Raw genomic sequence first — 56,811 nt, forward strand, 5'->3', positions numbered from 1 at the left:
GGCGGCCTCGACCGAGCCGTGCCGACGTCCGCCGTCGGCGCTCTCACCAAGGGGGAATCCAGAGATGACGCACTCCATCAGCGGCGGCCGACGCCGGATCTTCCTGCGCAGGGTGGTCCCCGCGATCGCCGCGGCGGGCATCGGCGCCACCGGACTCGTGGGCTGCTCGGGCGGAGCCGACACCGCGGGCCATGGCGCCAAGGCGGCGAAGGCCGGGAAGGTCGCCGAGAAGGGCCTGACGAGCCGTGACACCACATCGGCCCAGGGCGGGGCCGCGGCGCTCAAGCTGAAGACGACCACGGGGGAGTTCGGCACCAAGGCCGCGGCCACCGCCGACTTCCCCACCTGGGGCACCCGCTGGGTGGTCCATCAGAGCGCCGACACCGGCTCCCCGTCCGTCGGCATGCTCAACAAGGACGCCCCGGGCCAGGACCGCATCACCGCCGACTACCAGGTCAACACGGGCAAGAAGGTCTGCGAGGACGGGGCCTGCTCGACCTATATGGCCCATATCACCGGGCCGGTCAGCGGCTTTGTGACCGTCGTCGCGGTGGACATCCCGCAGGACTCGCTGCCCGGCGTCCCGGTGCAGAACGGCGGTGGTGAGCCGCCGAAGCCGCCGCAGACCGGCGGCACCCGCGCCGAGGCGCTGCAGCGGGCCGCCACCTGGCTGACCGCCAACAACGGCGGCCGGGTGCCGTACAGCCAGGCCCAGGTCTGGAAGGACGGCTACCGCCAGGACTGCTCGGGCTATGTCTCCATGGCGCTGGGCCTGCAGGCGCCCGGCCCCAACACCGTGGGCCTCACCGGCTCCGGCATCACCAAGCCGATCGCCCTGAACGACCTGCGGCCCGGGGATCTGCTGATCGACGCGTCCGGGAACAACAACACCCGCCATGTCGTGATGTTCGAGAAGTGGAACGACGCCGCCCACACCTCGTACACCTCCTACGAGCAGCGCGGCGACTTCGGGACGGATCACACGACCCGTCGCTACGGACTGGAGCCGGGCAGCGAGTACAAGCCCTACCGGCCGCTGAAGTTCACGGACTGATGCGTTCCTGACCCGGTTCCTGTAACGAGCGGCACGTCCACCTCGGGGGTGTGGACGTGTCGCTCGGCATGTTCATGATCCCGTGCTGCAATGGTGTACGTGCCAGCGCATCCGAATCGCCCAGAGAACCCGCGACGCAAGCCGCTTGCCCCGCTTCCCGAGGAACTCTCCGGCCCGGTACGGGAATTCGTGACCGCACTGCGCCGGATGCACGGCGAACTGGGACTCAGTCTGAAGGAACTGGAGGGGCGGCTGCCCGCGAGCCGGTCCTCCCTCTCCCGCTATCTGCGCGGCCAGAGCCTCCCCGACGAGCGGCTCCTGGTCCAGTGGGGCAAGCTCTCCTTCACCGCCGAGGACCGGCTGCCCGAACTGGTGACCCTGCTGCACCGGGCCACCGAAGCCGAGGCCACCGAAGCCGAGGCCGACGTTCAGGCCGCCGAGGGGACCGGGCCGGAGCCCGCCGCGGCCGCGTCGCCGCCCCCGGGGCAGCCTCCGGAGGGCCGGCCGGCCCGGCGCCGGCTGCGGCTCGCGCTCGCGGCGGTGGGCGCCGTCGTCATCATCGCCGGGGGCACGGCCGGCGTGATCGCCCTCCGGTCGTCCGACGACGGCGGGCCCCCGGGCGGCGCGGCGGGCTCCTCGCCCCTGGGCGACGCCCGGATCACCGTCTACAACGCCGAGAAGGACTGCCGGCACCAGCGCGTCCGCGCCTGCTCCCTGGGCCTGGCCGAGGATCCGTACGTGGCCTACCGCCCGTCGAACATCGTGGGCCGGGCCTGGCACGGCGATGTGCTGCGCGCCGACTGCCGCATCGCCAACGGCGTCACGGTGACCGACGAGGCGGGCGGGCACAGCAGCATGTGGTTCCGCGTCTTACAGGACGGCAAGCGGATGTGGGTGCCGGGCATCCGGATCCGCCAGGACCAGGTGCAGTACTCCACGCTGCCCAACTGCCCGGACTGACCGCCGGTCCGGACTCAGCCGTCCATCCCGGCCAGCACCAGCGGCAGCCGCCTCGCGCCGCCCTCGGTGATCCGCACCGGGACGCCCCAGTCCTGCTGGTGCACATGGCAGGCCGGGTACTCGTTGCTCGGGTCGTCGTCACAGGAGGCGGCCATCGCCGAGACATGCAGCACGCCCTCGGTCACGCCGTCCGTAAGGACGAGCTCACGGTTCAGATCCGTGCCCGCGCCGTCTCCTTCGGCCAGCAGCTCGGGCGGGGTGGAGCTGACCAGCAGCCGGGTGGAGGGGCCGTAGCGGGTGTCCAGCTTCTGCCCCTCGGGCGCCTGGAAGACCACGTCCAGCCGGAGCGTCCCCGGGGCGATGTCGGTCGCGGCCCGCTGGGTGCGGTGGGCCACCGCGTCGACCCTTACGGCCTCCTCCGGCAGCCGCAGCCGGGTCAGCCGGTGCCGGGCGGACTCCACCACGACGATGTCCCCGTCGGCCAGGACCGCGCCGGAGGGCTCGCGCAGATCCGTGGCGAGCGTGGAGACCTCGCCGGTGGCCGGGTCGAAGCGGCGCAGCGCGTGGTTGTAGGTGTCCGAGATCGCCACCGAGCCGTCGGGCAGCGCGGTGACGCCCAGCGGATGCTGGAGCAGCGCCTGTTCGGCGGCGCCGTCCCGGTGGCCGAAGTCGAAGAGCCCGGTGCCGACGGCCGTACGGACGGCGAAGCCGTCGCCGTCGCGCTCGACGTACCGCACCGCGGACGTCTCGGAGTCCGCGATCCACAGCCGGTCCCCGGTCGCGGCGAGCCCGGAGGGCTGGGCGAACCACGCCTCCTCGGCGGGGCCGTCGACCAGACCCTCGTTGGTGGTCCCGGCGGCGGCCCGTACGGTCCCGGCCTCCGGGTCGTACGTCCACAACTGGTGGACGCCCGCCATGGCGATCCACAGCCGGCCGGCGAACCAGGCGACGTCCCAGGGGGAGGACAGGTCGACCTCCCGGGCGGGCCCCTCGGTGGGCGACCCCTGCCACCACTGGCGGCCGGTCCCGGCGAGCGTGGTGACCTCGCCGGTGGCCGGGTCGAAGCGGCGCAGCGCGTGGTTCACGGTGTCGGCGACGGCCACGGTGCCGTCGGGGAGCAGGGCGAGCCCCTGGGGCTCGCTGAAGCGGGCCCGCTCGCTCGTGCCATCGTCAAGGCCGCGCTCGCCCGCACCGATCCGCCGCACCACGCTCTCGCCGTCCGCCGCGAGCTCCACCAGCTGATGGCGGGTGGTGTCCGAGACGAGGAAGGTGCCGCCGGGCAGCAGCAGCGCCTTACCGGGGAAGCGCAGCTCGGTGGGGACCGGCTCCGGGGGCACATACGGGCCGTCGCCGCGCCGCAGAGTGCCCTTGGCGGCGTGCTCGGCCTCGAGCTGCCCCACGAGCGTCTCCAGGGCGTGTGCGTGGCCCTCGCCCGCGTGCTGGGCGACCACATAGCCCTCGGGGTCGATGACGACGAGGGTGGGCCAGGCCCGTACCGCGTACTGCTTCCAGGTGGCCAGCTCGGGGTCGTCGAGGACCGGGTGGTGCACCTCGTAGCGCTCGACCGCGTCCACGACCGCCTGGTGCTCCGCCTCGTGGACGAACTTCGGCGAGTGCACCCCGACGATCACCACGGTGTCGCGGTGCTTCTCCTCCAGCTCGCGCAGCTCGTCCAGGACATGCAGACAGTTCACACAGCAGAAGGTCCAAAAGTCGAGGATGACGATGCGCCCTCGCAGGTCGGTGAGGGTGAGGTCGTTGTCGCCGGTATTGAGCCAGCCGCCCCGGCCGATCAGTTCGGGGGCGCGGACGCGTGCACGTGGAGCCATATCCCCATGAAACAGCAGCCCCACCCGTGTCATTCCCCCGCCCCCCGACGGCTTTCGACCGATGTGCGGGGGTCCGTCCGGAGATAAGGCGAGGGCGGGCGCACACTACCATCGCGAGCAGGCCGCCGGCCGCCGATCCCGGCCTACGATCAGAGCCGAAAGCACTGCCCGTGCGCTCGTGGGCAGCGTAACTTGAACGCACACACCAGCACCCAGCCCGCGCACCAACCGCCCGAGGGGTCCCGTGACCGTCCATCCCAGCCTTCAGACTTCCATCGACGCCTGGACGCACTCCATCGACGCGATATCGGAGTTGGTGAATCCGCTCGCGGAGCGCGAGTGGAACCTCGCCACCGAGTGCCCGGGATGGTCGGTGCGGGACGTCGTCTCGCATGTGATCGGACTCGAATGCGAGATGCTCGGCGATCCCCGCCCCATCCACACACTGCCGCGCGACCTTTTCCACGTCACCAACGAGCTGTCGCGGTACATGGAGGTCCAGGTCGACGTCCGGCGCTGTCACACCGCGCCCGAGATGACCTCCGAGCTGGAGTACACCGTCATCCGGCGGGGCCGCCAGCTACGGAACGAGAAGCGCGCCGCGGACGCCATGGTGCGCTGGCCCGGCGGCTCCGAGGTGACGCTGGAGGAGGCCCTGATGAAGCGGGTCTTCGACGTCTGGGTGCATGAGCAGGATCTGCGCCGGGCCCTGAACAAGCCCGGCAATCTGGACTCGCCGGGCGCCACGATCACCCGTGACCTGCTGCTGTCGGCGCTGCCGAAGGTGGTCGCCAAGGACGCGGGCGCGGCGCCCCAGTCGGCCGTCGTCTTCGATGTGAACGGCCCGGTGGAGTTCATGCGGACGGTGCGGGTCGACGCGGACGGCCAGGGCAGCATCGACGGCAGCGTCTCGCTCGGGCCGACGGCCACCCTGTCCCTGGACTGGGAGACCTACGTCCGGCTGGCCTGTGGGCGGGTGCGGCCCGAGGCGGTCTCCGAGCGGCTGAAGATCGAGGGCGATCAGCAGCTCGCCGAGGCGATCCTCGGGCACTTCGCGATCACGCCGTAGCGCGGCCCGGAGGGTCGGGGCGCGCAGCGTCTGGGATCACGCCGTAGCGGCACCCGGAGGGTCGGGCCGTACAACCCGTGAGTATCACGCCGTAAGCCTCCTGGGGTCACGCCGTGGGCCGCCTCGGGGAGCTCGCCGGACGCCCCTGGGGGTCACGCCGGTACGTGCACGGCCTCGACACGGCTCGCGACCACGCGCTCGCGCTCCCGGCGGTGCGCCCGGCCGCGCAGCCGCAGGATCTGGCTGATGCCGAGCGCCTGCAGCACGAACACCGAGGCGAACGCGATCCGGAAGTTCTGGCCGGTCAGGTCCAGCAGCACGCCGACGGCCAGCAGTGTGGTCATCGAGGCCGTGAAGCCGCCCATGTTGACGATTCCCGACGCGGTGCCGGTGCGCTCGGGCGGATTGGCGGGCCGGGCGAAGTCGAAGCCGATCATCGACGCGGGCCCGCAGGCGCCGAGCACCACGCACAGGACCACCAGCAGCCACATGGGCGCGTGGGCGGACGGCCAGACCAGCACGGTGCCCCACAGCAGCGCGGTGGCGCCGACCGTGCCGAGGGCCAGCGGGGCGCGGGCGGCGTGGTGCCGGGCGATGACCTGCCCGTAGACCAGGCCGACCGCCATGTTGGAGAGCACCACGAGGGTCAGCAGCTGACCCGCGGTCGCCTGGGACAGTCCCTCCGCCTCGACCAGGAACGGCATCCCCCACAGCAGCAGGAAGACCATCGCCGGGAACTGGGTGGTGAAGTGCACCCACATGCCGAGCCGGGTGCCGGGCTCGCGCCAGGCGTCCGCGATCTGCCGGCGGACGTAGTCGGCGCCCAGATGCGTGGCGGGCGCGGGCTCGAAGCCCTTCGGGTGGTCCTTGAGGAAGAACAGCACCAGGACGAAGACGGCCAGGCCGCCGAGCGCGCTGCCCGCGAAGGTCGTGGTCCAGCCGACGCCGTGCAGGGCCCGGGCGATCACCAGCGTGGAGACCAGGTTGCCCGCCATGCCGAAGAGCCCGGAGATCTGGGCGATGAGCGGCCCCCGGCGGGCCGGGAACCAGCGCGAGCCGAGCCGCAGCACGCTGATGAAGGTCATCGCGTCACCGCAGCCGAGCAGCGCCCGGGAGCCCAGCGCCATCGCGTAGGAGTGGGAGAACGCGAAGCCGAACTGCCCCAGGGTGAAGAGCACCACCCCGAGCATGAGCACCTTACGGGTGCCGAGACGGTCGACCATGAGCCCGACCGGTATCTGCATCCCGGCGTAGACCAGCACCTGCAGGATGGAGAAGGTCGACAGCGCCGAGGCGTTGATGTGGAAGCGCTCGGCGGCGTCGATACCGGCGACGCCGAGGCTGGTGCGATAGGTGATGGCGACGAAGTAGACGGCGACGCCCAGACCCCACACGGCGACGGCACGACGGCCGCCGGGCGGATCCCCGGGCAACTGGGCCGAGGTCATCGCTCCTCACCCCGGGCGAGGTTGTTCACCCAGCTGATATGGCGCTGCACCAGCCCGGACGCGAACCCGGCGTCCCCGGCGCGCAGGGCCCGGAGGATCTCCGTGTGCTCGGTGATGTTCTTGGCGATACGGCCGGGCTCGGCGTGCATGGTGGCCACGCCCATCCGTAGCTGGCGGTCCCTCAACTGGTCGTAGAGCTGAGCCAGGATGGCGTTTCCCGCCGCCCTGACGATCGCCGCGTGGAAGCAGCGGTCGGCGGCCGCGAAGGCGGCCAGATCCCCGGCCGCCGCGTGCACCTTCTGCTCCTCCAGCAGCTCCTCGAGCCGCCCCAGGAGCTGCTCCCCGGCCGGGACGACCTTGGCGACCGCGTGCTGCTCCACCAGCAGCCGGGTCTCGACCACGTCCGCGATCTCCTGGGAGGAGACGGGCAGCACCAGGGCGCCCTTCTTCGGATAGAGCTTGAGCAGCCCCTCGGCCTCCAGGCGCAGCAGGGCCTCCCGGACGGGCGTACGGGAGACCCCGACGGCGTCCGCGAGTTCACCCTCGCTCAGCAGTGTGCCGCCCTCGTAGCGGCGGTCGAGGACGGCTTGTTTGACGTGGTGGTAGACGCGTTCGGCGGCAGGGGGCGGCTTGGTTGCCGTATCGGCGGGACTCATGATGCGCACATCATAGATACAAGATGCATGCGCACTCATCCCCCGTCCGCATCGCGGACGGGGGATGAGGTCTGCCGCTATATCACGCCCAGGTGATCAGGCGCTTGGGGCGCTCAAGGACGGCCGCGACGTCCGCGAGCACCTTGGAGCCCAGCTCGCCGTCGACCAGCCGGTGGTCGAAGGAGAGCGCGAGCGTGGTCACCTGGCGGGGCTTGACCTCGCCCTTGTGGACCCACGGCTGGAGCTTGACGGCGCCGAAGGCGAGGATCGCGGACTCACCGGGGTTGAGGATCGGCGTGCCCGCGTCGATGCCGAAGACGCCGACGTTGGTGATGGTGACCGTGCCGCCGGACATCTCGGCCGGGGTGGTCTTGCCCTCACGGGCGGTGGTGACCAGCTCACCCAGGGCGGACGCCAGTTCGGGCAGGGTCTTGGCGTGGGCGTCCTTGATGTTGGGGACGATCAGCCCGCGCGGCGTGGCCGCCGCGATGCCCAGATTGACGTAGTCCTTGTAGACGATCTCCTGGTTGTCCTCGTCCCAGGTGGCGTTGACGTCCGGGTTGCGCCGGATGGCCACCAGCAGGGCCTTGGCGACCAGCAGCAGCGGGTTGACCCGCAGCCCGGCCATCGCCGGGTCCTGCTTGAGGTCGGCGACGAGCTTCATCGTGCGGGTCACGTCGACCGTCACGAACTCGGTCACATGCGGGGCGGTGAAGGCGCTGTTGACCATCGCCTGCGCGGTGGCCTTCCGTACGCCCTTCACGGGCACCCGACGCTCCCGGCCCTCCACGGCCCTGGACGGGGCCGCCACGGGCGTCTCCCGGGCCGTCTGGACGGCCTCGGCGGCCGCGTGGACGTCCTCGCGGGTGATGATCCCGTCCGGCCCGCTCGGGGTGACCGCCTCCAGGTCGATGCCCAGGTCCTTGGCCAGCTTGCGGACCGGCGGCTTGGCCAGCGGCCGGGCGGGCCGGCCACTGCCGTTCAGCGCGGGCGAGGGCGAGGGCGCGGCCTCGGGGCGCGCGGGCGCGGGGGCGGGCTCCTGGGGCGCGGGCGCCCCGGCGGAGGGGGCGGGCGCGGAGCGCTGGGGGCCCGGCAGCGGCTTGCGCGGACGGCGCTTGGTGGAGGCGGGCGCCGCTCCGTAGCCGACCAGATTGGCCTGGCGGCCCTCCTTCTCGGCGGGCTCGGCCTCGGCGGCGGGCTCCTCGGCGGGCTTCCCGGCGGCGGGAGCGGCCTGGGGCGCCGCCTCCCCCGCACCGGGGTCGGTGTCCACCGAGATGATCGGCGTGCCCACGTCCACGGTGGTGCCCTCGTCGAAGCGCACCTCGTGCACCACACCGTCGAAGGGGATGGGCAGCTCGACGGCGGCCTTGGCGGTCTCGACCTCGCACACCACCTGACCGTCGGTCACGGTGTCGCCCGGCGCCACGAACCACTTGAGGATCTCGGCCTCGGTCAGCCCCTCGCCCACATCGGGCATCTTGAACTCACGGAAGCGCTGTTCGACTGCGGTCATCGTCACGATCTCCTCAAGCCCTTCAGTACGCCAACGCACGGTCTACGGCGTCGAGCACCCGGTCCAGCCCCGGAAGGTACTCGTCCTCGAGCCGTGACGGCGGGTACGGCGAGTGGAAGCCACCGACCCGCAGCACCGGGGCCTGGAGGTGATAGAAGCACCTCTCGGTGATGCGTGCGGCGATCTCCGACCCAGTGCCCAGGAATACCGGAGCCTCGTGGACGACGACCAGCCGCCCCGTCCGCTCCACGGAACGCTGGATGGTGTCGAAGTCGATCGGCGACATCGACCGCAGGTCCACGACCTCGATCGACTTGCCCTCCTCGGCGGCGGCCGCGGCGGCGTCCAGGGCGACCTTCACCATCGGGCCGTAGGCCGCGAGGGTCAGGTCCGCCCCCGGCCGCACCACCCGGGCGGCGTGCAGCGGACCGGGGATCGCGGCGGTGTCGACCTCGGACTTGTCGTGGTAGCGGCGCTTGGGCTCGAAGTAGATCACCGGGTCGTCGCTGCCGATGGCCTGCTGCAGCATCCAGTAGGCGTCGGAGGCGTTGGCGGGCGAGATCACCTTCAGCCCGGCCACATGCGCGAACAGCGCCTCGGGCGACTCGCTGTGGTGCTCCACCGCGCCGATACCGCCGCCGTACGGAATGCGGATGACGACCGGCAGCTTGACCTTGCCGAGCGACCGTGCGTGCATCTTGGCGAGCTGGGTGACGATCTGGTCGTAGGCGGGGAAGACGAAACCGTCGAACTGGATCTCCACCACCGGGCGGTAGCCGCGCAGCGCCAGCCCGATCGCGGTGCCCACGATGCCGGACTCGGCGAGCGGGGTGTCGATGACCCGGTCCTCGCCGAAGTCCTTCTGCAGCCCGTCGGTGACGCGGAAGACGCCCCCCAGCTTGCCGACGTCCTCGCCCATGATCAGGACCTTGGGGTCGGACTCGAGGGCCGTGCGCAGTGACGCGTTGATCGCCTTGGAGAGCGACATCTTCTCGGCGGCCATGTCAGATGCCCTCCTCAGCGGTGACGAACGAAGCCTGGTACTCGGCGAACTGCGCCCGCTCCTCGTCGACGAGCGCGTGCCCGTCGGCATAGGTGTGCTCGAACAACGCCATGTCATCGGGGTCGGGCATGGCCCGCACCGCGTCCCGCACCCGCTTGGCCAGCGCGTCGCTCTCCCGCTCCAGCTCGGCGAAGTACGCGTCGTCGGCCAGGCCCTCGCGGGTCAGCAGGGTGCGCAGCCGCAGGATCGGGTCCTTGGTCTCCCACAGCTCCCGCTCCTCGGGGGAGCGGTAACGCGTCGGGTCGTCGGAGGTGGTGTGGGCGCCCATGCGGTAGGTGAACGCCTCGATGAGCATCGGGCCCTGCCCGGTGCGCGCCCGCTCCAGCGCGGCCTTGGTGACGGCCAGGCAGGCGAGCACGTCATTGCCGTCCACCCGCACCCCGGGGAAGCCGTAGCCCTGGGCGCGCTGGTAGAGCGGGACCCGGGTCTGCTTCTCGGTGGGCTCGGAGATGGCCCACTGGTTGTTCTGGCAGAAGAAGACCACCGGGGCGTTGTACACCGCGGAGAAGGTGAACGATTCGGCGACATCGCCCTGGCTGGAGGCCCCGTCGCCGAAGTAGGCCAGGACCGCGGCGTCGGCGCCGTCCTTGGCGACGCCCATCGCGTAGCCGGTCGCGTGCAGCGTCTGCGAGCCGATCACGATGGTGTACAGGTGGAAGTTGTTGCTGTTCGGGTCCCAGCCGCCGTGGTTCACCCCGCGGAACATCCCCAGCAGGTTGGTCGGGTCGACGCCCCGGCACCAGGCCACACCGTGCTCGCGGTAGGTGGGGAAGACGTAGTCGTCGTCGTGCAGCGCCCGGCCGGAGCCGATCTGCGCCGCCTCCTGGCCGAGCAGCGACGCCCACAGGCCCAGTTCGCCCTGGCGCTGCAGGGTGGTTGCCTCGGCGTCGAACCGCCGTGTCAGCACCATGTCCCGGTACAGACCGCGCAGCTCCTCCGGGGTCGGGTCGATGGCGTATTCGGGGTGCTCGACACGCTCGCCCTCGGGGGTCAGCAGCTGTACGAGTTCGGTCTGGCCCTCAGGCTGCTTCTTGGCGTCCCGCGCGGTGGTACTGCGCTTGGCTCCGCTGCGGCGCGGCTTGCGCGCGGCAGTGCTCTCCACGGTCACGTGTGCTCCTCCGTCTGTCCGGCCCCCGGGATCCGCCGGCGGCCAGTTGCGGCTCGCCCGTTCCGTCTCGGCACACGGGGTGGGTGCGCCGAGGCATGGCCGGGCGTGACAGGTTCCCGGCGGCTGGCCCTGCACAAGGCACGTTACCCAGTGCGTCGCATGTCTGCGAAACCCCACCTGACCTGCAATTTTGCTTGGATTTCCAAGTAAACCGCGCGAGGGGGGAAACATCCACTGGTCACAGCCCCGCAGGCCGCCGGACAAGCGCACGTTATCCCGCAGGACAAGGACACGGGAAGACATCGTGTGTGAGACTGGATGCGTGCGCGAAGAAGGAAAAATAGGGATTTTCCTGGTTGACGACCATGAAGTCGTCCGACGCGGCGTACGGGACCTGCTCGCGAGCGAGCCGGACATGGAGGTGGTCGGCGAGGCGGGCACCGCGGCCGACGCCCTGGCACGGATCCCGGCCGCCCGGCCGGATGTCGCCGTCCTGGACATCCGGCTGCCCGACCGCAGCGGAGTCGAGGTCTGCCGGGAGATCCGCGCCCGCGACGAGAACATCCGCTGCATGATGCTCACCTCCTTCGCCGACGACGAGGCGCTCTTCGACGCCATCATCGCGGGCGCCTCCGGCTACGTCCTGAAGGACATCCGCGGCGAGGAACTGCTCTCCGCCGTCCGGGACGTGGCCGCGGGCCGGTCGCTGCTCGACCCGGTGGCCACCGCCCGGGTGCTGGAGCGGCTGCGCGGCCAGACGGCCGCCAAACCGGACGACCGGCTCGCCGCCCTCACCGAGCAGGAGCGCCGGATCCTGCTGCTGATCGGGGAGGGGCTCACCAATCGGGCGATCGGCGAGCGGCTCCATCTCGCCGAGAAGACGATCAAGAACTATGTCTCCAGCCTGCTCGCCAAGCTGGGCATGGAGCGCCGGTCGCAGGCGGCGGCCTATGTCGCCCGGATGCAGGCGACACAGCCACAGAAGCGCTAGCCCTGGCGGGGGCGGCGCAGGCCCGGAGGCGCTAGCCCTGGCGGGGCGGCGCACGCCCGGAGGCGCTACAGGGGTGTCCGCCGCGCGGCACCTCGCCCCTGGACCCCGGGGTCTGGGGCGGAGCCCCAGTTGAGGGAAGGGGCGGGGAGGGGAAACAGCCCGCCGCAGATGCCAAGACCCGTCGGACACCCCAGCCCCGGGCGGGCGACGCGGGCCGAGACGCGTCGACCCCGTCCCGGTCAACCGGCCGTACCCCGGTGTGCCGTGCGTCGTCGTCCTCGCGCGCCGTGGCGGTGATCCCCGGTGATCTAACATCTGGCAGGTGCCGCGCTCACATGTACACTCCGCCGAGGCCGCTCCCGACGGGGAAACCCTGGGCGCCCTGCTCCGCCGCTACGACAGCGCCGGTGAGGCCGTCTCCTGCGAACCGCTCACCCAGGGGCTGCTCAACCGGGGCTACCGCCTCGCCACCACCCGCGGCTGGTTCTTCCTCAAACACCACCTCGACGGCGACCGCACCGCCATCGCCCGCCAGCACCGGGTCACCCAGCGGCTGGACGCGCTCGGGGTGCCCGTCGCCCCGCCGGTCCCCGACGCCGACGGCCGTACGGTCGCCGTCATCGGCGGCCGCTGCTACGCCTTACACCCCTGGATCGACGGACAGCACCGCGCCGGAGGTGAGCTGACCGCCCCCCAGTGCTGGCGGCTGGGCGGGCTGCTCGGACTTGTTCACACCTGTCTGGAGCGCGTCATGCGGGCCCGTCCGGGCGACCGCAAGCCACCCGAGGAGGCGGCCGACCCCGAGAGCACCTTCGACGTCATCGACGAGCTGCTCACGCTGATCCGCGGGCGCCGGGACCGTGACACCTTCGACGAACTCGCCGAGCACCGCCTGGTCGAGCGGCGGGCGCTGCTGGAACGGCACGCCCACCGCCGCCCGGAGGCCCACGCCGTCCCGGTCGCCGGGTGGGTGCACGGCGACTTCCACCCGCTGAACCTGCTCTACCGCGACACGGAACCGGCCGCCATCGTCGACTGGGACCGGCTCGGGGTGCAGCCGCGCGCCGAGGAGGCGGTCCGGGCCGCCGCGATCTTCTTCGTACGGCCGGACGGCACCCTGGAGCTCACCAAGGTGCGCTCCTACGCACGGGCGTACCGGTGCACGGCGGGGGCCGGGGCCTCGGAGATGGCCGCGGCCGTGCACCGGGTGTGGTGGGAGCGGCTCAACGACTTCTGGATGCTGCGCTGGCGCTACCAGCGCGGGGACCGGCGCGCCGATCCGCAGTTCCCGGCGGCCGCCGCGCTGGTGGTGTGGTGGACCCGGGAGTACGACGCGGTCCGGGACGCCTTCTGCGGGTGAGGGGCCCGGGGGACCGACGGGCTGAGGGGGCGCCGCGGGGCGCCCCCGGCCGTTACGGAATGCCGCCGTCCGTGGCGCCCGTCGTACCGGTGGGCCCGGTGGTCGGCTCACCGCCGCCCGGAGTGGTCGGATCGCCGGTCGGCTCGTTGGTGCCCGGGTCGGTCGGCTCGTCGGTCGGCTCGTTGGTGCCCGGGTCGGTCTCCGAGTCCGTCGGCTCGTCCGTGGGTTCGTCGGTGTACGTCGGCGTCGGGTCCTGGGTCGGGGTGTAGTCGTCGCCCGTGCCGTCGTCGGTGGACTCGTCGGTCGGGACCGAGTCGTCGGTCGACTCGTCGGTCTGCTCGTCGCTCGGCTTGGTGGTCTTGTCCTGGGTGACCGACGTCTTGGGCTTGCTCGGCTCTTTGTCGCCGTCCTTCTTGCCGTGCTGCACGGCGAAGGCGACCCCCACCGCGACCGCGATCATCGCGAGCACCGCGATCAGCCACACCTTGCCGCGGCCCTTACGGCGGCCGGAACCGCCGTGGTAGCCGCCGCCACCGCCCCCGGGGCCGGTGACGATCGGCTGCTGGGAGGTCTCGCCGTGGCCGGGGTGCGGCAGCGCGGTGGTGGCCCCGGGCACCCCCGGCATGCCCATGGCGGGGGTGGCGGCGCCCAGGTGCTGGGTGACCGGGCCGGTGCTCCAGACACCGGTGTGGCCGCCCGCCTCGTGGAGCATCTGCAGCGCGTACTGGACCATTCCGCGCATTTCCTCGGCGCTCTGGAACCGGTCGTCCGGGTCCTTGGCGAGGGAGCGCATGACCAGGCCGTCCAGCTCCGGCGGCACGGTGCCGGAGGTCTCCGAGGGCGGCACCGGGGTGTCCTGGACGTGCTGGTAGACCACCGACAGCGGGGTCTCCCCGGTGAACGGCGGGCGAAGCGCCAGCAGCTCGTAGAGCAGACATCCGGTGGCGTACAGGTCGGAGCGGTGGTCCACGGCCTTGCCGAGGGCCTGCTCCGGCGAGAGGTACTGGGGTGTGCCCATGACCATGCCGGTCTGGGTCATCGTGGACTGCGCGCCGTGCAGGGCGCGGGCGATGCCGAAGTCCATCACCTTGACCGCGCCGCTGTGGGTGATGATCACGTTGGCGGGCTTGATGTCACGGTGCACGATGCCGTGCTGATGGCTGTAGGCGAGCGCCTCCAGCACCCCGGAGACGATGATCAGCGCCTGATCCGGCGGCGGGGCCTCGGCGTTGAGCAGCAGATCGCGGATGGTCCGGCCCTCGACCAGCTCCATGACGATGTACGGCACGGTGTTCTGGCCGACGGTGTCCTCGCCGGAGTCGTAAACCGCCACCACGGCATGGTGGTTCAGCCCCGCGACGGACTGTGCTTCGCGGGTGAAGCGGGCCTTGGACACCGGGTCCTCGGCCAGATCGGCGCGGAGCAGCTTGACCGCGACCGTACGGCCGAGCCGGAGGTCCTCGGCGGCGAAGACTTCCGCCATACCGCCGCGGCCGAGACGACCGGTAAGTCGATATCGGCCATCGCCGACAAGTCCTCCATTGCCCCACGCTTCGGGCAAATCCGGCATACCGGACCCGCTGGCGTCAGGTTCGGAGGGCCCCTGGGCGCTCTGGGTCTGTGCCATCGGTCCTCGCCGTCTCGTTCTCGGTGGGGGTCTGGTCGAGATCGCCCCGCCCACGGGCGGTACGGTTCCTGCTAGGCACGCTACAGCCTTCGCGCCGTACATCGGTTGGTGATGGACCGGCCATCAAACCTGTTGACGCTAAAGCGATGCAAATCGCGTGACGGGTTCTTGCTCATCCGGTCACGGAACGGGCACGCGGCTTGACGTGTCCGTGGCCTGGGGCAGACTTGGCCACGATATCCAGAACATCAAGATCAATGCGTCGAAACGTGCGCGTCAGAGTAGTGAGTGCGCCGAGGGGGAAGTACGAAATGAGCCAGTACGGCGCACCAGGCAGGTATCACGGCCAGTCTCTGGCGAACGGCCGCTATCAACTGCGTGACCTGCTGGGCGAGGGCGGAATGGCCTCCGTTCACCTCGCCTATGACTCCGTACTGGACCGCCAGGTCGCGATCAAGACGCTGCACACCGAGCTGGGGCGCGAGCAGTCCTTCCGCGAGCGGTTCCGCCGCGAGGCCCAGGCTGTAGCGAAACTCACGCACACCAATATCGTCTCGGTCTTCGACACCGGCGAGGACTCCGTCGACGGCTCGCTGATGCCGTACATCGTCATGGAGTACGTCGAGGGCCAGCCGTTGCGCGCGGTTCTGGACACCGATGTCCGGCAATACGGTGCGATGCCGACCGAAAAGGCGCTCAAGATCACCGGCGATGTGCTGGCGGCGCTGGAAATCAGCCATGAGATGGGGCTGGTTCACCGCGATATCAAGCCCGGTAACGTGATGATGACCAAGCGTAATGTGGTCAAAGTCATGGACTTCGGCATCGCCCGCGCCATGCAGTCCGGGGTCACCTCCATGACCCAGACCGGCATGGTCGTCGGCACCCCGCAGTACCTCTCCCCCGAGCAGGCGCTGGGCCGCGGCGTCGACGCCCGCAGCGACCTGTACTCGGTCGGCATCATGCTCTTCGAGCTGCTGACCGGCCGGCTGCCCTTCGACGCGGACTCGCCGCTGGCCATCGCGTACGCGCACGTCCAGGAGGAGCCGGTCGCGCCCTCCACGATCAACCAGTCCATTCCCCCCGCGGTGGACGCGCTGGTCGCCCGCGCCCTGAAGAAGAACCCGAACGAGCGCTTCCCGACCGCCGAGGCCATGCGCGACGAATGCGCCCGGGTCACCCGTACCGGGCAGACCGGCGCCTCCCCGATCATCATCAGCGGCGGCCCGCCGGCCCGCAGCGGCGTCGGTGTCGGCTCGGCGGTCTTCCCGCCGATCGACCAGCAGACGCCCGCCCCCGGCCCCGGCAGCGTCCAGACGCCGTATCAGCCGCAGCCCTCCCCCGGGCAGTACGGCACCTTCGGCCCGTCCACCCCGGCCCCGGCCACCGCGCCGATGGGGCAGCACGGCTACCAGACCCCGGCGCCCTCGTACCAGGGCCCCAGCACCCCGCCGCCGTACAGCATCTCGCCCTCGGCGCCGTCCGGAGGCGGCGGCAACGGCAACAAGCGCGTGATCATAGGCTCGGCCGCCGTCGCGGCGGTCGCGGTCATCGCCGTGGTCCTGGCCATCGCGTTCAGCGGTGACGACGGCTCCAAGGACGAGAGCAAGGGGGGCGGGGGCCGCGCCAAGCCGTCGAAGCCGTCGGCCTCCGACACCGCCGCGGGCTTCCGCATGGGCGACAAGACCAAGACGATCGAAACATCGAAGTGCACCGACGCCTACGAGGACTCCGACGAGAAGGGCACATACTCGGTGCCCGACTTCCAGAACCTGTACATCGACTCGGTGAAGAAGTGCATCCGGGCCGCGGGCTGGAAGTACCGCGTGGTGACCCAGGACGAGAATCTGTGGGGCAAGGGCACCGTCCTCAATTACACGTACCGGAACTACGAGCCGTACAACCCCAAGACGGACACCATCGAGCTGACCGTCTCCACGGGTAACCCGGGGTAGCCACGGCTCTGCGCCGGCCACGCGCCCGGCGCGCCCCGCCCGGCGCACCCCCGCCCGACGCACACGACGCCGCGGGCCGCACCGGAAGGTGCGGCCCGCGGCGTCGTTTCGGCGTACGGTGCGTGGCTCAGAGATACGGGCCCGAGCGGGCGCCGCCCGGCTTGAGCGCGTCCTCGTCCTCCTCGCCCCCGCCGAGCCCGGGCGGCAGCGCCCGGCGCATCTGCTCAAGCTGGGCGCGCGCCGCCATCTGCTGCGCGAACAGGGTGGTCTGGATGCCGTGGAACAGGCCCTCCAGCCAGCCGACCAACTGGGCCTGGGCAATGCGCAGTTCCGCCTCGGTCGGCACCGCCTCGTCCGTGAAGGGCAGCGACAGCCGCTCCAGCTCCCCGATCAGCTCGGGTGCGAGCCCGTCCTCCAGCTCCTTCACCGAGCTGGAGTGGATCTCCTTGAGCCGGACCCGGCTGGCCTCGTCGAGAGGTGCGGCGCGCACCTCCTCCAGAAGCTGCTTGATCATGCTGCCGATCCGCATGACCTTCGCCGGCTGCTCCACCATGTCGGTCACGGGAATCTCGCGCGACTCGTCGTCCCCACCCTCGCCAGAAGCAGGACCGACGCCGCCGAGTGCCATGCCGTCCGGACCGACGACCAGGACGTGCGGGGTCTCCTGCGCTCGTTCGTTCATCGGCTGGTTCATACCCCTATTGTTCCGCACCGGCATCCGGTCCGGCGGGCGAGGGTCGAGGATTCGGCGCCGATGTCAGCGGCGGCGCAGCCGCAAACCGAAGAACGCCAGGCCGAGGCCGAGACCGGTGAGTGCGAGACCGGTGCCCAGCGGCAGCACCCGCATCGCCCGCTCGCTGGGCTCGGCGGCGGTCCGCTGAGCACCGTAAGGCTGCCCGGAGGGGAGCGGCTCGCGCGCCTGGTGGCGGTCCGGGCGCTGCGGCATGGGGAGGGAGGACGGCGTCCACTCGGGCACCAGCGAGAACCGCCCGGCTCCCTCGTCGCTCTCGCCCTCGTTCTCGCTCTCGCCCTCGTTCTCGCTCTCGCTCTCGTTCCCGTCTCCGTCCCTGTCTCCCTCCCTGTCTCCCTCCCTGTCTCCCTCCCGTGGCCCGGCCGAGGGGTCCTCGTCCGACGGTGAGGGGGCGGGGGGCCGGGTGCGGCCGGGGTGCGTACGACCCTCGCCCGCCCGGGTGCCCGCCAGCCCGCCACCGTCGTCGTCGGCGCGGGCGGCGGGGGTGGTGGAGGCGGCGGAGGTGGCGGATGCGGCGTGGGCGGCCTGAGCCGCCTGGGTGGCGGTCAGGGCGGTGCCCGCCAGCAGGGCCGCCGCGGGGAGTGTGCGGAGTGTCGCAGGGTTCACGGTGGTCACCCTCCCGTGCCGAACCATTGCGTAACGGGATCAGCGTCACATGAGGGTACGTACCAGGCACCCTGGGCGCCGCCGTACGGACCGCGACGCCGCCGTGGCTGCGACGCTGCCGTCCGTACGGCCGGGGCCGGGGCCGGGTCAGTGCCGGGCCGCTCCGGGCCCGCCCGCGCCGCTCAGGTCGTCAGGAGGATCTTCCCCACATGCTCGCTGGACTCCAGCAGCCGGTGGGCCTCCGGGGCATCCCGCATCGGGATGGTGCGGTAGACGATCGGGCGGACCCGGCCGCCCGCGATCAGCGGCCAGACGTGCTCCTGCACCGCCGCGATGATCGCCGCCTTCTGCGCCAGCGAGCGGCCCCGCAGCCCGGTGGCCGTCACGGCGGCGCTCTTGGCGAGCAGACCGGCCAGGTTCAGCTCGGCCTTCGCCCCGCCCTGCAGCCCGATGATCGCCAGTCGGCCGTTGGTGGCGAGCGTCTCCAGATTCCGGGCGAGGTACTTCGCGCCGACGATGTCCAGGATGACGTCCGCCCCGGCCCCGTCGGTGGCCCGGCGGACCTCTTCGACGAAGTCCTGCTCGCGGTAGTCGATCAGGACGTCGGCGCCCAGCTCCCGGCAGGCCGCCAGCTTCTCCGGGCCGCCCGCGGTCACCGCGACCCGCGCCCCGACCGCCTTGGCGAGCTGGATCGCCATGGTGCCGATACCGCTCGATCCGCCGTGCGCCAACAGCGTCTCGCCCGGCCGGAGATGGGAGATCATGAAGACGTTGGACCATACGGTCGCGGTCACTTCGGGCAGCGCGGCGGCCGTGACCAGGTCCACGCCCTCGGGGAGGGGCAGTAGCTGCCCCGAGGGAACCACCACCTTCTCGGCATATCCACCGCCCGCGAGCAGGGCGCATACCTCGTCGCCCACGGCCCAGCCGGTGACGCCGGGGCCCAGCGCCGAGATCCGGCCCGAGCACTCCAGTCCGGCGTAGGGCGCGGCTCCGGGGGGTGGCGGATAGACGCCCTGGCGCTGCAGCACATCCGCGCGGTTGACGCCGGCGGCGGCCACGTCGACCAGGACCTCGCCCTCACCGGGTACGGGATCGGGGACCTCGGCCCATACCAGGGCTTCGGGGCCACCGGGTTCGGGAATCGTGATCGCATGCATGGCCGCGAGGCTACTCCTGGACCATCGGCGCGCGAACGATCGTGATCAGCCGGTCGGCCGCCTGCAGCGGGCTGGCGTCGGGGTCGTCGTACGCGAGCAGACGATGGCCGCGCAGCACCGACACCACGAGGTCGTCGGTGTCCCGCACCGACTTGCCCACCTCCGCCTTCACCACCGTGCGCTCCACCAGGTCCAGGCCCGAGCCCTGCTGGATCAGGTCCTCGATCACCGCCCCGGCCGTCGGACTCTGCACGCTCATGCCCAGCAGCCGGCCGGCCGCGCTGGCGCTGGTGATCACCGCGTCGGCTCCGGACTGGCGCAGCAGCGGCGCGTTCTCCTCCTCGCGCACCGCCGCCACGATGTTGGCGCCCCGGTTGAGCTGCCGGGCCGTCAGCGTGACCAGGACGGCGGTGTCATCGCGCTGGGTGGCGATCACGAACTGGCGGGCGCGCTGCGCCTCCGCGCGCAACAGCACATCGCTGCGGGTCGCGTCGCCCACCACCCCCGCGAACCCGTCCGCGTTCGCCGCCTCGATCACCTTGTGGTTGGGGTCGACCACGACCACCCGGTTCTTGGCCAGTCCCGTCGCGCAGAGGGTCTGCACCGCGGACCGCCCCTTCGTGCCGAAGCCGACGACGACGGTGTGATCACGCAACGCTGACCTCCAGCGGTTCAGGCGGTACTGCTCGCGGGTTCGTTCGGCCAGGACTTCCAGGGTGGTGCCGACCAGGATGATCAGAAACAGTACGCGCAACGGCGTGACCAGCAGGATGTTACTGAGCCGCGCGCTGTCGCTGTACGGCACGATGTCGCCGTATCCGGTCGTCGACAGCGTGACGGTCGAGTAGTAGACGGCGTCGAGGAAGTCGACGCTCTCGTCGGAGTTGTCGTGGTAGCCGGAGCGGTCGACGTACACGATGACCACTGTCAGCACCAGCACCAGCAGCGCCAGCAGCAGCCGGCTGGCGACCTGGCGCAGCGGGCCCGCGCGGAAGCGGGGCAGATGGACGCGGTGGCCGCCGTCCCCGGGGGTGCGGGCGGCCGCGTCATGGCTGGGCAGCTTCACGCCGGGCCCTCCTCGGGGGATATGTCCTCGCCATCTCCGTGGCCCGCTGATTTGTCCGTGCGGCGGCTCGCTTGGGGTGCGCGGCGGGCTCGGTCTGTGGTGCCGGCCTGGTCTGTGTCCTGGCTGGCTCGGCCCGTGTGGCGCGTTTGGTCTGTGTGGCGCGTTTGGTCTGTGTGGCGCGTTTGGTCTGTGTGGCGCGCTTGGTCCGCGTGGCGCGATTGGTCCGCGTGGCTCAGTTGCTCTGTCGCGATCGCCGACCACGGGAGATCCAGCACCTCGACCTCGGTGCCCCGCTTCGCCCCGCCGGGCGGGATCACGGCGAGGCCGTCGGCCACCGCGATTCCGCGCAGCATGGCCGGGCCGTTGAAGCGCAGCGGCACCGCCGCGTCCTGCCGGAAGGTCACGGGGACCAGCCGGGTGTCCCGCGGATGCCCCTGTACGGCCTCGGCCAGCGGGGCCGGGCCGGGGGCTGGCGCCGGGCGGCCCGTCAGCGTCCGTAGCAGCGGCTCCGCGAGGGTCAGCAGACCGGACACCGCCGCGAGCGGATTGCCCGGGAGCCCCACCAGATGCCGGGCGGGGCGGGTCTGGGGTCCGGGATTTTCGGCCTTTTCTGACTTCTCGGAGCTCTCGGAGCTCTCGGGGCTCTCGGGGCTCTCGGGTGCGAGCCGGGCGAGCAGCATCGGGTGGCCGGGGCGCACCGCGACCCCGTCCACCAGCAGTTCGGCGCCCAGGCGGCGCAGGGTGGGGTGGACGTGGTCCACGGGCCCCGCGGCCGTGCCCCCGGTCGTCACGACGACATCGGCGGACGACTCGGCCACCGCCGCGCACACCGCGTCCGCCTCGTCGGCCAGCCGCCGGGTGCTCGTGACCTCGGCACCGAGCGCCCGCAGCCACGGCCCGACCATCGGCCCCAGCGCGTCCCGGATCCGGCCGTCCTGCGGCAGCCCCTCGGTGAGCAGCTCATCGCCGAGGACCAGCACCTCGACGCGCGGCCTGCGCACCGTCGGCAGCTCGTCGTACCCGGCCGCGGCGGCCAGGCCCAGTACGGCCGGGGTGACCAGGGTCCCGGCTGGGAGCAGCTGGTCGCCGCTGCGGCACTCCTGGCCGCGGGTGCGGATGTCCTGGCCGAGGACGACGGGGTGGGCGGCGGACGCGTGGAGCCAGCCGTCGCCCGCGTCGGTGCCGTACTCGCTGCGCAGCACGGCGGTGGCGCCGGGCGGGACGCGGGCGCCGGTGGCGATGCGGACGGCGTGGCCGTCGGGCAGGGCGGCGGCCTCACCGTGTCCGGCGAGGATGCCGTGGTCCTGGTCCTTGTCATCAGTCGGCAGCCGCCAGGGGCCGGGGCCCGCGAGCGCCCAGCCGTCCATGGCGGAGGTGTCGAAGGGCGGCAGGTCGGTGAGCGCGGCGAGCGGCGCGGCCAGGACCTGCCCGAGCGCCTCGGACAGCGGCCGCATCACCGGGGCGGCGTGGGCGGCCTCCTTGACGGCGGCGCGGGCGGCGATGGCGCGGGCGTCGGGCCAGGAGGTGGGGCTGTGGTGCGGTTTGTCCATAAGGGGGTGCGGGTGGGAGGTGGGTGCGGCTGGGGTGCGTTTCGGGTACGGGGCCGGGGCCTGTGGGGCGGGGGCCCTGGACCGCGTGTTTTTGCTGCCAGTGCCCTCTGACGTCGAGTTACCCAGAAATCGGCGCCACACGTATACGTCGGCTTCCAGATCCCCCGCCTCTCCGCCCCCGTCCCCTCCCGTCTCATCGCGGCACTCCCGCCGTTTCGCCGGCCGCTCATGGGCCAGGTCGAGCGCGGTCTCGGCCCAGTCCGTCCCGGTCGGGTCGGCGCTGTCGTCGCGGCCTTGTTCCGGGGCGGGCCGGTCCGGGCGGCCGTTGGCCAGGTTCAGGGCCGCGTCCGCCCAGTCCTCGTCCTCCTCGTCGAGTGGCGGCTCCGGACCCTGCGGTGGGGATTCGTTGGCCAGCGCCAGCGCCTCGTCGACCTCTCGACCGAGCGGGTCCCCGTCCCGGGGGTTGCGTGGTGTCACTGCTCCTCGGCCCAACGCGCGGCCAGCGCCGCGGCCTTCTCGGTCGCGGCGGCCAGTGCCTCCGGGCCGCCGCCCTTCTGGGCCGCGGCGTAGCCGACGAGGAAGGTGGTCAGTGGGGCGGCGGGCCGGGCGACGCTATGCGCGGCGTCACGGGCCAGATCGAGTAGCGCCGCGGTGTCGACATCCAGGTCGATCCCGAGCTCGGCCTTGACTGCGGTAATCCATTCGTCCAACACGCGTCCATGCTCCCTGATGCGCGCTCGAGCCGTGGTGATGTCCTCCCAGGTGTCGCAGTCGAACGATGCCGTGGGGTGCTGGAGGCGGGCCAGGGCCAGCTCGGAGACGAGGAGGCGCAGGGGCAGCCCGCCGAGGCCGCCGTGCTCGGTGGCGAGGAGGGCGATCTCGCGGCGCAGCGGCTCGGCGCGGTAGGCGGCGACAAGGGGCTGCTCGCGGCCGTCGGAGTCGACGAGCTGAGCGCCTTCGGTGCCCTCGACGCCGTTGAGGAGGGTCTCCACGGTCTCGGGGGTGAGGAAGGGCAGGTCGGCGGAGAGGACGAGGACGACCGGAGCGGTGGTCTGCCGGACGCCCGCGTCGACGGCCGCGACCGGGCCACCGCCGGGAGGCTCCTCCCGGGCCCACCGCACGGGCCGCACCGTGGGCCTGCGCGGGCCGACGACGACGGTCCGCCCGGCGCCGGGGCAAGCGTCCAGCACCCGGTCGAGCAGGGCTCGCCCGCCCACCCGCAGTGCGGGCTTGTCCACCCCACCGAGCCGCCGGGCGGCGCCCCCGGCCAGGATCACCGCGTCATACGCACCTGGAGTCACCCCATGAGTATGGCGCCGCCGGGCAGCCGCTACAGCCGTCGCAACAACACCAGGGGCTGCTCCACGCAGTCGGCCACGTACCGCAGGAATCCGCCGGCGGTGCCCCCGTCGCAGACCCGGTGGTCGAAGGTGAACGACAGCTGCACCACCTGGCGCACCGCCAGCTCGCCCTGGTGCACCCAGGGCTTCGGGGCGATCCGCCCGACCCCGAGCATCGCCGCCTCGGGGTGGTTGATGATCGGCGTCGAGCCGTCGACCCCGAAGACCCCGTAGTTGTTCAGGGTGAAGGTGCCGCCGGTGAGCTGCGCGGGGGCGAGTGTCCCGGTCCGCGCGGCCTCGGTCAGCCGGGCGATCTCCTCGGACAGCCCCTCTATGGTCCGCGCCTGTGCGGCGCGCACCACGGGGACCACGAGGCCCCGGTCGGTCTGCGCCGCGAAGCCGAGGTGGACCTCGGGGAGCCGGATGATCTCCCGGCCTTCCATGTCCACCGTGGCGTTGAGCTCGGGGAAGCGCGCCAGGGCCGCCGTGCAGATACGGGCCAGGAGGGCGAGCACGGAGACCTTGGGCCCGCCCGCCGCGTTCATCGCCGCGCGGGCGGCGAGCAGTTCGGTCGCGTCGGCGTCCACCCAGCAGGTCGCGTCGGGGATCTCGCGCCGGCTGCGCGCGAGCTTGTCGGCCACGGCGCCCCGCACCCCGCGCAGCGGCACCCGCTCCTCCTCCGGGGCGACCGCGGGTGCAGGGGCGGGCGCGGGTGCAGGGGCGGGCGCGGGTGCGGGTGCGGGGGCGGGTGCAGGTGCAGGGGCGGGTGCAGGGGCGGGTCCGCGTGCGGGAGCCGCCACCGCTCGTTCCACGTCCGCCCGCAGAATCAGCCCCTCGGGGCCCGAACCCTTGAGCCGGCGCAGATCGACGTCGTGCTCCCGGGCCAGCCGCCGTACGAGGGGGGAGATCACCGGCAGGGGCCCGGCGGGGGCCACCGCCACCGTCTCGCGCAGCGGCCCGGGGGAGAGCTGGACGCGACGGCGCCGCGCGGCGGGACCGGCCGTGCCATAGCCGACCAGCACATTGCCCGATCCGCCGTCGGTCGCGCTCTCGGTGACCGGCGGAGCGGAGCCGCCGTCCGAGCCCTCCGGCACGGCGACCGTGATCAGCGGTGCCCCGACCGGCACCTCCGCGCCCTCCTCGCCGTAACGGGCCGTCACCACACCGCCGTAGGGGCACGGCACGTCCACCATCGCCTTGGCGGTCTCGACCTCGACCACCGGCTGGTCGACCGCGACCACATCACCGACCTGGACCAGCCAGCGCACGATCTCGGCACCGGTCAGCCCCTCGCCCAGATCGGGCAGAGTGAACTCCCGTACGACAGCCATCAGACGGCGCTCCCCTCGGTCCACTCCGACTCCCACTGCAACCGGGCGACGGCGTCCAGCACCCGGTCCACACCGGGCAGATGGTGCCGCTCCAGCATGGGCGGCGGGTAGGGGATGTCGAATCCGGCGACCCGCAGCACGGGCGCCTCCAGATGGTGGAAGCAGCGCTCGGTGACCCGGGCGGCGATCTCCCCGCCGGGCCCGCCGAAGCCTGTGGCCTCGTGGACGACGACCGCGCGGCCGGTGCGGCGCACGGAGGCGCACACCGTGTCGTCGTCGAAGGGGACGAGCGAGCGCAGATCGACGACTTCCAGGTCCCAGCCCTCGGCCCGGGCCGCCTCGGCGGCTTCGAGGCACACCGGCACGGAGGGGCCGTAGGAGATCAAGGTGGCGCTGCGCCGGCCGCCGGTGGCGGGCCTGCGCACCACCGCGCGCCCGATCGGCGGCACCTGCTCGGGGGCGTCGGCCGACCAGTCGGCCTTGGACCAGTAGAGCCGCTTGGGCTCCAGGAAGATCACCGGGTCGTCGGAGGCGATGGCGGCGCGCAGCAGCCCGTAGGCGTCGGCGACGGTCGCGGGGGCGACGACATGGAGGCCGGGGGTGGCCATGTAGTAGATCTCGGAGGAGTCGCTGTGGTGCTCGACGCCGCCGATGCCGCCCCCGTAGGGCACCCGCACGGTGATCGGCATCGGCATCGCGCCCCGGGTGCGGTTGCGCATCCGCGAGACATGGCTGATGAGCTGCTCGAAGGACGGGTAGGCGAAGGCGTCGAACTGCATCTCGACCACCGGCCGCAGCCCGTACATGGCCATGCCCACGGCGGTGCCGAGGATGCCCGCCTCAGCGAGCGGCGTATCGGTGCAGCGGTCCTCGCCGAACTCCTTGGCGAGCCCGTCGGTGATCCGGAAGACGCCGCCCAGGGTGCCGACGTCCTCGCCGAGGACATGGACGGACGGGTCGGCGGCCATGGCGTCACGCAGCGCGCGGCCGAGGGCCTGGGCCATGGTGGCGGGCTTACGGGCGGTGTCGGCCCCGATGGCGGTGGTCATCACTCCCCCTTCCCGGAGTCGCCGGCCTCGGCGTCGAGCTCCGCGCGCAGCTGGGCCGCCTGCTCGCGCAGCTGGCTGGTCCGGTCGGCGTAGACGTGCTCGAAGAGCTCCATGGGGTCGAGGACCGCGTCCTGGTGCATGCGCGTGCGCAGATCGGCGGCGAGCCGCTCCGCGGACTCCCGCGCGGCTTGGACTCCCTCGTCGTCCAGCAGACGGCGGTCCCGCATGGCGTCCTCCAGGAGCGCTATCGGGTCGTGTGCCCGCCATGCCTCGACCTCGGAGTCGGGGCGGTAGCGGGTGGCGTCGTCGGCGTTGGTGTGGGCCTCGATGCGGTAGGTGACCGCCTCGACCAGGGTGGGGCCGCCTCCGCCGCGGGCCCGGCGCACCGCCTCCGCCAGGACCTGGTGGACGGCGGCCACGTCATTGCCGTCGACGAGGCGGCCGGGCATCCCGTACCCGACCGCCTTGTGGGCGAGGGAGGGCGCGGCGGTCTGCTTGGCGAGCGGGACGGAGATGGCGAAGCCGTTGTTCTGGACGAGGAAGACCACCGGGGCGTGCCAGACGGCCGCGAAGTTGAGGGCCTCGTGGAAGTCGCCCTCGCTGGTGCCGCCGTCGCCGACCAGGGCGAGGGCCACGACATCGTCGCCCTTGAGGCGGGCGGCGTGGGCGAGGCCGACGGCGTGCGGCAGCTGGGTGGCCAACGGGGTGCACAGCGGGGCCACGCGGTGTGCGTGGGGGTCGTAGCCGGAGTGCCAGTCGCCGCGCAGCAGGGTCAGGGCGTCGACGGGGTCGAGCCCGCGGACCACGGCGGCCAGGGTGTCGCGGTAGCTGGGAAAGAGCCAGTCGCGGTCCTCCAGCACCAGCCCGGCCGCGACCTGGCAGGCCTCCTGGCCGGTGGAGGAGGGATAGACGGCCAGCCGGCCCTGCCGGGTGAGGGCCGTGGCCTGGGTGTTGTACCGGCGGCCGCGCACCAGCTCGCGGTGGAGCCGGGTCAGCAGATCGGGGGAGATGTCGGCGGCAGCGGCGGTGCCCAGCAGGCGGTACGGCTCCGCGTCGGGCAGCAGCGGCTCGGCCTCGACGCGGGGCTGCCAGCCGGGCGGGGGAGTGGGCCGGTAGGCACCGGGCTGCTCAAGGACCGTCATGTCGCGACCTCCTGGGCGTGGCGTACGGCGGGAGGGCGGGACGTGCCGTGCGGCATCGCCCTCCCCCTACCGATTGTTCGGTCGTTGACGCATTTTGGCTACAGGCGACCCAAGCCTGTGGACAAACGGTTCTGCAGCGCCTGTGATGAAGACAGGACGTCCATGAAGGGGAGGCGGGACGATATGCGGGGCGAACAGATGGCCAATCCGGACGGCAAACCCCCGGCACGCCCCCTGGACGACATCGACCACGACATCCTGCGTCTGCTCCGAACGGATGGCCGCGCCTCCATACGCTCCGTGGCCGAGCAGGTGCACGTCTCGCGCGCCAACGCCTACGCCCGGATCAACCGCCTGATCGACGACGGGGTGATCCGCGGCTTCAGCGCCCGGGTGGACCAGGAGCGGGCCGGGCAGGGCGCGTCCGCGTACATCACGCTGAAGATCGTCCAGAACTCCTGGCGCACCGTGCGCGAACAGCTCCGGCAGCTCCCAGGGGCCGCCCACATCGCCCTGGTCAGCGGGGACTTCGACGTGCTGCTGCTGGTGCACACCGAGGACAACCGCTCGCTGCGCGAGCTGGTCCTCACCCGGATCCAGGCCATGCCGGAGGTGCTGAGCACCCGGACGCTGCTGGTCTTCGAGGAGACGGACCTGGACTCGGAGCCGTAGCGGGGGCTGGGACGGGCGCGGCCGGCCACGACGGCGCCGCGGACGATCGACGGCGTCTCAGCGCACTTCCAGCGGAGCGCTCAGCGCTCCGTGCGCAGGCCCGCGAAGGCCGTACGGACCACGGCCTCGGCCACTTCCTGGGAGGTCGCGGCCCCGCCGCGACCCGGCCGGTACCACTCCACAATGGAGTTGATCATGCCGAAGAGCAGCCGGGTCGCCAGCCGGGCGTCCACGTCGGACCGCAGGTCGCCATCGGCCGCCGCCCGCTTGAGCAGGTCGGCGACCTGGTGGTCGAACTCCCGGCGCCGCTCCATGGCCCACCGCTCGGTGTCCGTGTTGCCCCGGACGCGCAGCAGCAGGGTGACGTAGGGCAGCTCCTCCATCAGCACCTCGCTGGTGCGCCGGGTCACATGCTCCAGCCGTTCGATCGCCCGCCCGTCGCGTGCGGCGGGCTCCTGGAGGATGCCGAACAGCCCGTCCAGCGCCCGGCTTATGGCGAGCCGGAGCAGCTCCTCCTTGCCCTTCACATGGTGGTAGATGGAGGACTTGGAGATCCCGGCGGCTCGGGAGAGGTGCTCCATGGAGGTGCCGTCGTAACCACGCTCGTTGAACACCTCCACGGCGACCGCGAGCAGCGATTCGGGCGTGTAGGTGTCGCGCTTGGCCATGGTCATGATTAGAGCAGCCTCTCATCGGCGGCGGCACGCCGGATCAGCGCCTGGGAGGGGGCGTAGCGGCCGGTCGGACAGGCTTGGTGGAGGTTGCGCAGGGTGTCGCGCACCCAGCGGGCACCGAGCGCGTGCCCCCAGGCCAGCGGTCCGCGCGGGTAGTTGACCCCTGTCAGCATGGCGGTGTCTACGTCCTCGGGGCTCGCCACCCCGCGGGCGACGGCGTCCTCGGCGAAGTCCACGAGCATCGCGACCGTGCGGGCCACGACCATGCCGGGGACGTCCTGGACCACGCTGACCGCCTTACCGAGCGCCTGGAACAGGCCGATCGCGGACCGCAGGGACTCCTCGGTGGCGGCCGGGGACGGTGCGAGGGCGACACGGGTGGCGGTGCGGTAGTCCAGCGCCAGGTCGAAGCGGACCGTCGCGGCGAAGGGGTCGTCGGTGGCGGTCGTGCCGTCGGCGAGGGACAGGCGGGTGCCGTCGGGCAAGGCGAGATGTCCCCCGACGGGCTCGCGGGTCACCGGGATGCCCGCTTCCTCTATGAGGCCCACCAGCCCTTGCGCCGGCCCCAGGTCGCCGTGGAGGGCGACCTTCGCGGGCGGCTCGCACGGCTCGGCGGTGTGCGGGGCGGGCCGCGCGGCGCCCTCGGAGTGGTCGAACCAGCCGTGGCCCGTCTTGCGCCCGAGCCGTCCGGCGGCCACGAGCTGCCGCTGGGCGAGCGACGGGGTGAATTTCGGATCGTGGAACAACGCTTCCCACACGGATCGGGTGACGGCCTCGTTCACGTCCTGGCCGATCAGGTCGGTGAGCTCGAAAGGGCCCATCCGGAAGCCGCCGGACTCCCGCAGCACGGCGTCGAGGGTGGCGGGGTCGGCGGCGCGCTCCTCGTACGCCCGGAACGCCTCGGCGTAGAAGGGGCGGGCGATCCGGTTGACGATGAATCCGGGGGTGTCGGCGCAGCGCACCGGGGTCTTTCCCCAGGCCGCGACGGTGGCGTGGGCACGGTCGGCGGCGGCCTCGTCCGTGGCGGCGCCGCGCACCACCTCCACCAGCGGCATCAGCGGGGCCGGATTGAAGAAGTGCAGCCCAAGGAGGCGGCCGGGGCGGCGCAGGACGCCCGCGACGGCCGTGACGGAGAGGGAGGAGGTGTTGGTGGCGAGCAGACAGCCGTCGGAGACCACCGACTCCAGCGCGGTGAACAGCTCCTGCTTGGCGCCGAGCTCCTCGAGGATCGCCTCGACCACCAGCTCCGCCTCGGCCAGGTCCGCGAGGTCGGCGACGGGGGCGAGCCGGCCGAGGGCCGCGTCACGGTCGGCGGCCGTGAGCCGTTCCTTGGCGACAAGCCGGCCGAGCCGGGCCGCGATGGCGTCGGCGGCCCGGGAGGCGCGGCCGGGCGCCGCGTCGTAGAGCCGCACGGGATGGCCCGCGGCCAGCGCCACCTGGGCGATCCCCTGGCCCATCGTGCCGGTGCCGATGACGGCGACGACGCCGGCACGGTCGATCCCACGGTCGATCGCAGTCATGCCGCAGATCCTTTTCGACGAAGTTATCCACAGGTTCGCCAGGCCCTCTTGTCCCGACCGATCGTTCGGTTACTCTAACTCTGTCGCCCATTCCAGCCCAGCCCCAGCTCGACGAGGAGTTGGTCAGTCGTGACCGCCGCACTCACCACCGCGCAGTTGACGCAAGAGCACCGCCCCACCCTCGACCAGGCCCTGGAGGCGATCCGTACCCGCGCCTATTGGTCCCCGCACCCCGAGCACCCGAAGGCTTACGGCGGCGAGGGCCAGAGCGGGCGCCCGAGCCTGAGCGTCGCCGAGGGCCAGGCCGCGTTCGAGGCGCTGCGCGGCCGGCGCATCGAGCTGGACCAGCCGGGCACCGACGGCTGGACGGGCTCCGAAGTCTCGCCGTTCGGTGTCGAGATGGGCATGGAGTATCCGCATCCGGACCTCGACGCGCTCCTCCCGGCGATGCGGGCGGGGATGCCCGCCTGGCGGGAGGCCGGCCCGGAGACGCGGGCCATGGTATGTCTGGAGATCCTGGCCCGGATCGGCGCCCGGTCGCATGAGTTCGCCCAGGCGGTCATGCACACCAGCGGACAGGCGTACATGATGGCCTTCCAGGCCGGCGGCCCCCACGCCCAGGACCGCGGCCTGGAGGCGGTGGCGTACGCATTCGCCGAGCAGACCCGCACCCCCGGCGCCGCGGACTGGTCCAAGCCGCAGGGCAAGCGCGACCCGCTGCGCCTGCGCAAGACGTTCACGGCCGTCCCGCGCGGTATCGCGCTGCTGATCGGCTGCAACACCTTCCCGACGTGGAACGGCTATCCGGGCCTCTTCGCCTCGCTCGCCACCGGCAATCCGGTGCTGGTCAAGCCGCACCCCCAGGCCGTGCTGCCGCTGGCGCTGACCGTCCAGGTGGCGCGCGAGGTGCTGAAGGAGGCGGGGTTCAGCCCCGATCTGGTGGCGCTGGCCGCCGAGCGGCCGGAGGAGGGGATCGCCAAGGTCCTCGCCGTCCGCCCCGAGATCCGCATCATCGACTACACGGGCTCGACCGCCTTCGGCGACTGGCTGGAGACCCACGCCCGCCAGGCCCAGGTCTTCACCGAGAAGGCGGGGGTCAACACGGTGGTGATCGACTCCACCGACGACTACCAGGGCATGCTGGCCAACCTGGCGTTCTCCCTGTCCCTCTACAGCGGCCAGATGTGCACCACCCCGCAGAATCTGCTGATCCCCCGCGGCGGTATCACCACCGACGCCGGCCCCAAGACCTACGACGAGGTGGTGGCCGACCTGGCGGCGGCGGTGGACGGGCTGCTGGGCGATGACGCCCGGGCGAGCGCGCTGCTGGGCGCGATCGTGGGCCCGCGGGTCCAGGAGCGGCTGGAGGCCGCTCCCGGCCTGGGCGCGGTCGCCCTGGCCTCGCGTACGGTGACCCACCCCGACTTCCCGGGCGCCACGGTCCGTACGCCGCTGATGGTCAAGGCGGACGGCGCCCGGAAGTTCTGGGAGGGGGCTGACGCGGACGCGCCCTATCTGTCCGAGTGCTTCGGCCCGGTCTCCTTCGCCGTCGCCGTCGACTCCACTGAGGACGCGGTCGCGCTGCTGCGCCGGACCACCCGGGACAAGGGCGCGATGACGGTCGGCGCGTACACCTCCTCACCGGAGGCGGAGCGGCTGATCGAGGAGGCATGCCTGGAGGAATGCGCCCAGCTGTCGCTCAATCTGACCGGCGGGGTGTATGTGAACCAGACCGCGGCCTTCTCGGACTTCCACGGCTCGGGCGGCAACCCGTCGGCCAACGCCACGCTGTGCGACGGGGCGTTCGTGGCCGGCCGCTTCCGGACGATCGAGGTCCGCCGCCCGGCGGAGTAACGGGCCCAGTGGGCGAGGCGCGGTACGCGGGGCGTGTCACCGCACACGAACCGCCCGCCCCGCCTGGAGCCCGTCCGCCCCCGCCCGGACACGGCCTCGGGCGGGGGCGGACGGGACCCGGACAAGGCGGAGTGGGCCCAGCCGAGCCGTGGCGTCGGGGCCCAGGCGGCGCGGGCGGGGCCTGAGCGCGGCGTCGGGGACTAAGCAGGTCGGACGAAGTCCACCGCGGTTCGGCAGGTGCCCTGAAGGGGTGCGGGGCTGTGTCGATGTGCGGCTCGGCCGCGGCTGTGTCGATGTGCGGCTCCGCCGCGTGGGCGCGGTCAGCCACGATGGCGCCACAGACGACCGACGGCACGGCGCGGCACATCCAGCGGAGCGCTTAGGCCGGGCGATCGGGGCCGCCCCAGTGGAAGAGGGCCATGGCCACGCTGGTGGCCAGGTTGTAGCTGGACACCTGCGGCCGCATGGGGAGGGCCACCAGCCTGGTGGCCCGCTTCCGCAGCTCCGGCGAGATCCCGTGCCGCTCGGAGCCGAAGGCGAGCAGCGCGTCATCGGGGATGGTCACGGACCGGATGTCCTCCCCTTCCGCGTCCAGCACATACAGCGGCCCTTCCGGAAGGCCGTCGCCCGGCAGCCGCTCGACGGCGGTGGCGAAGTGAAGCCCGGCGCCGGACCGCACGGCGTTCGGATGCCAGGGATCGATATCGCCGGTGGTGACCACGCCGGTGGCCCCGAACCCGGCGGCGAGCCGGACCACGGCCCCGACGTTCCCCAGGTTGCGGGGGTTGTCCAGGACGACCACCGGGGCATTCCGGGGCCGCTTGGACAGCTCGTCCAGATTCCCCTGCCGGCCGCGCCGTACCGCCAGCGCGGCGACCCTCGTGGGGTGCACCCTGGGCACCAGATCGCGCAGGGTCCCGGCCTCCACCTCCACCAGGAGATCCGCGATCGTCTCGGTGAGATCGTCGGCCAGGTCCGCGGCGAGTTCCACGGCGGCCGCCTTGTCGCTGGTGACCGCGGCGCGCACCTCCGCGCCGAACCGCAGCGCGTGCTTCAGCGCGTGGAAGCCGTCGAGCAGGACGGTCTCGGGGGCCGTCGCGCGCCAGTGCCGTACGGCCTGCGCGGCCTCGTCATCGATCATTCCCCCAGCGTACGAGGGTGTCGGCCGCGGTTTCCCCGTCGCTCTCCCGCACCCGCTGCCCCGGCAGCCACACCGCGCGCGCCGTCAGCCGGTCCCGGGCCCGGCCCAGTCGCGCCGCGGCCCAGCGCAGGAAGTTCGTCGGCAGGAAGACCGAGTCCGCCGCGATCACGGCGAGCGAGAAGAAGGGCAGCCCCAGCATCACGGCGATGCCGAGGTGCTCCAGCATCAGCAGGACGAGCATCACGTTCTTGGCCCGCCGGTTGAGCAGGGTGAACGGGAACGCCACCTGGACGATGACCGTGCCGTAGGTCAGCACCATCACCAGGGTGCCGCTGGACGCCATGATGTCGGTCAGCCCCGGCCAGGGCGAGAAGTAGTCCAGATGCAGCGGGTAGTAGAGGGCGGTGCCGTCCTGCCAGCGCGAGCCCTGGACCTTGTACCAGCCGGCCGTGGCGTACAGCAGACACACCTCGGCCATGATCACCAGCAGGGCGCCGTTGTGCGCCACGTTGGCGAGCGCGTCCAGAACGGTGCGCGGCTCCCCCGGTGCGTAACGCTTGACGAGCCACCAGCCGGCCTGGACGATCCACAGCCCCCACAGGACGGTGGCCCAGCCCAGCCCGGGCAGGGGGCCGTCGGAGGTCAGGGAGAGCCGGGCGTCGGTGAACAGCTGTACCCAGAGCAGGGCGGTCCCGGTGACCGCCCACAGCACGATGCCGGTGGTGTCGTCGCGCGGCGGCCCCTCGCGGTCCGCCTGCCGGGCCGCCCGGCGCGCGTCCAGCGACCACATCTGACCGCACCGGGTCAGCACCAGGTACATCGACATCAGATGGATGAGATTGTCGCCGCCGTCCCCCACGAAGATGGAGCGGTTCTGCAGCGACAGCACCCCGACCATGAACAGCACGGACATGGTGCGGGTGCGCCAGCCCACCAGCAGCAGCGCGCTGGAGACGAGGGCGAGGGCGTAGACGACCTCGAACCACACCCCGCTGTCGGACCACATGAGCGCGCTGAAGGCGCGGTTGCCATCGATCAGCCGCGCGGCCATGTCCCAGTTCCACGGGCCGTCCGGCCCGTACAGCTCCCGGCGGTGAGGCCATTCGCGCACCAGGAAGAGGAGCCAGGTGAAGGAGAAGCCGATGCGCACGACGGCGCTCTGCCGGGGGCCGAGCGCGGATCCGGTGACGCGGGCGTAGCCATGCGTCACGGCGGTCTGGAGGCGGGCGGAGGGGCTCACCGGCTCTTCGCCTCCGGGATGTCATCGGTGGTCACCGTCCACCACGGCAGCGTCCGGTAGATCGTCTTGGTGTCGATCTTCTCGTCGCTCCAGGACGGCGGGGCCACCGGAGTGGTCGCGGAGCGCACCTGTATTCGCTCCACGGCGCCGCCGTCCTCCTCGCGGCCGAAGCGGAGCATCACGATCCGGCGGATGTACTGCTCGGAGAGGCTGCCGCGCATGCCCTGCGGCCGCTCCTGCGCGTCATGCGAGCCGACGTAGAACTCCCAGGCCCGGCGCAGCTCGTTCTGCTGGGTGTGGCTGGGCAGCGGGTTGTGGCGGATGGCCGCTCCGTCCTGGGCCGAGAGGTCGCGCCAGCCGGTGGTCGCGGTGCCGCCCTCGCGGGTGCGGATCTCGGCGCGGGCCTGGACGGCGATGTTCTGCTGGAGCGGGTTGGGGGCGAAGAGCTTCCAGACCCGTTCGAACTCCGGATAGATGTAATCGTCGATCGCCGCGCCGTGCCGCTTGGTGAGGGTGTTGGGCGGTGAGACGGCCAGAAAGGCCGCCGAGAGATGGATCGCGGCGGCGACGGCGGCGACCGCGATGCCCACCGCGATGATGAGCTGTGCGGGCAGGGAGAGCGCGGTGAGCGGTTCCGCCGCGTCGTAGTCCGGTTCCGGCTCAGTCGGTTCCGGTTCCGTCGGCTCTGGTTCCACCGGTTCCGGCTCCGTCCCGGCCATACCCCGCCCCGCCATACCCCGCCCCGCTCCCGATGGTCCAGGTCCTCTCGCACGCCGGTCGGCCGCGCGCCCCGTGGCCCCCACGCCCCCGGCACCGTACCCATGCGGAACCACTCGGCACAGCGTCCTCAGCGTTATCCACAGGGTTGACACCCTACGGTCCTCAGCACACCATTGAACCGAACGATCGGTCGGTCGGCTGGCCGGTCGGCGGAGACGGATGGGCGGAGGGGCTTCGCATGACGACGATGGCGGCGGACGCGGGGGCGTACGAGGCGGTGTTCGACGCCGCCCTGGCCGCGGACGAGCGCATCGAGCCGCGCGACTGGATGCCCGATGACTACCGGGCCACGCTGGTGCGGCAGATGGCCCAGCACGCCCACTCGGAGATCATCGGCATGCAGCCGGAGGCCAACTGGATCACCCGCGCCCCCTCGCTGCGGCGCAAGGCGATCCTGATGGCCAAGGTCCAGGACGAGGCGGGCCACGGCCTGTATCTCTACAGCGCGGCGGAGACCCTGGGCACCAGCCGGGAGGAGCTGCTCGACAAGCTCCACAGCGGCCGCCAGAAGTACTCCTCGATCTTCAACTACCCCACGCTGACCTGGGCCGACGTCGGAGCCATCGGCTGGCTGGTGGACGGCGCCGCGATCACCAACCAGGTCCCGCTGTGCCGCTGCTCCTACGGGCCCTACGCACGGGCGATGGTCCGCATCTGCAAGGAGGAGTCCTTCCACCAGCGTCAGGGGTACGAGCTGCTGCTGGCCCTGAGCCAAGGCACCGAGGCCCAGCACGCCATGGCGCAGGACGCGGTGGACCGCTGGTGGTGGCCGTCGCTGATGATGTTCGGCCCGCCGGACGACGCCTCGGCCCACTCCGCCCAGTCGATGGCCTGGAAGATCAAGCGCCACTCCAATGACGAGCTGCGCCAGCGCTTCGTCGACATCTGCGTCCCCCAGGCCGAATCCCTCGGCCTCACCCTCCCCGACCCCGAGCTGCGGTGGAGCGAGGAGCGGGAGCATTACGACTTCGGGCCGATCGACTGGGACGAATTCCGCGAGATCCTGCGGGGAAACGGCCCGTGCAACACCCAGCGGATCACCCAGCGGCGCCGGGCCCATGAGGAAGGCGCCTGGGTGCGCGAGGCAGCCGCGGCACACGCGGCCAAGCACGGGAAGGCACAGGCATGAGCGGCAGCCCGAGCGCCGAGTGGCCGCTGTGGGAGGTGTTCGTCCGCAGCAGGCGCGGGCTGTCGCACACCCACGCCGGATCCCTCCACGCCCCCGACGCGGAGATGGCTTTGCGGAACGCACGGGATCTGTACACCCGGCGCTCGGAGGGCGTCTCGATCTGGGTGGTGCCGTCCGCCGAGATCACCGCCTCCTCGCCGGACGAGCGGGATCCGTTCTTCGAGCCGTCCGCCGACAAGCCCTATCGCCACCCCACGTTCTACGCGATCCCGGAGGGGGTGCGGCATCTATGACCGCGGCCCTCGCCCTGGGCGACGACGCGCTGGTGCTCTCCCACCGGCTGGGGGAGTGGGCCGGGCACGCCCCGGTACTGGAAGAGGAGGTCGCGCTCGCCAATATCGCCCTCGACCTGCTCGGCCAGGCCCGGGTGCTGCTCTCCCTCGCCGGCGACGAGGACGAGCTGGCCTATCTGCGCGAGGAGCGGGCGTTCCGGAACGTCCAGCTGGTCGAGCAGCCCAACGGCGACTTCGCCCACACCATCGCCCGCCAGCTCTACTTCTCCACCTACCAGGAGCTGTTGTACGAGCGGCTGGCGCGCGGCACCGGCCCCTTCGCCCCGCTCGCCGCGAAGGCGGTCAAGGAGGTGGCCTACCACCGCGACCACGCCGAGCAGTGGACCCTGCGGCTCGGTGACGGCACGGAGGAGAGCCATGAGCGCATGCGGCGGGGGCTGGACGCGCTCTGGCGGTTCACCGGTGAGCTCTTCGAGCCGATCGAGGGGTGCGAGGTGGAGTGGCACACGCTGCACGACGCCTGGCTGACCCGGATCACCTCGGTCCTGGAGCGCGCCACCCTGGCGGTGCCCGAGGGGCCGCGGCGCGGCGGCTGGGCGGCCGGCGCGGGGCGCCAGGGCCTGCACACCGAGCCGTTCGGCCGGATGCTCGCCGAGATGCAGCATCTGCACCGCAGCCACCCGGGGGCGACATGGTGACGCCCACACCCTCCGCGGCACCCACGCCCCCCGCGTCCGGCACCACCCCGCTCGAGGAGGAGCTGCTGCGGCTGGCCGGATCCGTACCGGACCCCGAGCTGCCGATGGTGTCCCTGGCCGAGCTGGGCGTGATGCGCGGGCTGCGGCTGCTGGGGCCGGGCCGGGTCGAGGTCGAGCTGACGCCCACCTACACCGGCTGCCCGGCGCTGGAGTCGATGGCCACCGATATCGAGCGGCTGCTCCATGACCACGGCGTCCCCGAGGTCGCCGTGCGCACGGTCCTCTCCCCGCCCTGGACGACGGACGCGATCAGCGCCGAGGGCCGCCGCAAGCTGGCGGAGTCCGGCATAGCGCCGCCCGCGCCGCGCCGTGCGGCGGCGGACGGTCCGGTCCCGGTGGCCCTGGCGGTGCGCTGCCCGCAGTGCGGCTCGACCGAGACCGAGCTGCTGAGCCGCTTCTCCTCCACCGCCTGCAAGGCGCTGCGCCGCTGCACGGCCTGCGGTGAACCATTCGACCACTTCAAGGAGTTGTGATGGCCGCGGAGGCGGTGCAGCGGGCCACGCCCCGCCACGGCGCGTTCCACCCACTGCGGGTGGCGGCGGTCGACCGGCTCACCGATGACGCGGTGATGGTCACCCTCCTGGTGCCGCCCGCGCTGCGGGAGACGTTCCGCTTCACGGCGGGGCAGCACATCGCGGTGCGCCGGTTCGCGGACGGCGCGGAGATCCGCCGGACATATTCGCTGTGCACCCCGGCCCCGGGCGCGGAGGGCCCGGAGTTCCTGCGGATCGGGGTGCGGCTGGTCGAGGGCGGTGAGTTCTCGGCCTATGCCCTCAAGGAGCTGGCGGTCGGCGAGGTCATGGAGGTGATGGCCCCGGCCGGCCGTTTCGTCCTGGAGCCCCGGCCGGGCCATTTCGCGGCGGTCGTCGGCGGCAGCGGCATCACCCCCGTGCTGTCCATCGCGGCCACGTTGCTCAGCCGGCAGCCCGAGGCGCGCTTCTGTCTGATCCGCAGCGACCGCACCGCGGCCTCGACGATGTTCCTGGAGGAGGTCGCCGACCTCAAGGACCGCTGGCCCGACCGGTTCCAGCTGGTGTGCGCGCTCTCCCGGGAGGAGCAGCAGGCCGGACTGGTGTCCGGGCGGCTCGACGAGGAGCGGCTGACCGCCCTGCTGCCGGCGCTGCTGCCGGTCGCCTCGGTGGACGGCTGGTTCCTGTGCGGGCCTTATGGCCTGGTGCGCGCCGCCGAGCGGGCGCTGCGCGGCCTCGGGGTCTCCCGCGGCCGAGTCCATCAGGAGATCTTCCATGTGGAGGCGGCCCCCGCCGAGGACATCTCCCCCATACCGGATCCGGCCCGTGCCGCGTCGCAGAGCTCGGTCACGGCGACCCTGGACGGCCGGTCGGGCACCTGGCCGGTCCAGGCCGGGGAGCCGCTGCTGGAGACCGTGCTGCGCAACCGGGCCGACGCGCCATATGCGTGCAAGGGCGGGGTCTGCGGGACCTGCCGGGCCTTCCTGGTATCCGGCGAGGTGCGGATGGACCGTAATTTCGCGCTGGAGCCGGACGAGGTGGAGGCGGGCTATGTACTGGCCTGTCAGTCCCATCCGGTGGGCGAGCGGGTGGAGCTGGACTTCGACCGCTGACGTCCCGAGCGCGGCACCGGCGTTCCCTTCTTGTAGAACCTGTTCTATCTTGACGGGCCGTCAGATAAAGCCGCGGCGCGGGAGGTACGGACAGTGGACTTCACCTTCACCGAGGAGCAGCAGGCGGCCGTCGAAGCGGCGAAGGCCGTCTTCTCCTCCGTCACACCGGACAGCGTGCCCAGCCCCGCGCTGACCGCCGGCGCCGTCGCCGAGGACTTCGACCGTGCGCTGTGGCGGAAGCTCGCCGAGGGCGATCTGCTCGGCCTGAGCCTCGACCCCCAGTACGGGGGCTCGGGCCTCGACCCGCTCGCCCTGTGCCTGGTGCTGCGGGAATGCGGCCGGGTGCTGGCCCGGGTGCCGCTGCTGGAGTCCAGCGCCGCGGCGCTGGCCGTGCAGCGCTACGGCGGGGCCGAGTTGCGTACCGCCGTGCTGCCCCGGGCCGCGAGCGGTGAGCTGGTCCTCACCACGGCCTCCAGCGGCCGCACCGGCCATGGCCCGGCCGAACTCGCCGTCCAGGCGCGGCAGAACGGGGACGGCTGGGTGCTGGACGGCGTCCAGACCGCGGTCCCCTGGGCCCATGGCGCCGAGCATGTGCTGATTCCGGCCCACACCGGGGAGGGCCGGACGATCCTCGCCCTGGTCCCCCGCGACCATGAGGGCGTCGTCCTCGATGAGCAGATCTCCACCAGCGGTGAGCGGCAGGCCGAGATCCGGCTGGACGGAGTGCGGCTCGCCGACCGCGAGGTGCTGGCCGCGGACGGCGCCTGGGAATGGCTGCGCGATCTCCTCACCACCGGCACCTGTGCGCTCGTGCTGGGGCTCGGCTCGGCGGTGCTGGACCTCACCAGCTCCTATGTGAGCGAGCGCGAGCAGTTCGGCTTCCCGCTCGCCAGCTTCCAGGCGGTCGCCGTGCAGACCGCCGACCGCTATATCGATCTGCGGGCCATGGAGGCCACGCTGTGGCAGGCGGCCTGGCGGCTGTCCCTGGACGAGGAGCGGCCGACGGCGAGCGGGGCGCTGCCCATCGCGGGGGATGTCGCCGTCGCCAAGATCTGGGCCGCCGAGGGCGTGCGCCGCGTCGTGCAGACCGCACAGCATCTGCACGGCGGCTTCGGCGCGGTCACCGACTACCCCCTGCACCGCTACCACGCATGGGGCAAGCAGCTGGAGCTCTCGCTGGGATCCGCCGCCGCCCATGAGGAGGCGCTGGGCGAACTCCTCGCCGCCCACCCCCTCGGCTGACCGGCGAGTCCCGCCGATCATAGGGAAACTCCTAGAGCACAAAGGCCCCTTCGGCGGTGCCGTCGGGGCCGCTCACCATCGGCCGGCCCGCCGCGTCCCAGGCGAGCATCCCGCCGTCGACATTCACCGCGTCCAGGCCCTGCGCGACCAGATACTGCGTCACCTGCGCGGAGCGGCCGCCGACCCGGCACATCACATGTACCCGCTGCCCCTCGCCGACCGCCGCGGTCAGCTCATCGAACCGCGCCACGACCTGGCCCATCGGGATGTGCAGCGCGCCCTCGACATGCCCGGCCGTCCACTCGTCGTCCTCCCGGACATCCAGCAGAAGGCCATCGGCCGGTACCGCCGCCGCCTCCATCTGGGGAAGCTGGGCAAAATGCATCAGACACACCTCTCACATGACATCGGCAGCTGCGGCAAACCTACTACCGCACCAGCTCCGCGAGCCGGGTCTCCTTCTCCGCGGCCTGGGCCAGCAGCTGCTCGGCGATCTCGTCCAGCAGCCGGTCGGGGTCTTCCGGCGCCATCTTGATCATCGCGCCGATCGCGCTCGACTCCAGCTCCGCGGCGACCGCGGCCAGCATCTCCTTGCGCTCGGCCAGCCACTCCAGCCGGGCGTACAGCTCCTCGCTACGGCTCGCCCGCCGCTCCGGCGGGGGCGGACCGGCCGCCCACTCCTCGGCCAGCGCCCGCAGCGCCTCCTCGTCCCCGGCCGCGTACGCCGCGTTGACCCGCACGATGAAGGCACCGCGCCGCTCCCGCTCGGCCTCCTCCTCGGCCAGATCCGGGTGGGCCTTACGGGCCAGCTCCCGGTAGATCCGGCGGGCCTCCTCGCTCGGCCGCACCCGCGGCGGCGGCTGTACGGGCCGCTCGGTGAGCATCGCGGCCGCCTCCGGCGAGAGCCCCTCGGAGTCGATCCAGCCGTGGAACAGCTCCTCCACGCCCGGCATCGGCTGCACCAGCCCCCGCGCCTCATGGGCCTTGCGGATGTCCTCCGGATCGCCGGTGCGCGCCGCGACCGCCTCGGCGATCAGCGCGTCCAGCTCGTCGAGGCGCGAGTACATCGGCCCGAGCCGCTGGTGGTGCAGCCGGGAGAAGTTCTCCACCTCCACCCGGAAGGTCTCCACCGCGATCTCGAACTCGATCAGCGCCTGCTCGGCCGCACGCACCGCCCGCTCCAGACGCTCGGCGGCCTGAGCCTCCTCCTGGGCCCGGGCGTCCCCGGCGTCCGCGGCGTCCCCGGAACCGGCGTCCCCGGACGACCCCGCGTCCCCGGGCCCGGCATCTCCGGACCGGGATTCGTCGGACCAGGGCCCCTGGGACCGCGTCTCCCCGGATCGCGTCTCCCCGGACCGGTCGTGCGACTCCGCCTGGGGCTCCGCGTCCGACACCGACTGCCGTGCCTGCTGCTGCGCTTCCGGATTCGTCACCCGCTCAGACTACGTCCGGCGGTGATCGGCGACCGAGCTCGCACCCCCGCCCGCGCCTCACACCCCCATCTCTGCCGCTATCCGGCCATTGCGCACCGCCACGACCAGCGCGGAGTGATCCGCTTCCGTGCGATCCGCGTACGCCACCGCGAAGGCGGCCACCGCCTCGTCCAACTCCTCCCCCTTGCCGCAGTAACCAGCCAGCAGCCGAGGGTCCGCGCTGTGGGCATGCGCCCGCGCCAGCAGCGCGCCGGTCATCCGCCCGTAGTCGTCCATCTGGTCCGCGGCCAGCGCCGCCGGGTCCACGCTTCCCTTGCGGTTGCGGAACTGCCGCACCTGGTAATGCCGCCCGCGCACCGTCGTCCACCCCAGCAGGATGTCGCTGACCACCTGCATCCGCTTCTGGCCGAGCACCACCCGCCGCCCCTCATGCGTGACGTCCGGCACCTCGAAACCGGCCTTCGCCACATGCGGCAGCAGCGCGGAGGGGCGCGCCTCCTTCACCTGGAGCACCATCGGCTCGCCCCGGTGGTCGAGCAGCAGCACCACATAGGAGCGGGTGCCCACACTGCCCGTGCCGACCACCCGGAACGCCACATCGTGCACCTCGTACCGCGAGAGCAGCGGCAGCCGGTCCTCCGGCAGCGTGCCCAGATACTCGGCGAGCGAGGAGGCCACCGCCGCCGCCTCCTCGTCCGGCACCCTCCGCAGCACCGGCGGCGCGTCCACGAAGCGCCGGGCCTCCGGCCGGCCCGAGGAGCCCTCCTCGCCCGGCACGGGCTCGGTGGACCGGGCCGCGTACCGCGCGCTCGTGTTCCGCCGGGCCTTCTCGGAGATCCGCTCAAGCGTCCCGACCAGGTCCTTGGCATCCGTGTGGGAGACCAGCTCCTCGTCCGCGATCGCGTTCCACGCGTCCGCCGCCGGCAGCTTGGCCAACAGCCGCACCGTGCGCCGATAGGCGCCCACGGCGTCCTGAGCCGCCGCCCGGCAGGTGTCCTCGTCGGCTCCCGCCTCCCGGCCGGCCAGCACCAGCGAGACCGCGAGCCGCTTCACATCCCACTCCCACGGGCCGTGGACGGTCTCGTCGAAGTCGTTGAGATCGATGATCAGGCCACCGCGCGCATCTCCGTAGATCCCGAAGTTGGCGGCGTGGGCATCGCCACACAGCTGTGCTCCGATACCGGTCACCGGCGTGCTCGTGAGGTCGTGCGCCATCAGCCCGGCGGCCCCGCGCAGAAAGGAGAAGGGGCCCGCGGCCATCCGCCCCACCCGGATCGGGGTGAGCTCCGGCAGCCGCCCGGCGTTCGACCACTCGACCGCCGCCACCGGATCCGGCCGCCCGTCGGCCCTCGGCGTCTCGGCATGCACCGAGCGCGGCACCCGCTTGCGCAGCGCCTTGCCCATCTGCCGGGGAGACGGCCCGTCACCGCGCCAGACGGCGAAGCCCGGAACCGGCGACAGCCGCCGGGCAGCCCCGCCCTCGCCGCCCGGCCCCCGCTCGCCGTTCTGTCCGCTCTCTCCGCTAAGGCCGCTCTCGTCGCCCCGGCCGCCCTCGCCGCTTCCGCCGCCCTGACCGTTCCGGTCGTCCGTCATCGCGCCCCCGCCTTCCTCGCACACGACATCGACTGAGCAGACCGTACCCCCTGTCAGCCCACCCCGTCAGAGCCTGTGGAAAACCTCGGCGATCATGGTGAAACCCCTGATCAGACGTGACTCACCTCGGCCCGGCCCTGCCCCGGCCCCAGGCACAGTCACGTAACCAGCCCCGGCCCCAGGCCCAGGCCCAGCCCCGGCCCCGGCCCCGGCCCCAGGCTCAGCCCCGGAACTGCTCCGGGCAGTCGTCGCCGCCCGAGGGCAGATGGCTCTCCGCCCACCGCGACAGCTCCTTCAGCGCGGGCTCCAGCGCCTTCCCCGCGTCGGTCAGCCGATAGGCCACCCGCAGCGGCGGCCCGGCGTCGACCTCCCGCACCACCAGACCCGCCGCGGAGAGCTCGGTGAGCCGGTCCGACAGCATCCGCTCACTGATGCCCGGGATGGCTCGCCGAAGCTCGGCGAAGTACGCCGCCTGCTCCGTCAGCACGGCCACGATGAGTCCCGTCCAGCGCTTGCCGAACAGCTCGAAGAACCGCGTCATCTCGCCGTCGACCTGCTTGCAGGCCTGCTCGTTGTGCTCCCCACGATCCTTCGCCATGGAATACAGACTACTGCGTTCTGGTTCGGGACTGCAGAAAAGTAAGCTACTGTGTCATCAGTAGGTACGTAGGTATTACGGGCTCCTTACCGAGCCCTCTTCACTGGAGGCATTCATGCCGACTCTTCTGCACATCGACACGTCCGTCTTCCCCGGTGAAGCCTCCGCTTCCCGCTCGGTCACGGCCACCTTCCGCAAGGAATGGGAAGCCCAGCACCCGAACGGCACGGTGATCTATCGCGACCTGGCCGCCGAGCCGCTGCCGCACCTGGACGGCCTCGCCGCCGCAGCCGGTTTCGCCGCTCCCGATCAGCGCTCGCCCGAGCAGCACGCCGCCTTTGCCCTGCGGGAGACCCTTGCCAGCGAGCTCGAGCAGGCGGACACGGTCCTGATCGCCGCCCCGATGTACAACTTCACGATCCCCTCCACCCTCAAGGCGTGGCTGGACCACGTGATCATCATGGGCCGCACCGCGGGCGCCGAGCAGACCACCACCTCGGGCACCCCGACCGTCGTCGTCGCCAGCCGTGGCGGCGGTTACGGCCCCGGCACCCCGCGGGAGAGCTTCGAGTTCGTCACGAACTACCTGGGGAAGGCGCTGGGCGACGGGCTCGGCCTCGATGTCACCTTCGTTGTGCCGGAACTCACGCTGGCCCGCAGCAATCCGGCCATGGCCGAGCTGGTCGACGCCTCGGACGCCTCCAAGGCGAAGGCCCACGAGGAGGCCGCGGCCAAGGCCAAGGAGCTCGCCACCCGCTTCGCCGCCTGATCAGCCCGACCAACTGATCAGTCCGACCAACTGATCGGCCTGACCATCTGATCAGCCTGACCGCATGACCGCATGACCCAGCCTGACCCGCCCGATCCCGTCCCACCCGGGCATCAGGCCACAGGGGCCTCCCCTCCCCCGGGGAGGCCCCTAGCCATTTCCCTGCGAAGGCAATGCCCCTGTAAAACCCCGACCAGACCCCCGGCAAGACCCCTGCCACAACGCGAAACGGGCCTCCCAAAAGCGACTTTCGTCACTTCTGAGAGACCCGCTCCGACTGGTGCGCGAGGGGGGAGTTGAACCCCCACGCCCTTTCGGGCACTGGAACCTGAATCCAGCGCGTCTGCCTATTCCGCCACCCGCGCATGGGTGCTGCCGTCCGGCCACTCGCCCCGCCCCCCGGTTGATCGTTTCGATCCGTCCGGTTCGTGTGGAGCGCCTTTCGACATCCAGAACATTAGCACGCCCTCCGGGGTGCAATCACACCCGTTACCGGCGCCCCCGCCCCCACCCGTCCGTGGAGCGTCACGGTTGCGGGACACTGTCGTCAGGGCACCTCTACGATCCCTGTGAGAGGTGACACTGCTCCACAGCGCCAGGAAGGGGAACCACCCGATTTCCCGACGCGTGGATACGATCAGTAAGCAGTACCAGGACGGCATAGAGCACGACTGACGGAAGGAGGTGCCCCGTGGGAGTAATGAAGCGCTTCGAGCAGCGTCTTGAGGGCCTCGTGAACGGCACCTTCGCCAAGGTGTTCAAGTCCGAGGTCCAGCCGGTCGAGATCGCCGGCGCCCTCCAGCGGGAGTGCGACAACAACGCCACGATCTGGAACCGCGACCGGACGGTCGTCCCCAACGACTTCATCGTCGAGCTGAGCACGCCCGACTACGAGCGGCTCAGCCCGTATTCCGGACAGCTCGGCGACGAGCTGTCCGGCATGGTCCGCGACTACGCCAAGCAGCAGCGTTACACCTTCATGGGCGCCATCAAGGTGCATCTGCAGAAGGCCGACGACCTCGACACCGGCCTGTACCGGGTGCGCAGCCGGACCCTGGCCTCCAGTGAGTCCCAGGGCGCACAGCAGGCGGCGGGCCGCCCCGGCGCCGGAGCCCCGCAGCAGCGCCCCGGCGGTTACGGCTACCCCGCCCAGCCCGCCGGTGCCCCGCCGATGCCGTCCACGCCCCCCGGCGCCCGTCCGGCGCCCCACACCAGCGGAGCCGGGGCCGGCGCCGGAGCCCAGCAGCAGGGCCAGACCCGCCGCTGGATCGAGATCAACGGCAGCCGCCACCAGATCTCCCGGCCCACGCTCGTCATGGGCCGCTCCACCGACGCTGACGTGCGGATCGACGATCCCGGTGTCTCCCGCAGACACTGCGAGATCCGGGTCGGAACCCCACCGACCGTCCAGGATCTCGGGTCGACCAACGGCATCGTGGTGGACGGACAGCACACCACGCGCGCTACGCTCCGCGACGGCTCGCGGATCGTCGTGGGCAGCACCACCATCGTTTACCGGCAAGCCGAAGGGTGAAGCGGGGGCAATGTCAGAGCTGACCCTCACGGTCATGCGGTTGGGTTTCCTCGCCGTACTGTGGCTGTTCGTCATCGTGGCCGTCCAGGTCATCCGCAGCGACCTGTTCGGGACCCGCGTGACGCAGCGCGGTTCGGCGCGGCGCGGCGCCCCCGACCGGCCGCAGCAGCAGCAACAGCGGCAGAGCGCGCCACCGCCGCAGCGCCAGCAGTCCGGTGGCCGCGGCCGCCGCGGTGCCCCCACCAAGCTGGTGGTCTCCGAGGGCACGCTCACCGGCACCACGGTCGCCCTCCAGGGGCAGACCATCACCCTCGGCCGTGCGCACGATTCAACAATCGTGCTGGACGACGACTACGCCTCCAGCCGGCATGCCAGGATCTACCCGGACCGTGACGGTCAGTGGATCGTCGAGGATCTCGGGTCCACCAACGGCACGTATCTCGACCGGACCCGACTCACCACACCGACACCGATCGCGCTGGGTGCGCCGATTCGCATCGGCAAGACCGTCATCGAGCTGCGGAAGTAGTAGGACCATGACGACCGGAGGGTGGGCAGCGTGGTTGGCAAGGGGCTGTACCCGGAGCCGACAGGCGAGGTGCGCATGAGTCTGTCACTGCGTTTCGCGGCCGGATCGCACAAGGGCATGATCCGGGAGGGCAACGAGGACTCCGGCTATGCCGGTCCCCGGCTGCTCGCCATCGCCGACGGCATGGGTGGCCAGGCCGCCGGCGAGGTCGCCAGCTCCGAGGTGATCTCCACCCTCGTCCAGCTCGACGACGACGTCCCGGGCTCGGACATCCTGACGTCCCTCGGCAGCGCCGTGCAGCGGGCCAATGACCAGCTGCGCGTCATGGTCGAGGAGGACCCCCAGCTTGAGGGCATGGGCACCACGCTCACCGCCCTGCTGTGGACCGGCCAGCGGCTCGGCCTGGTGCACGTCGGCGACTCGCGCGCGTATCTGCTGCGCGACGGTGTGCTCACCCAGATCACCCAGGACCACACCTGGGTGCAGCGCCTGGTCGACGAGGGCCGGATCACCGAGGAGGAGGCGGGCACCCACCCGCAGCGCTCCCTGCTGATGCGCGCGCTGGGCAGCGGCGACCATGTCGAGCCCGATCTGTCCATCCGCGAGGTCCGTGCCGGGGACCGCTATCTGATCTGCTCCGACGGCCTGTCCGGTGTCGTGAGCCACCAGACGCTCGAGGAGACCCTCGGCAGCTACCAGGGCCCCCACGAGACCGTGCAGGAGCTGATTCAGCTCGCCCTGCGCGGCGGCGGCCCCGACAACATCACCTGCATCGTCGCCGACGTCCTCGACGTCGACGGCGGCGACACCCTGGCCGCCCAGCTCAACGACACCCCCGTGATCGTGGGCGCGGTCGCCGAGAACCAGGTCCCCCTCGGGGACGGCGGCGCCGCGCACACCCCCGCCGGCCGCGCGGCCGAGCTCGGCCGGTCCGTACCGCAGCAAGGGGACCCGCACGGCGGCTTCGGACCGCCCGGCAGCGGCGACCCGGCCATGGGCGGTCTGCCGCAGGGCAGTTACGACGACTACGCCGACGGCGACTACACCAAGAAGAGCGGCGCCAAGGCCTGGGCCAAGCGCTCGCTCTTCATCGTGCTGGGCCTGGCCGTGATCGGCGGCGGGCTCTACGGCGGCTATCGCTGGACCCAGACGCAGTACTACGTGGGCTCCAACGGCGACCATGTCGCGATCTACCAGGGGATCAGCCAGGACCTCGCCTGGATCAAGCTCAACAAGGTCCATGAGGACCACCGCGAGATCGAACTCAAGTACCTCCCGGCCGACCAGCGCGGCCGTGTGGAGGACACCATCACGGTCAGCGGGCTCGGCCAGGCCCAGGACAAGACCAAGGACCTCGCCACCCTCGCCGGCGCCTGTAAGAAGGCCGACGCCCAGGAGAAGGCCGAGGACAGCCAGAAAGACCTCACCGGCGGCAAGAAGGACAAGAACGGCGGCTCCGGGGGCAGCGCCTCCAACAGCGCCGACCCGTCCCAGAGCGGCGCCCAGTCCGGGGACGACAAGACCGAGAACCAGCTCGGGGCACGCGCCGCGAAGGCCACGACCAAGCCCACGCCGACGACGTCTCCCACTCCGAAGCCCGGCCCCACCCTCTCGGAGGAGGAGAAGAAGTTGGTCCCGCAGTGCAGCAGCACCCAGCAGTGAAGCCGTAAGGGGCCGTCCACCCATGAGCAGTAGTACGACCAACACGACGACGATCAGTACGGCCGGGCCGCCGAGCAGGCGGAACACCGAGCTGGCCATGCTCGTCTTCGCGGTGATCATTCCGGTCTTCGCCTACGCCAACGCGGGCCTGGCGCTCAGCGACGAGATGCCCTCCGGCATGCTCAGCTACGGCATCGGGCTCGGTCTGCTGGCCGGCGTCGGCCATCTGGTGGTCCGGAAGTTCGCGCCGTACGCGGATCCGCTGATGCTGCCGATCGCCACGCTCCTCAACGGGCTGGGCCTGGTGCTCATCTGGCGTCTGGACCAGTCGAAGCGGCTGGCCCAGAAGGCGGAGAACGCCGGTCAGGTCTTCGCTGCCTCGGCCCCCAACCAGCTGATCTACTCGGCACTGGGCGTCGCCCTCTTCGTCGGCGTCCTGATCCTGCTCAAGGATCACCGCCTCCTCCAGCGCTACACCTACATCTCCATGGTGGTGGCGCTGATCCTGCTGATCCTGCCGGTGTTCTTCCCGCCCCGGTTCGGCGCGCGCATCTGGATCACCCTCGGCAGCTTCTCCATCCAGCCCGGTGAGTTCGCAAAGATCATCATCGCCGTGTTCTTCTCCGGCTATCTGATGGTCAAACGGGACGCGCTCGCGCTGGCCAGCCGCCGCTTCATGGGGCTGTACCTGCCGCGCGGCCGCGACCTCGGCCCGATCCTGGTCGTCTGGGGGATGAGCATCCTCATCCTCGTCTTCGAGACCGACCTGGGCACCTCGCTGCTGTTCTTCGGCCTCTTCGTCGTGATGCTGTACGTCGCCACCGAGCGCACCAGCTGGATCGTCTTCGGTCTGCTGATGTCCGCGGTCGGCGCGGTCGGCGTCGCCACGTTCGAACCGCACGTCCAGCAGCGGGTGGACGCCTGGCTCGACCCCTTCGCGGCGTTCAAGACCGGGGGCAGCGACCAGATCGCCCAGGCGATGATGGCCTTCGGCTCCGGCGGCGTCTTCGGCACCGGCCTCGGCCAGGGCAACTCCGACCTCATCGGCTTCGCCGCCAACTCCGACTTCATCCTGGCCACGGTCGGCGAGGAGCTCGGGCTCGCGGGCACCATGGCGATCCTGCTGCTCTACGGCCTGATCGTGGAGCGCGGTGTGCGCACCGCGCTGGCCGCCCGTGACCCGTTCGGCAAGCTGCTGGCCATCGGCCTCTCCGCGGCCTTCGCCATCCAGGTCTTCGTCGTCGCGGGCGGTGTGATGGGCCTCATCCCGCTGACCGGTATGACCATGCCGTTCATCGCGCAGGGCGGCTCGTCCGTCATCGCCAACTGGGCACTCGTCGCCATTCTGATCAAGGTCAGCGACACCGCGCGCCGTCCGGCGCCGACGCCCGCTCCCACCACAGACGCCGAGATGACCCAGGTGGTCCGACCGTGAACAAGCCGCTGCGCCGAATCGCGATCTTCTGCGGACTCCTCGTCTTCGCCCTGCTGCTGCGGGACAACTGGATCCAGTACGTCCAGGCCGACGAGCTCAAGAACCACGAGAAGAACCGCAGGGTCCTGATCGCCCGTTACGGCCAGCCGCGCGGCAACATCATCGTCGACGGCCAGCCGATCACCGGATCCGTCGAGACCAACGGCACCGACTTCAAGTACAAGCGCACCTACAAGAACGGTCCCATGTGGGCACCGGTCACGGGGTTCGCCTCGCAGGCCTTCGACGCCAACCAGATCGAGAAGCTCGAAGACCAAATCCTTACGGGCAACGACGACCGCCTCTTCTTCAACCGGACGATCGACATGATCACCGGCAAGAAGCAGAAGGGCGGCGACGTCATCACCACCCTGAACGGCAAGGCCCAGAAGGCCGCGTTCGAGGGCCTCGGTAACAAGAAGGGCGCCGTCGCCGCGCTCGACCCGCGCACCGGCAAGATCCTCGCCCTCGCCTCCACCCCGAGCTACGACCCCTCGAAGTTCGCGGGCGCCTCCAAGAAGGACTCTGACGCGTACAACGCGCTCAAGCCGGAGTCCGACAAGGACGACCCGATGCTCAATCGGGCGCTGCGGCAGACCTACCCGCCCGGCTCGACCTTCAAGGTCGTCACCGCGGCGGCCGCGCTGGAGAACGGCAAGTACACCGACATCGACGGGCCGACCGACTCCCCGGACCCCTGGAAGCTCCCGCTGTCCACCCAGCCCCTGCCCAACGAGGGGAACATCCCCTGCAAGAACGCCTCGCTGCGGCAGGCGCTCCGCTACTCCTGCAACACGGTCTTCGGCAAGCTCGGTGACGACCTGGGCAAGGACAAGATGCGCGAGGAGGCCGAGAAGTTCGGCTTCAACGACGAGTTCCTGACGCCGGTCCGCGCAGACGCCAGCGTCTACCCCGAGAAGATGGACCAGCCGGGCAACGCGATGTCGGCCATCGGCCAGTTCGACAACCGGGCCACCCCGCTGCAGATGGCGATGGTCGCCGCCGCGGTCGCCAACGACGGCAAGCTGATGAAGCCGTACATGGTCGACTCGCTGCGGGCGCCCAACCTCAACACCATCGAGCAGACCGACCCGGAGGAGATGAGCCAGCCGCTCAGCTCGGAGAACGCCCAGAAGCTCCAGAGCATGATGGAGACCGTGGTCAAGGAGGGCACCGGCACCAGCGCCCAGATCCCGGGCGTCACGGTCGGCGGCAAGACCGGTACCGCGCAGCACGGCGTCGCCAACAGCAAGAACCCCTATGCGTGGTTCATCTCCTACGCCAAGGGGGATGACGGCTCGCCGGTCGCGGTCGCGGTGGTCATCGAAGGGTCCGACACTCTCCGTGGCGACATCGCCGGTGGCAAGCTGGCCGCGCCGATCGCCAAGAGCGTGATGCAGGCCGTACTGGAAACCCAGAGCGACAAGTGACCCCCGTCACGTCCGGATACCAATCCCGCACGTCGCCGTACCGGTCCGGTATCAGATAGCGACTGAGGCCGGGTCCCGTAAGACGTGCCGGGTACGGTATGCGCGAGCAGCACTTCGCCGGCCCCCACAGGTGCGGCCGGGAACCACGGAAGAGGGCTGGAGTAGCTATGGAAGAGCCGCGTCGCCTCGGCGGCCGGTATGAGCTGGGCTCAGTGCTCGGCCGCGGTGGCATGGCGGAGGTCTACCTCGCGCACGACACCCGCCTCGGCCGTACTGTCGCTGTGAAGACGCTCCGGGCGGACCTCGCCCGTGACCCGTCCTTCCAGGCCCGGTTCCGCCGAGAGGCCCAGTCGGCCGCCTCGCTCAACCATCCCGCGATCGTCGCGGTCTACGACACCGGCGAGGACTACGTCGACGGTGTCTCGATCCCCTACATCGTGATGGAGTACGTCGACGGTTCCACGCTGCGTGAGCTTCTCCACTCGGGCAGAAAGCTGCTCCCCGAGCGCTCGCTGGAGATGACCACCGGAATCCTCCAGGCCCTCGAGTACTCGCACCGCAACAACATCGTCCACCGGGACATCAAGCCGGCCAACGTCATGCTCACGCGGGACGGCCAGGTCAAGGTGATGGACTTCGGCATCGCCCGCGCCATGGGCGACGCCGGTATGACCATGACGCAGACGGCCGCCGTCATCGGCACCGCCCAGTACCTCTCCCCCGAGCAGGCCAAGGGCGAGACCGTCGACGCACGCAGCGACCTGTACTCCACCGGCTGTCTGCTGTACGAGCTGCTGACCGTAAGGCCGCCGTTCGTGGGCGACTCCCCGGTGGCCGTCGCGTATCAGCATGTGCGGGAGGACCCGCAGCCGCCGAGCACATACGACCCCGAGATCACCCCGGAGATGGACGCCATCGTCCTGCGGGCGCTGGTCAAGGACCCCGACTACCGCTACCAGTCGGCCGACGAGATGCGTGCCGACATCGAGGCGGCCCTGGAGGGCCAGCCGGTGGCCGCCACCGCCGCGCTGGGCGCGGTCGGCTACGGCTCCGACGACCAGCCCACCGCGATGCTGCGGCCGCAGAACTCCGGTGCCGGGGCGCAGACCTCGATGCTCCCGCCGATGCGCGAGGACGACGGCGGCTTCGGCTACGACGAGCGGCCGGACCGCGGCCGGGGGCGCGGGGGCTCCGGCAAGAAGAGCAACCTCTCGACGATCCTGCTGATCGTCGCGGGGATACTGGTGCTGGTCGGCGCGATCTTCATCGGGAAGTCGCTGTTCGGCGGCGGTAAGAACGACGACATGGTCCCGGTCCCCAATCTCGTCGGCAAGACGATCGCCGACGCCAAGAGCCAAGGGGAGAACGGCGACTTCAAGATCAAGAACGTCGGCTCCAAGTTCTGCGAGAACGCGGACAAGGACACCGTCTGCGAGCAGACCCCCGAGAGCGGCGGCGAGGTCAAGCGGTACGGCGTGGTCGAGCTGACCATGTCCAAGGGCCCCAAGCCCGCGGCGAGGGTCGAGGTGCCGGACGTCCTGAACGTGCAGTACGCGTCGGCCAAGGGCCAGCTCGAGGCCAAGGGCTTCAAGGTCGAGCAGAAGACCCAGCAGTCCGACCAGACCGCCGGCAAGGTGATCGACCAGGACCCGAAGGGCGGCAAGAAGGTCGCGAAGGGCGCCACGATCACCCTGACCGTCGCCGAGGCACAGCAGAAGGTCGTCGTCCCGGACGTGACCACGCAGAAGGTCGCGGACGCCACGGCTGCCCTCGAGGGGAAGGGCCTCAAGGTCCAGACGCAGGAGGTCGACAACGGCGACGTCGAGGCCGGTACGGTCACCGACCAGACGCCCAAGGGCGGCCAGGAGGTCCTGCCCGGTTCGACGGTCACGCTGACCGTCGCCAAGGCCGCCGCGGAGAACGTGCCGGTGCCCAACCTGGGCGGCCAGAAGCTCAAGGACGCCAAGAAGGCGCTCCAGGACCTGGGCCTGAACGTGGGCAACATCGCCGGTCCGCAGGACGACGAGGCCACCGTGGTGGCCAGCCAGCCCGGTGCGGGCACCCAGGTGCCCAAGGGCCAGTCCGTGAACCTCATCACGGTCGCCGGGCAGGGCAACGGAGGGAACGGCAACGGAGGCGGGGACGGCGGAGGCATCTTCGGCGGCCAGAACGGCTTCTAGTCGCTTGGCAGTGACACGGAGAAGCCCCCGGCATCCTGAGAAGGGTGCCGGGGGCTTCTCCGTGCTCAGCGACCGTCCGAGTGGGCAGGAGGCCGTCCCGAGGGGGTCAGCGCAGTTCCTTGGGGGGCGTGCGGTCCGCGTCGACCTTCTCGGTGCGCTCCAGTTCGCCCCAGACGACGTAGCGGTGGCGGGAGGTGTAGACGGGGGTGCAGGTCGAGAGCGTGATGTAGCGGCCCGGCCGCTTCCTGCCCGACTCCTTCGGGACCGCGTTCAGCACGTCCACGTTGTACTTCGAGGTCTCCGGCAGCGTCGCGTAGACCTTGTAGACGTACCAGGTGTCGCGGGTCTCAAAGACCACCGCGTCGCCGTCGTGGACCTTGTCGATGTTGTGGAACTTCGCGCCGTGCCCGTCCCGGTGCGCGGCCAGGCTGAAGTTGCCCTTCTTGTCCCACGGCATCGCGGACTTGACCGGCTGGGTGTAGTAACCCGCCACGCCGTCGTTGAGGGTCTCGGTGCTGGTGCCCTTCTTGACCAGCACCTCGCCGTTGTGCATGGACGGTACGTGCAGGAAGCCGATGCCGTTCTTGGTGTCCAGCCTGCCCGGCCCCTGCTGCGACCAGTGCTTGCGCACCCGGTCGCCCTGCTTCTTCGCCTCACGGTCGGCCAGGACGTTGGTCCACCACAGCGAGTAGACGACGAACAGGGCGAGAATCAGCCCCGCGGTGATCAGCAGCTCGCCGAAGACCGCTATGGCCGCGGCTACCCACCCACGGCCGGGACGACGGCTGGGCGTTGCGGGCGGGCCGGGGTGCCGGTCCTGCCGCTCGTCGTGGTCGGTCCGTGCCACCGCGTCGTACCCCTTTTTCTGGTTTCCCGGCTGTACCCGCTCATTCGACCAGCGCGTCCGGCTTTCCCTTGCTACGCGGCCGCTCCTCGACCATCTTGCCCCAGAGGATCATCCGGTAGGTGCTGGTGAATTCGGGGGTGCAGGTGGTCAGCGTGATGTACCGGCCCGGCTCGGTGAAGCCGGAGCCGGGCGGCACCGGCTTGATGACGCCGGTGTTGGACGGCGACGTCTGCGGCAGGATGCTGCTCATCGCATAGGTGTAGTAACGGCTCTGCGTCTCGACGACGATCTCGTCACCGGGCTTGAGGCGGTTGATGTAGCGGAACGGCTCGCCATGGGTGTTGCGATGTCCGGCGAGCGCGAAGTTGCCCTTCTTGTCCCACGGCATGGCGGTCTTCAGCGGGCTCTTGCCGTAGTGGCCGACCATGCCGCGGTCGAGGACCTTGTGCTTGTCGATGCCCTCCGCGATCGGGGCCTTCACATCCAGCTTGGGGATATAGATGATGGCGAACCCCTGCCCGGGGGAGAAGGTGCCCGGGTTCCGGTCGTCGCCGCCGTTCTCGTCCCACTTCTTCTGCAGGTTGTTCGCGGCGCCGTTGGCCTGCTGATGGGCACGGATGTTCGTCCACCACAGCTGATAGGTGACGAAGAGCAGCATCACCACGCCGAGCGTGATGAACAGCTCGCCGACCACCCGGCTCGCCACCACCCCGGGGCTGTCCTTACGGGCCCGCGCGGCGCGCTTGGCCTCCATACGGGTGCGGGGCGGGGCGTCCCCGGCGCTCCCCGCGCCCTCCGTGGGCCCTGTGGCGCCCGCCTCGGCCGTGCCGCGCCGGGCGCGGGAGCCATGCCGTCCGGCGCGCTTCCCGGCCCCCTGGGCGGCCTTACGGCGGGCGGCCCGGCCGCCGGGCGGCGGCTCGGCGCCGCTGTCCCGGTCCGGTTCGACCTTGCGCAGCGCCATGGTCTGGTCGGCGGGCGCCGCCTCCACAGCGCGCAGGGCGACCGTCTCGTCGTCGCGCCGCGGTGTCACCGGGGGCAGGACGGCCGTCTCCGCGGCCTCCGGGACGCGTGCGGACGGCTCGGAGGAACGTGAGGGCGTCCCCGGGGCGCGTACGGGCGTCTGAGCGGCGTGTGCCGACCCTGAGGGCCCCGAGGGGGCCGCGCGGGCGCGTCGGCGCCCCGTGGGCGGCCCGGCCGCCTCAGCGGCCTCCTCCGGCCCGGCGGGGGAGGCCGGGCGGGCGCGCCGTCGACGGCCGGTGGGCGGCGGCACGGAGAGCGACGCGGTGCCCATGGCACGCCCCGTGGGCCCGGCCGGGGCGGAGTCCGGCAGCGGGTCGGCCAGCGGGTCCCGAAGACCCTCCGCGGGCGCCGCGAACGTGTCCGGACCCGCATGCGCGCCATGGGCGTCGCGGCCCCCATGCGCGCCATGTGCGTCGTGCTGCTCATGAGACCCGTACGGCGCGTACGGGGCGGGCTCCCGGGCGCCGTGACCGGCGCCCTCGCGCTCAGGGCGCGGTCCGGTCACTCGCCGGCCTTACCGCCGACCGCCCCGACCACCGGGGCGAGCCCCGCGGACCGCCCCACGGCATCCGTGTCCCCGCACTCCACCAGCCAGTTGGCGAGCATCAGATGGCCCCATTCGGTGAGGACCGACTCGGGGTGGAACTGGACGCCCTCGACCCGCAGTTCACGGTGGCGCAGCCCCATGGCGATGCCGGTCTCCGTCCAGGCCGTGATCTCCAACTCCGGGGGCACCGTCCCCCGTTCCACGGCCAGCGAGTGGTAGCGGGTGGCGGTGAAGGGCGTGGGCAGTCCGCTGAAGACACCGGCGCCCTCATGGGTCACCAGCGAGGTCTTGCCGTGCAGCAGCTCCGGGGCCCGCCCGACGACGCCGCCGTAGGCGACGGCCATGGACTGCATCCCCAGGCAGACGCCGAACACCGGTACGCCGGTGCTCGCGCAGTGCCGCACCATGTCGACGCAGACCCCCGCCTCCTCCGGGGTGCCGGGCCCGGGGGACAGCAGGACTCCGTCGAAGCCGTCCTGGGCAGGGGCGAGGGAGACCTCGTCGTTGCGCACCACCTCGCACTCGGCGCCGAGCTGGTAGAGGTACTGGACGAGGTTGAAGACGAAGCTGTCGTAGTTGTCGACGACCAGGATGCGCGCGCTCATCGCGGACCCGCCATTCCCTCGTCGACCGTCACGTCATTGAACGGCAGCAGGGGCTCCGCCCAGGGGAAGACGTACTGGAAGAGCACGAAGACGATCGCCAGCACCAGCACGAGCGAAATCAGCGCCCGCATCCATGCGTTACCCGGCAGATGCCGCCAGATCCAGCCGTACATGCCATCCCTACTCACCGATGACGAAGTCGATTGCAGCACCGGAGTGCAGCACCAGAGTAAGGGGCGAGGGGTGGGGCCGGAGGGTCAGCTGTACAAAGCCTTGGGCTTGCCTTGGGCAACCGATTGGGTCGCGTCGAGGTGCGCCCAGGTGATCAGGCGGTGGCTGTGGCCCCACTCCGGCTCACAGGTCGTCAGCGTGAGATAGCGCCCGGGACGCCGGAAACCGGACGCGCGCGGCACCGGATCGATCACCCCGGTGTCGGTCGGCAGGGTGCGGTAGGGCCGCCGGTCGACGCGATAGGTGAACCAGGTGGTGCCGTCGGTCAGCACCACCGCGTCACCGGGACGCAGCGCGGGGAAGTCCTTGAAGGGGTCGCCGTAGGTGCGGCGGTGCCCGGCGACGGCGAAGTTGCCGAGGGCACCGAGGCGGGCGGTGCGGGAGTAGTGGCCGAGCCCCTTCTTCAGGGTGCCGGTGGCGGTGCCCTCGAGGACGGGCTTTGCCCAGCCGGCGCCGAAGCGCGGGATGTACATGATCGCGAAGGAGTCGCCGGACTCGTAGCGGCGGGGCTCGGACGAGGGCTCGGCGCCGGCGGTGACCGTGCCGGTGGCCCATCGGTCCTGGAGGTGATCGATCTCGCCGTCCATGGCGCGGTCGGCCCGCACCGAGGTCCAGTACAGGACGTAGACCACCAAAAGGATGATCAGGGCTCCGACGGTGACGCAGATCTCACTGAGCGTCCTGACGATCAGCCGCGTTCTCATCGGCCCCCACTGTCCGCCCCGCTGACCACGTGCCGCCGGCCCGTGCCGCGTACCGGTGTCCGCCGGTGCTATCCGATGGGCTGTGCCTGGTGCAGGTCCACTGTGCCGGAGTAGCCGGGAAGAGTCACCGTGTCGTGCTGGT

At 71.5% G+C, this 56,811-nt stretch carries 52 protein-coding genes and 1 tRNA gene (1 of these 53 only partly in view); 21 read left to right on the forward strand and 32 right to left on the reverse strand.

Annotated features, from left to right (window positions below; translation table 11 throughout):
• Positions 1–64: 64 nt before the first annotated feature.
• Both J5X86_RS01265 and J5X86_RS01270 read left to right on the forward strand, forming a co-directional pair.
• Positions 65–1,054: a hypothetical protein gene (locus tag J5X86_RS01265; protein WP_208514988.1), complete on the forward strand. Its 990-nt coding sequence runs from the start codon at positions 65–67 to the stop codon at positions 1,052–1,054.
• 189 nt (positions 1,055–1,243) lie between these two features.
• Entirely contained in the window at positions 1,244–2,014 is a 771-nt protein-coding gene (locus tag J5X86_RS01270; protein ID WP_308124416.1) for a helix-turn-helix transcriptional regulator, read from the forward strand.
• 14 nt (positions 2,015–2,028) lie between these two features.
• Here J5X86_RS01270 and J5X86_RS01275 read toward each other — a convergent pair whose 3' ends face one another.
• The gene (locus J5X86_RS01275) at positions 2,029–3,843 is read right to left on the reverse strand and encodes an NHL domain-containing thioredoxin family protein (protein WP_208514990.1); all 1,815 of its coding nucleotides are present in this window, start codon (positions 3,841–3,843) and stop codon (positions 2,029–2,031) included.
• 244 nt (positions 3,844–4,087) lie between these two features.
• Between J5X86_RS01275 and J5X86_RS01280 the strand changes: the two genes are divergently transcribed.
• Positions 4,088–4,912 carry a maleylpyruvate isomerase family mycothiol-dependent enzyme gene (locus tag J5X86_RS01280; RefSeq protein ID WP_208514991.1) on the forward strand — a complete coding sequence of 275 codons (825 nt, stop codon included), beginning with the start codon at positions 4,088–4,090 and terminating at the stop codon, positions 4,910–4,912.
• Between the two features lie 152 nt (positions 4,913–5,064).
• Here J5X86_RS01280 and J5X86_RS01285 read toward each other — a convergent pair whose 3' ends face one another.
• The 5 genes from J5X86_RS01285 to pdhA (J5X86_RS01305) form a co-directional block, all read right to left on the reverse strand.
• Positions 5,065–6,360, reverse strand: coding sequence for a nitrate/nitrite transporter (locus J5X86_RS01285; RefSeq protein WP_208514992.1), 1,296 nt, complete (start codon positions 6,358–6,360; stop codon positions 5,065–5,067).
• The gene (locus J5X86_RS01290) at positions 6,357–7,016 is read right to left on the reverse strand and encodes a GntR family transcriptional regulator (RefSeq protein ID WP_208514993.1); all 660 of its coding nucleotides are present in this window, start codon (positions 7,014–7,016) and stop codon (positions 6,357–6,359) included. The genes J5X86_RS01285 and J5X86_RS01290 overlap by 4 nt, the downstream gene beginning before the upstream one ends.
• Positions 7,017–7,098: 82 nt before the next feature.
• Positions 7,099–8,529, reverse strand: a complete 1,431-nt coding sequence (locus tag J5X86_RS01295; protein WP_208514994.1) for a dihydrolipoamide acetyltransferase family protein — start codon at positions 8,527–8,529, stop codon at positions 7,099–7,101.
• Positions 8,530–8,551: 22 nt separating this feature from the next.
• Positions 8,552–9,532, reverse strand: coding sequence for an alpha-ketoacid dehydrogenase subunit beta (locus tag J5X86_RS01300; RefSeq protein ID WP_078642487.1), 981 nt, complete (start codon positions 9,530–9,532; stop codon positions 8,552–8,554).
• Position 9,533: 1 nt separating this feature from the next.
• Entirely contained in the window at positions 9,534–10,700 is a 1,167-nt protein-coding gene (pdhA, locus tag J5X86_RS01305; protein WP_208514995.1) for a pyruvate dehydrogenase (acetyl-transferring) E1 component subunit alpha, read from the reverse strand.
• Between the two features lie 322 nt (positions 10,701–11,022).
• On the opposite strand from pdhA (J5X86_RS01305), the gene J5X86_RS01310 reads away from it, so the two are divergent.
• Both J5X86_RS01310 and J5X86_RS01315 read left to right on the forward strand, forming a co-directional pair.
• Positions 11,023–11,691: a response regulator transcription factor gene (locus J5X86_RS01310; protein WP_208514996.1), complete on the forward strand. Its 669-nt coding sequence runs from the start codon at positions 11,023–11,025 to the stop codon at positions 11,689–11,691.
• A gap of 322 nt (positions 11,692–12,013) precedes the next feature.
• Positions 12,014–13,051: a phosphotransferase gene (locus J5X86_RS01315; RefSeq protein ID WP_208514997.1), complete on the forward strand. Its 1,038-nt coding sequence runs from the start codon at positions 12,014–12,016 to the stop codon at positions 13,049–13,051.
• 52 nt (positions 13,052–13,103) lie between these two features.
• Here the strand turns inward: J5X86_RS01315 and J5X86_RS01320 are convergent, their stop codons facing one another.
• Entirely contained in the window at positions 13,104–14,678 is a 1,575-nt protein-coding gene (locus J5X86_RS01320) for a protein kinase (RefSeq protein WP_208514998.1), read from the reverse strand.
• A gap of 311 nt (positions 14,679–14,989) precedes the next feature.
• Between J5X86_RS01320 and J5X86_RS01325 the strand changes: the two genes are divergently transcribed.
• Entirely contained in the window at positions 14,990–16,633 is a 1,644-nt protein-coding gene (locus J5X86_RS01325; protein ID WP_208514999.1) for a protein kinase, read from the forward strand.
• 127 nt (positions 16,634–16,760) lie between these two features.
• On the opposite strand, the gene J5X86_RS01330 is transcribed toward J5X86_RS01325, so the two are convergent.
• From J5X86_RS01330 to pdhA (J5X86_RS01370), 9 genes are all read right to left on the reverse strand, one after another.
• Positions 16,761–17,327, reverse strand: coding sequence for a bacterial proteasome activator family protein (locus J5X86_RS01330; RefSeq protein ID WP_208515000.1), 567 nt, complete (start codon positions 17,325–17,327; stop codon positions 16,761–16,763).
• Between the two features lie 63 nt (positions 17,328–17,390).
• Complete coding sequence (locus J5X86_RS01335) at positions 17,391–17,990, reverse strand: hypothetical protein (RefSeq protein ID WP_208515001.1); 600 nt, start codon at positions 17,988–17,990, stop codon at positions 17,391–17,393.
• Positions 17,991–18,172: 182 nt separating this feature from the next.
• Positions 18,173–19,150, reverse strand: a complete 978-nt coding sequence (locus J5X86_RS01340) for an NAD(P)H-quinone oxidoreductase (protein WP_208515002.1) — start codon at positions 19,148–19,150, stop codon at positions 18,173–18,175.
• Positions 19,151–19,160: 10 nt separating this feature from the next.
• The gene (locus J5X86_RS01345) at positions 19,161–20,216 is read right to left on the reverse strand and encodes a TrkA family potassium uptake protein (RefSeq protein WP_208515003.1); all 1,056 of its coding nucleotides are present in this window, start codon (positions 20,214–20,216) and stop codon (positions 19,161–19,163) included.
• Positions 20,213–21,907 carry a molybdopterin molybdotransferase MoeA gene (locus J5X86_RS01350; protein WP_308124446.1) on the reverse strand — a complete coding sequence of 565 codons (1,695 nt, stop codon included), beginning with the start codon at positions 21,905–21,907 and terminating at the stop codon, positions 20,213–20,215. The genes J5X86_RS01345 and J5X86_RS01350 overlap by 4 nt, the downstream gene beginning before the upstream one ends.
• A gap of 332 nt (positions 21,908–22,239) precedes the next feature.
• On the reverse strand, positions 22,240–23,067 hold the full coding sequence (locus tag J5X86_RS01355; protein WP_208515004.1) for an NTP transferase domain-containing protein: 828 nt from the start codon (positions 23,065–23,067) through the stop codon (positions 22,240–22,242).
• Positions 23,068–23,096: 29 nt separating this feature from the next.
• Positions 23,097–24,437, reverse strand: coding sequence for a dihydrolipoamide acetyltransferase family protein (locus J5X86_RS01360; RefSeq protein ID WP_208515005.1), 1,341 nt, complete (start codon positions 24,435–24,437; stop codon positions 23,097–23,099).
• Complete coding sequence (locus J5X86_RS01365) at positions 24,437–25,486, reverse strand: alpha-ketoacid dehydrogenase subunit beta (protein ID WP_059143781.1); 1,050 nt, start codon at positions 25,484–25,486, stop codon at positions 24,437–24,439. The genes J5X86_RS01360 and J5X86_RS01365 overlap by 1 nt, the downstream gene beginning before the upstream one ends.
• A complete protein-coding gene (gene pdhA, locus J5X86_RS01370; RefSeq protein WP_208515006.1) occupies positions 25,486–26,628 on the reverse strand; it encodes a pyruvate dehydrogenase (acetyl-transferring) E1 component subunit alpha in 1,143 nt (380 codons plus the stop codon). The genes J5X86_RS01365 and pdhA (J5X86_RS01370) overlap by 1 nt, the downstream gene beginning before the upstream one ends.
• Positions 26,629–26,811: 183 nt before the next feature.
• Here pdhA (J5X86_RS01370) and J5X86_RS01375 point away from each other — a divergent pair, with 183 nt between their 5' ends.
• Entirely contained in the window at positions 26,812–27,300 is a 489-nt protein-coding gene (locus J5X86_RS01375) for an Lrp/AsnC family transcriptional regulator (RefSeq protein WP_208515007.1), read from the forward strand.
• 80 nt (positions 27,301–27,380) lie between these two features.
• Here the strand turns inward: J5X86_RS01375 and J5X86_RS01380 are convergent, their stop codons facing one another.
• Both J5X86_RS01380 and J5X86_RS01385 read right to left on the reverse strand, forming a co-directional pair.
• Positions 27,381–27,974, reverse strand: coding sequence for a TetR/AcrR family transcriptional regulator (locus J5X86_RS01380; protein WP_078642473.1), 594 nt, complete (start codon positions 27,972–27,974; stop codon positions 27,381–27,383).
• Positions 27,975–27,976: 2 nt separating this feature from the next.
• Complete coding sequence (locus tag J5X86_RS01385; RefSeq protein WP_208515008.1) at positions 27,977–29,494, reverse strand: 3-hydroxyacyl-CoA dehydrogenase; 1,518 nt, start codon at positions 29,492–29,494, stop codon at positions 27,977–27,979.
• Between the two features lie 129 nt (positions 29,495–29,623).
• Between J5X86_RS01385 and paaN the strand changes: the two genes are divergently transcribed.
• Positions 29,624–31,348, forward strand: a complete 1,725-nt coding sequence (paaN, locus tag J5X86_RS01390; RefSeq protein ID WP_208515009.1) for a phenylacetic acid degradation protein PaaN — start codon at positions 29,624–29,626, stop codon at positions 31,346–31,348.
• Between the two features lie 379 nt (positions 31,349–31,727).
• Here the strand turns inward: paaN and J5X86_RS01395 are convergent, their stop codons facing one another.
• Genes J5X86_RS01395 through J5X86_RS01405 form a run of 3 tightly spaced genes read right to left on the reverse strand, consistent with a single transcriptional unit; the run spans position 31,728 to position 34,463 of the window.
• Positions 31,728–32,489 carry an RNA methyltransferase gene (locus J5X86_RS01395; RefSeq protein WP_208515010.1) on the reverse strand — a complete coding sequence of 254 codons (762 nt, stop codon included), beginning with the start codon at positions 32,487–32,489 and terminating at the stop codon, positions 31,728–31,730.
• On the reverse strand, positions 32,479–33,729 hold the full coding sequence (locus J5X86_RS01400) for an HTTM domain-containing protein (RefSeq protein WP_208515011.1): 1,251 nt from the start codon (positions 33,727–33,729) through the stop codon (positions 32,479–32,481). The genes J5X86_RS01395 and J5X86_RS01400 overlap by 11 nt, the downstream gene beginning before the upstream one ends.
• Positions 33,726–34,463 carry a DUF5819 family protein gene (locus J5X86_RS01405; RefSeq protein WP_208515012.1) on the reverse strand — a complete coding sequence of 246 codons (738 nt, stop codon included), beginning with the start codon at positions 34,461–34,463 and terminating at the stop codon, positions 33,726–33,728. Before J5X86_RS01405 ends, J5X86_RS01400 begins: the two co-directional genes overlap by 4 nt.
• A gap of 224 nt (positions 34,464–34,687) precedes the next feature.
• Here J5X86_RS01405 and paaA point away from each other — a divergent pair, with 224 nt between their 5' ends.
• From paaA to J5X86_RS01435, 6 genes are all read left to right on the forward strand, one after another.
• Positions 34,688–35,638, forward strand: a complete 951-nt coding sequence (gene paaA, locus J5X86_RS01410) for a 1,2-phenylacetyl-CoA epoxidase subunit PaaA (RefSeq protein WP_208515013.1) — start codon at positions 34,688–34,690, stop codon at positions 35,636–35,638.
• On the forward strand, positions 35,635–35,931 hold the full coding sequence (gene paaB / locus J5X86_RS01415; protein ID WP_046088802.1) for a 1,2-phenylacetyl-CoA epoxidase subunit PaaB: 297 nt from the start codon (positions 35,635–35,637) through the stop codon (positions 35,929–35,931). Before paaA ends, paaB begins: the two co-directional genes overlap by 4 nt.
• Positions 35,928–36,629: a 1,2-phenylacetyl-CoA epoxidase subunit PaaC gene (gene paaC, locus J5X86_RS01420; protein ID WP_208515014.1), complete on the forward strand. Its 702-nt coding sequence runs from the start codon at positions 35,928–35,930 to the stop codon at positions 36,627–36,629. The genes paaB and paaC overlap by 4 nt, the downstream gene beginning before the upstream one ends.
• On the forward strand, positions 36,623–37,162 hold the full coding sequence (gene paaD / locus J5X86_RS01425) for a 1,2-phenylacetyl-CoA epoxidase subunit PaaD (protein ID WP_014053599.1): 540 nt from the start codon (positions 36,623–36,625) through the stop codon (positions 37,160–37,162). The genes paaC and paaD overlap by 7 nt, the downstream gene beginning before the upstream one ends.
• A complete protein-coding gene (locus J5X86_RS01430) occupies positions 37,162–38,271 on the forward strand; it encodes a 2Fe-2S iron-sulfur cluster-binding protein (RefSeq protein ID WP_208515015.1) in 1,110 nt (369 codons plus the stop codon). The genes paaD and J5X86_RS01430 overlap by 1 nt, the downstream gene beginning before the upstream one ends.
• Before the next feature lie 93 nt (positions 38,272–38,364).
• The gene (locus J5X86_RS01435) at positions 38,365–39,513 is read left to right on the forward strand and encodes an acyl-CoA dehydrogenase family protein (protein WP_208515016.1); all 1,149 of its coding nucleotides are present in this window, start codon (positions 38,365–38,367) and stop codon (positions 39,511–39,513) included.
• 31 nt (positions 39,514–39,544) lie between these two features.
• Here J5X86_RS01435 and J5X86_RS01440 read toward each other — a convergent pair whose 3' ends face one another.
• The 4 genes from J5X86_RS01440 to J5X86_RS01455 all read right to left on the reverse strand — a co-directional run bounded on the left by J5X86_RS01440 (position 39,545) and on the right by J5X86_RS01455 (position 43,137).
• On the reverse strand, positions 39,545–39,898 hold the full coding sequence (locus J5X86_RS01440; protein ID WP_119990086.1) for a rhodanese-like domain-containing protein: 354 nt from the start codon (positions 39,896–39,898) through the stop codon (positions 39,545–39,547).
• A 43-nt stretch (positions 39,899–39,941) separates the two neighbouring features.
• Complete coding sequence (locus tag J5X86_RS01445; protein ID WP_308124417.1) at positions 39,942–40,946, reverse strand: hypothetical protein; 1,005 nt, start codon at positions 40,944–40,946, stop codon at positions 39,942–39,944.
• A gap of 57 nt (positions 40,947–41,003) precedes the next feature.
• The gene (locus J5X86_RS01450; RefSeq protein WP_243979189.1) at positions 41,004–42,539 is read right to left on the reverse strand and encodes a DUF2252 domain-containing protein; all 1,536 of its coding nucleotides are present in this window, start codon (positions 42,537–42,539) and stop codon (positions 41,004–41,006) included.
• 220 nt (positions 42,540–42,759) lie between these two features.
• A complete protein-coding gene (locus J5X86_RS01455; RefSeq protein ID WP_208515017.1) occupies positions 42,760–43,137 on the reverse strand; it encodes a helix-turn-helix domain-containing protein in 378 nt (125 codons plus the stop codon).
• 115 nt (positions 43,138–43,252) lie between these two features.
• Here J5X86_RS01455 and J5X86_RS01460 point away from each other — a divergent pair, with 115 nt between their 5' ends.
• Positions 43,253–43,906, forward strand: coding sequence for an FMN-dependent NADH-azoreductase (locus J5X86_RS01460; protein ID WP_208515018.1), 654 nt, complete (start codon positions 43,253–43,255; stop codon positions 43,904–43,906).
• A gap of 278 nt (positions 43,907–44,184) precedes the next feature.
• Here J5X86_RS01460 and J5X86_RS01465 read toward each other — a convergent pair.
• Positions 44,185–44,271, reverse strand: a tRNA-Leu gene (locus tag J5X86_RS01465).
• Between the two features lie 326 nt (positions 44,272–44,597).
• Here J5X86_RS01465 and J5X86_RS01470 point away from each other — a divergent pair.
• From J5X86_RS01470 to pknB, 6 genes are all read left to right on the forward strand, one after another.
• The gene (locus tag J5X86_RS01470) at positions 44,598–45,440 is read left to right on the forward strand and encodes a DUF3662 and FHA domain-containing protein (RefSeq protein ID WP_208515019.1); all 843 of its coding nucleotides are present in this window, start codon (positions 44,598–44,600) and stop codon (positions 45,438–45,440) included.
• 10 nt (positions 45,441–45,450) lie between these two features.
• Positions 45,451–45,969: an FHA domain-containing protein gene (locus J5X86_RS01475; RefSeq protein WP_014053590.1), complete on the forward strand. Its 519-nt coding sequence runs from the start codon at positions 45,451–45,453 to the stop codon at positions 45,967–45,969.
• A gap of 75 nt (positions 45,970–46,044) precedes the next feature.
• The gene (locus J5X86_RS01480; RefSeq protein WP_208515020.1) at positions 46,045–47,631 is read left to right on the forward strand and encodes a PP2C family serine/threonine-protein phosphatase; all 1,587 of its coding nucleotides are present in this window, start codon (positions 46,045–46,047) and stop codon (positions 47,629–47,631) included.
• Between the two features lie 22 nt (positions 47,632–47,653).
• Positions 47,654–49,066 carry an FtsW/RodA/SpoVE family cell cycle protein gene (locus tag J5X86_RS01485; RefSeq protein WP_059143764.1) on the forward strand — a complete coding sequence of 471 codons (1,413 nt, stop codon included), beginning with the start codon at positions 47,654–47,656 and terminating at the stop codon, positions 49,064–49,066.
• A complete protein-coding gene (locus J5X86_RS01490) occupies positions 49,063–50,535 on the forward strand; it encodes a penicillin-binding protein 2 (RefSeq protein ID WP_208515021.1) in 1,473 nt (490 codons plus the stop codon). Before J5X86_RS01485 ends, J5X86_RS01490 begins: the two co-directional genes overlap by 4 nt.
• 167 nt (positions 50,536–50,702) lie before the next feature.
• Entirely contained in the window at positions 50,703–52,715 is a 2,013-nt protein-coding gene (gene pknB, locus J5X86_RS01495; RefSeq protein ID WP_208515022.1) for a Stk1 family PASTA domain-containing Ser/Thr kinase, read from the forward strand.
• A gap of 106 nt (positions 52,716–52,821) precedes the next feature.
• On the opposite strand, the gene J5X86_RS01500 is transcribed toward pknB, so the two are convergent.
• The 6 genes from J5X86_RS01500 to J5X86_RS01525 all read right to left on the reverse strand — a co-directional run.
• A complete protein-coding gene (locus J5X86_RS01500; RefSeq protein ID WP_119990075.1) occupies positions 52,822–53,562 on the reverse strand; it encodes a class E sortase in 741 nt (246 codons plus the stop codon).
• A 40-nt stretch (positions 53,563–53,602) separates the two neighbouring features.
• The gene (locus tag J5X86_RS01505; RefSeq protein WP_208515023.1) at positions 53,603–55,087 is read right to left on the reverse strand and encodes a class E sortase; all 1,485 of its coding nucleotides are present in this window, start codon (positions 55,085–55,087) and stop codon (positions 53,603–53,605) included.
• Positions 55,084–55,734, reverse strand: coding sequence for an aminodeoxychorismate/anthranilate synthase component II (locus tag J5X86_RS01510; RefSeq protein WP_208515024.1), 651 nt, complete (start codon positions 55,732–55,734; stop codon positions 55,084–55,086). Before J5X86_RS01510 ends, J5X86_RS01505 begins: the two co-directional genes overlap by 4 nt.
• Positions 55,731–55,907: a hypothetical protein gene (locus J5X86_RS01515; protein ID WP_086710638.1), complete on the reverse strand. Its 177-nt coding sequence runs from the start codon at positions 55,905–55,907 to the stop codon at positions 55,731–55,733. Before J5X86_RS01515 ends, J5X86_RS01510 begins: the two co-directional genes overlap by 4 nt.
• 84 nt (positions 55,908–55,991) lie before the next feature.
• Positions 55,992–56,669, reverse strand: coding sequence for a class E sortase (locus J5X86_RS01520; RefSeq protein ID WP_137966597.1), 678 nt, complete (start codon positions 56,667–56,669; stop codon positions 55,992–55,994).
• 68 nt (positions 56,670–56,737) lie between these two features.
• On the reverse strand, positions 56,738–56,811 hold the 3' portion of the coding sequence (locus tag J5X86_RS01525; protein ID WP_208515025.1) for a DUF881 domain-containing protein. It continues 697 nt past the right edge of the window; 74 of the gene's 771 nt are visible here — the last part of the coding sequence; its start codon lies off the right edge, out of view; its stop codon occupies positions 56,738–56,740.

The sequence above is a fragment of the Streptomyces sp. NEAU-YJ-81 genome, assembly GCF_017592595.1.
Classification (GTDB): Bacteria; Actinomycetota; Actinomycetes; order Streptomycetales; family Streptomycetaceae; genus Streptomyces; species Streptomyces hygroscopicus_B.

Bases quoted from the DNA above. Each gene is read 5' to 3' on its own strand.
- J5X86_RS01265 (WP_208514988.1), top strand. From the start codon at position 65: ATGACGCACTCCATCAGCGGCGGCCGACGCCGGATCTTCCTGCGCAGG.
- J5X86_RS01275 (WP_208514990.1), bottom strand. From the start codon at position 3,843: ATGGCTCCACGTGCACGCGTCCGCGCCCCCGAACTGATCGGCCGGGGC.
- J5X86_RS01285 (WP_208514992.1), bottom strand. From the start codon at position 6,360: ATGACCTCGGCCCAGTTGCCCGGGGATCCGCCCGGCGGCCGTCGTGCC.
- J5X86_RS01290 (WP_208514993.1), bottom strand. From the start codon at position 7,016: ATGAGTCCCGCCGATACGGCAACCAAGCCGCCCCCTGCCGCCGAACGC.
- J5X86_RS01295 (WP_208514994.1), bottom strand. From the start codon at position 8,529: ATGACCGCAGTCGAACAGCGCTTCCGTGAGTTCAAGATGCCCGATGTG.
- J5X86_RS01300 (WP_078642487.1), bottom strand. From the start codon at position 9,532: ATGGCCGCCGAGAAGATGTCGCTCTCCAAGGCGATCAACGCGTCACTG.
- J5X86_RS01320 (WP_208514998.1), bottom strand. From the start codon at position 14,678: ATGGCACAGACCCAGAGCGCCCAGGGGCCCTCCGAACCTGACGCCAGC.
- J5X86_RS01325 (WP_208514999.1), top strand. From the start codon at position 14,990: ATGAGCCAGTACGGCGCACCAGGCAGGTATCACGGCCAGTCTCTGGCG.
- J5X86_RS01330 (WP_208515000.1), bottom strand. From the start codon at position 17,327: ATGAACCAGCCGATGAACGAACGAGCGCAGGAGACCCCGCACGTCCTG.
- J5X86_RS01340 (WP_208515002.1), bottom strand. From the start codon at position 19,150: ATGCATGCGATCACGATTCCCGAACCCGGTGGCCCCGAAGCCCTGGTA.
- J5X86_RS01360 (WP_208515005.1), bottom strand. From the start codon at position 24,437: ATGGCTGTCGTACGGGAGTTCACTCTGCCCGATCTGGGCGAGGGGCTG.
- J5X86_RS01365 (WP_059143781.1), bottom strand. From the start codon at position 25,486: ATGACCACCGCCATCGGGGCCGACACCGCCCGTAAGCCCGCCACCATG.
- pdhA (WP_208515006.1), bottom strand. From the start codon at position 26,628: ATGACGGTCCTTGAGCAGCCCGGTGCCTACCGGCCCACTCCCCCGCCC.
- J5X86_RS01375 (WP_208515007.1), top strand. From the start codon at position 26,812: ATGCGGGGCGAACAGATGGCCAATCCGGACGGCAAACCCCCGGCACGC.
- J5X86_RS01380 (WP_078642473.1), bottom strand. From the start codon at position 27,974: ATGACCATGGCCAAGCGCGACACCTACACGCCCGAATCGCTGCTCGCG.
- J5X86_RS01385 (WP_208515008.1), bottom strand. From the start codon at position 29,494: ATGACTGCGATCGACCGTGGGATCGACCGTGCCGGCGTCGTCGCCGTC.
- J5X86_RS01395 (WP_208515010.1), bottom strand. From the start codon at position 32,489: ATGATCGATGACGAGGCCGCGCAGGCCGTACGGCACTGGCGCGCGACG.
- J5X86_RS01405 (WP_208515012.1), bottom strand. From the start codon at position 34,463: ATGGCGGGGCGGGGTATGGCCGGGACGGAGCCGGAACCGGTGGAACCA.
- paaA (WP_208515013.1), top strand. From the start codon at position 34,688: ATGACGACGATGGCGGCGGACGCGGGGGCGTACGAGGCGGTGTTCGAC.
- paaB (WP_046088802.1), top strand. From the start codon at position 35,635: ATGAGCGGCAGCCCGAGCGCCGAGTGGCCGCTGTGGGAGGTGTTCGTC.
- paaC (WP_208515014.1), top strand. From the start codon at position 35,928: ATGACCGCGGCCCTCGCCCTGGGCGACGACGCGCTGGTGCTCTCCCAC.
- paaD (WP_014053599.1), top strand. From the start codon at position 36,623: ATGGTGACGCCCACACCCTCCGCGGCACCCACGCCCCCCGCGTCCGGC.
- J5X86_RS01430 (WP_208515015.1), top strand. From the start codon at position 37,162: ATGGCCGCGGAGGCGGTGCAGCGGGCCACGCCCCGCCACGGCGCGTTC.
- J5X86_RS01440 (WP_119990086.1), bottom strand. From the start codon at position 39,898: ATGCATTTTGCCCAGCTTCCCCAGATGGAGGCGGCGGCGGTACCGGCC.
- J5X86_RS01450 (WP_243979189.1), bottom strand. From the start codon at position 42,539: ATGACGGACGACCGGAACGGTCAGGGCGGCGGAAGCGGCGAGGGCGGC.
- J5X86_RS01455 (WP_208515017.1), bottom strand. From the start codon at position 43,137: ATGGCGAAGGATCGTGGGGAGCACAACGAGCAGGCCTGCAAGCAGGTC.
- J5X86_RS01460 (WP_208515018.1), top strand. From the start codon at position 43,253: ATGCCGACTCTTCTGCACATCGACACGTCCGTCTTCCCCGGTGAAGCC.
- J5X86_RS01475 (WP_014053590.1), top strand. From the start codon at position 45,451: ATGTCAGAGCTGACCCTCACGGTCATGCGGTTGGGTTTCCTCGCCGTA.
- J5X86_RS01480 (WP_208515020.1), top strand. From the start codon at position 46,045: ATGAGTCTGTCACTGCGTTTCGCGGCCGGATCGCACAAGGGCATGATC.
- J5X86_RS01485 (WP_059143764.1), top strand. From the start codon at position 47,654: ATGAGCAGTAGTACGACCAACACGACGACGATCAGTACGGCCGGGCCG.
- pknB (WP_208515022.1), top strand. From the start codon at position 50,703: ATGGAAGAGCCGCGTCGCCTCGGCGGCCGGTATGAGCTGGGCTCAGTG.
- J5X86_RS01510 (WP_208515024.1), bottom strand. From the start codon at position 55,734: ATGAGCGCGCGCATCCTGGTCGTCGACAACTACGACAGCTTCGTCTTC.
- J5X86_RS01515 (WP_086710638.1), bottom strand. From the start codon at position 55,907: ATGTACGGCTGGATCTGGCGGCATCTGCCGGGTAACGCATGGATGCGG.
- J5X86_RS01520 (WP_137966597.1), bottom strand. From the start codon at position 56,669: ATGAGAACGCGGCTGATCGTCAGGACGCTCAGTGAGATCTGCGTCACC.